Below are 57671 nucleotides of genomic sequence, written 5' to 3'. Positions count from 1 at the left end.
CGGCCGCCGGGCGCGCCGGGCAGGCCGTTCGCGACCGCCTCGATCAGGTTGCCGTCCGGCACCAGCAGGCCGAGCGGCATGTCGCTGGCGATCACCTTCCAGGTCGCCCGCGACGCCGCCACCTCACGCACCAGCCAGGCGGCCTGCTCGGCACCGAGCATCGCCACCGGCCCGGCGCTCGACGGCACCGGGTTCGCGCCGCGGTACGTGCGCATGTCCAGGCAGAACACGTCGAGCAGCGGACCGTAGCTCACCTTGCGGTAGATCCGGTCCCGGCCCGCGGCGTGCTCCATCGGCAGGTACTCGAGGAACGCCTTCTTCGCCCGCGCGGCGAGCACGTCGACGCGCCGCTCGGTGTAGCGGTCATCGGTGAGGATCTCCCCCGGATACCAGTTGTTCAGCGTCTCGTGGTCGTCCCACTGCGCGATCAGCGGTACGTCGGCGTACAGCGAGCGCACGTTGCCGTCGAGCAGGTTGTACTTGTACCGGCCGCGGTACTCGGCGAGCGTCTCGGCGACCTTGGCGACCTCCTCGGTCACCACGTTCCGCCAGACGGTGCCGTCGGCAACTTTCAGCTCGGCCTGGATCGGGCCGTCGGCGTAGATGTTGTCGCCGGAGTGCAGGAAGAAGTCCGGCCGGGTGTCGTGCATCGCCTTGTACGCGATCATGCCGCCGAGGTCCGGGTTGATGCCGTACCCCTGCCCCGCGGTGTCGCCGGTGAACACGAACGACACCGGCCGGCTGCGGCCCGGCGTACCGAACGAGCCGTCGAGCGTCTGCCCGATCCGGCCGTTCTCGTCCTCGAAGCCGATCCGGTAGTCGTAGCGCTGACCGGGGCGCAGGCCGCGCAACGGCAGCCGCGCGGTGAAGTCGTCAGCGGCGTCCGTCTTCGGGCCGCGCAGGCAGACCGCCCGGTCGAAACGGCCGTGGCTGGTCAGCTGGACGACCAGCCGACCCGGGCGGTCGGCGCGCGACCACACGACGGCCGAGTTCGGTGTCACGTCGGCGCTCGCGACGCCCGAGGGCAGAGCGGCGCGGTCACGGCGGACGAGATTCGGTGCCGCGGACGCGACGCCCGGCAGGGCCAACGACGCACCGGCGACGGAAGATGCGGCCAAGAGCTGGCGGCGACTCAGTTTCATGTCCCGAAGGTGCGCTCCACGAGTGACCGCCGGGTGACAGCCCGGCTAACTCGACGGCAAATAACCCGCCGGGAACCAACGTCACGCCGCCCCAGCGACGGGGTGGTCCTGAACTAAGGTGGCCGTCATGTGGTGGGGTCTGGCGAGCGCGTCGGCCGCAGCCGTCGCGTACGGCCTGGCGTCGATCCTGCAGGCATCGGCCGCCGGTCGTTCAGGTGACACCAGTGCGCACAACGTGATGCTCGACCCGCGCTTCGTTCTCGGCATGAGCCTTGATGCTGTCGGCTTTGCCTTGCAGGTCGCTGCGCTGCAGGTGCTGCCGCTGTTCGTGGTCCAGTCGGCGTTGGCTGCCAGCCTCGCCGTCACTGCCGTCGCGGCACGGACGCTCGGCGTCCGGCTCGGCCGGCGCGAGTGGCTCGCGGTCGGGGGCGTCTGCGTCGGACTCGGCCTGCTGGGATTGTCGGCCGGCACCGAGGGCAATCCGGCCGTCGGCCAGAGCTTCCGGCCGGCGCTCGGAGCCGCCGTGGCAGTGCTTGCCCTGGCACGGCTGTCGATCCCGCTGGTCCCGCGCCGGCTTCACGGTGCGCTGCTCGGCCTGATCGCCGGTCTCGGCTTCGGCATCGTGGCCATCGCGGCACGGATCATTCCGAGCCTGAGACCGGCGAGCTTGGTCACCGAGCCTGCCGCCTACACCGCTGTCGCAGCTGGTGCACTGGCGATGCTCTGCTACGCGGCCGCTCTGCAGCGCGGCGGCGTCACGACGGCCACCGCCATGCTGGTTGTCGGGGAGACCGTCTTTCCCGCCCTCGTCGGACTCCTGCTGCTGGGCGATCGTCCGCGGCCCGGTTACGCCGCCGTCGCCGCCGGCGGATTCGTTCTCGCCGTCACGGCCGCGCTGGTCCTGGCCCGGTTCGGCGAACCCGGGCAGGTGGTCAGCGCGGAGGCGGGATCTCCCCCGAGCCACGGATCGTGAGCTTGACCGGGACGCGGACCGTCCGCCCGGGGCGGTGCGGTTCCGGGAGGCGTTCGGTCATCAGCTGGATCGCCGTCCGGGCCATCACGTCGGCCGACTGCGCGACCGCCGTCAGGCCGGGGCTGAGCAGGTCGCCGAGCTGCAGGTCGTCGAACGACACCAGCGCCACCTTGTCGCGGCGACCGGCCAGGCCCCGCAGTACCTCCGCGGTCGTCATGTTGTTGGCGGACAGCAGAGCGGTGGCCGGGTCGGGGCGGTCGAGGACGGCCGACAGCGTGATGCCGATGCCCTCGGTGGTCGGCTCGGACAGGTGGACGAGGTCCTCGTCGACACCGATCCCGTGCCGGGCCATCGCCGCCCGGTAGGCCACCACCCGCTCCCGGGCGGTGAAGATCCGCTCGTCGTCGCCCAGGTACGCGATCCGCCGATGGCCCTGCCGGACCAGGTGGTCGATCGCCTGGTCGATCCCGCCCGCGTTGTCGGCGAGCACGGCGTCCGCCTCGATGCCGTGCGCGGGCCGGTCGATCGTGACGACCGCCATCCCGGCGTCGACGTGCGGAGCGAGGTACTCCTGGGTCTCCCCGATCGGCGCCATGATCAGCGCGTCCGGGCGCCGGGCGACGAACTCCAGGCAGACGTCGCGCTCCCGCTCCGGGTCCTCGTCGGTCAGGCCGATCATGACGACCGAGCCGGACGAGCGCGCCCACAGCTCGACCGCGCGGCCGAGCGAGGCGAAGAACGGGTCGCCGATGTCGCGGATCACCACCGCGATCGTGCCGGTCTTGCCGCGGCGCAGCATCCGGGCCGACTCGTTCGGCGTGTAGTTCAGCTCCTTGATCGCCGCCTGGACCTTGGCGGTCAGCTCCGGGCTGACGTTCGGCTCCTCGTTCACCACCCGGGACACGGTCTTCAGTGCGACCCCGGCCCGGGCGGCGACCTCCTTCATCGTGGGCCGGCGCTGGCCCGTCCCGTTCACCCCGCTGACACTCATCGCCGGCCCACCTTCCTCTGCTCGCGGAGCAGGTTACACCGGGTGATCAGCTTTCGACCACGACCGGAATGATCATCGGGCGCCGGCGATGGGTGTCGCTGACCCATTTGCCGACCACCCGGCGGATCACCTGCTGCAGCTGGTACATGTCGTCGACGCCGCTGCCGATCGCCTTCTCGATCTCGGCCTCGATCTTCGGCTTCAGATCGTCGAACACGGTGTCGTCCTCGGCGAACCCGCGGGCCTGGATCTCCGGCCCGGCGGTCAGCTTGCCGGTCACCGAGTCCATCACCGCGATCACCGAGATGAAGCCCTCGTCGCCGAGGATCCGGCGGTCCTTGAGCGAGGTCTCGGTGATGTCGCCGACGGTCGAGCCGTCCACGAACACATACCCGCAGTCGACCTTGCCGGCCACCACGGCCCTGCGGTCGATCAGGTCGACCACCACGCCGTCCTCGACGACGACCACGTTCTCCCGCGGTACGCCGGTCTGCACCGCGAGATCCGCGTTCGCGTGCAGGTGCCGGACCTCGCCGTGCACCGGCATCACGTTGCGCGGCTTCACGATGTTGTAGCAGTACAGCAGCTCGCCCGCGCTCGCGTGCCCGGACACGTGCACCAGCGCGTTGCCCTTGTGGATCACGTTCGCACCGTGCCGGATCAGGCCGTTGATCACCCGGTACACCGAGTTCTCGTTGCCCGGGATCAGCGACGACGCGAGGACGACGGTGTCGCCCGGCTGCAGGTGGACGACGTTGTGGTCGTTGGCGGCGATCCGCGACAGCGCCGACATCGGCTCGCCCTGCGAACCGGTCGACACCAGCACCACCTGCTCCGGCGGGTAGTTGTCCAGGTCGCGCATGTCGATCAGCGTGTCGCCGGGCACGGTCAGGAACCCGAGGTCGCGGGCCACGCCCATGTTGCGGACCATCGAGCGGCCGACGTACGCGACCTTGCGGCGGTGCTTCACGGCGGCGTCCATGACCTGCTGGACGCGGTGCACGTGGGAGGCGAAACAGGCCACGATGATGCGCTGGTTCTTCGCCTTGGTGAAGACCCGGTCCAGCACCGGCGCGATGTCGCGCTCGTGGGTGGTGAAGCCGGGCACCTCGGAGTTCGTGGAGTCGACCATGAACAGGTCGACGCCCTCCTCGCCGAGCCGGGCGAACGCCCGCAGGTCGGTGATCCGGTTGTCGAGCGGCAGCTGGTCCATCTTGAAGTCGCCGGTGTGCAGCACGGTGCCGGCCGGCGTCTTGATCGCGACCGCGAGCGCGTCCGGGATCGAGTGGTTGACCGCGACGAACTCGCAGACGAACGGCCCGATCTGCAGCTTCTCGCCCTCGACCACGGTCTGCTGCGGCACGTTGCGGTGCCGGTGCTCCTTCAGCTTGCCCTCGAGCAGCGCGAGCGTGAGCTGCGACCCCACCACCGGGATGTCGCCCCGCTCACGCAGCAGGTAGGGCAACCCGCCGATGTGGTCCTCGTGGCCGTGCGTCAGGACCACCGCGACGACGTCGTCGAGGCGGTCCCGGATCGGCTCGAAGTCCGGCAGGATCAGGTCCACGCCGGGCTGGTTCTCGTCCGGGAAGAGTACGCCGCAGTCCACGATCAGCAGCTTGCCGTCGTACTCGAACACCGTCATGTTCCGGCCGACCTCGCCGAGGCCGCCGAGCGGGATGACCCGCAAAGCGCCCGGAGCGAGAGGTCCGGGCGCGGCGAGATCTGGATGGGGATGGCTCATGCAATCAGTCCTGCCGTCTTGAGGTCGGTGGTGAGCCAGTCCACTTGCTCGGCGGTCGCCTCAACCAACGGCAACCGGAGGGTCGCGTGCTCGATGACGCCCGCCAGCTTGAGCGCGGCCTTCACCATGATGGCGCCCTGGGTCCTGGTCATGATCGCCTCGACGGCGGGCACCAGCCGTCGCTCGATCTGTTGTGCTGTTCCGAGATCGCCGGCGACCACGGCGTCGATCAGCTGCCGGTACTCCCGGCTTGCCACGTGCGCCACGACACTCGCGATACCGACCGCGCCGACCGCCATCGTGGCGAGATTCAGCTCGTCGGCACCGCAGTAGTAGAACAGATCGGTGTTCGCCAGCACCTTGGTGGTCCCCGCGAGGTCGCCCTTGGCGTCCTTCACCGCGACGATCCGCGGGTGCTCGGCGAGCGCGATCAGGGTCTCGGTCTTGATCTCGACCCCGGCCCGGCCGGGGATGTCGTACAGCATGTTCGGCAGGCCGGTGGCGTCGGCGACCGCGGTGAAGTGCGCGCGCAGCCCGTCCTGCGGAGGCTTGTTGTAGTACGGCGTGACGACGAGCAGGCCGTCCGCGCCGGCGGCCTCGGCCTGCCGCGCACAGGCGATCGTGTGCGCGGTGTCGTTGGTCCCGACGCCGGCCACGAGCTTGATGCCGTCACCGACAGCCTCGCGGACCGCCTGGATGATCCGGACCTTCTCCTCGTCGGAGGTGGTCGGCGCCTCGCCGGTGGTGCCGTTCAGCACCAGGGCGTCGTTGCCGCCGTCCACGAGGTGCCTGGCGACCTTCTGGGCGGCGTCGAGATCGAGTGACCCGTCGGGGCGGAACGGCGTGATCATCGCGGTCGTCAGCCGGCCGAACGGCGGCGCCGACGAGGGCGTGGATTCTGGCGAGGACATGGGCCTCAGATTACCGCTCCCGACCCCTGAAGAAATGGGTAGGCCTGGTGGCTGTCCGCTCGGGGGTCCGGGCAGCCACCAGGCTCACTCGTCCTATCGGGCGCCGCCCGGTAGGCGTTACAGCTTCTGGCAAAAAAGTGCGGAAAAACTTCTGCAAATACTTTCCGTGATGAAATGAGTGCATCGCGTAGAGATTTCGATGCCTTAGTCTCGTCCGCGTGTCGACACCTTCTGCTGCCACGCCCGCCGCCCGCCAGAGCCTGACGATGGTCTGCGCGACGATGGCCGGGGCGATCCCGCTGATGACGGTCGTGCTGTGGTTCGTGCTCGCGACCGACGGGATCGGCGAGTTCCCGACCGGCTGGCCGGTGCTCGTGGTGCCGGCCGCCGCCGTCGGCGCGTACTCGATCTGCGAACTGGCCGGCTTCCGTACTCCCCCGCTCGCGCACTCGGCCCGGTCGGCGGCCGAGATCGAGGCGGACTCGTGGCGCCGGTTCACCGCGTCGACGTTCACCCGGTTCGCGGTCTGTGAGGCCGTGTTCCTGATCTCCGTCGCGCTGTCGTTCGTCGCCGAGAGCTTCTGGGTCGTCCTGATCGGCGCCGCCCTGGCGCTGCCGCTGTTCTTCTGGGAGGCGTGGCCGGGCGAGCGCAACCAGCGCCGGTTCGCCGCGGCGCTCGAGTCCGGCGGCGTCCCGTCGTACCTGACCGGCCGGCTCCAGGATCGAGCTCAGGACTGAGATCAGGACCGAGATCAGGAGCGGCCGGCGAGCCAGACGCTCGTCGCGTCGAAGAGCCGCTCGACGGCCTGCAGCCCGCCCGGCAGCAGCAGGACGGCCCCGATGGTCAGGACCGGCACGATCACGGCGTGCTCGAACCAGTGACCGGTCCGGAACCGCAGCGGCTTCGGGAGACGGAGCTCGTACCAGGTCTCGCCACGGATCGGGAGCGGCCACAACCACGGGCAGCCGGAGCGGGTGAGGCTGTCGCCGAGGCAGTGGACGAACATGCCGAGCGCGACCGCCGCGCCGATCCATCCGCCGATCTGCGTCAGGCCCGTTCGCAGGGCATCGGCCGCCGCGGTGCCGGGCAGGGCCTCGGCGCCGACGACGGTCCAGCCGGCCGCGGCGAGCACCGCGAAGACGATCCAGTCGCCGAGGGCGTCGGCGGCGAGCACGAGGCCGGTCACGGCGACCGCCAGAACGGCCCACTTGCCGCGGTCGCCGAGGCCGGCCGCGAGCATGCCGAGCAGCACCGCCGCGACCAGCGTGTGCGTCGCGTGGCGGTGCTTGCCGGTGCTGTCCTCGTCGCGCGGCCCCTTGGTCACCGCGTAGAGGACGCCCGAGAACGCCCGCACCACGGCTGAGACGAGCCGGGTCAGCGGACCGAGCAGGCGGGACGCGCTCGCGCCCGGATGGTCGAGGTCCGGCACCAGGGCGTAGCCGGCCGTGGCCGCCGCGAACGGCACCACCTCGGCCACCGTGGTCAGCCCGACCAGCGGCGCCACCGCCAGCCCGGCACACCACCCCGACAACGCATGCGACCGCCCCATCATCCCGCGCCTCACACCCCTCAGCTCGACATCCATCCTCCCCCACCAGCCCCACTACCCCCATCAGCCACGCAGACCCACCTCGCGCGTGTTTGAGCCCCCACCAACCAGATCCGGCGGCGGAATCCGGTTGGTGGGGGCTCAAGGACGGGATCGCTTTGCATAATCATGCAGAGTGATGCATACTTTTCCTGTGTCCAAGGTGCTTACTTCTTTGCCGGTCGGTGAGCGGGTCGGGATTGCCTTCTCGGGTGGTCTCGACACGTCGGTTGCGGTTGCGTGGATGCGGGACAAGGGTGCGATCCCGTGCACGTACACCGCTGATCTCGGGCAGTACGACGAGCCCGACATCGCGTCCGTGCCCGGCCGTGCGACGGCCTACGGCGCGGAGATCACCCAGCTGGTGGACTGCCGCGCGGCGCTCGTCGAGGAAGGTCTCGCGGCGCTCGCCTGCGGCGCGTTCCACATCCGGTCGGGCGGGCGGACCTACTTCAACACCACCCCGATCGGGCGGGCGGTGACCGGCACCCTGCTGGTCAAGGCGATGCTCGACGACGACGTCCAGATCTGGGGCGACGGCTCGACGTTCAAGGGCAACGACATCGAGCGGTTCTATCGGTACGGCCTGCTCGCGAACCCGCAGCTGCGGATCTACAAGCCGTGGCTGGACGCGCAGTTCGTGCACGAGCTGGGCGGCCGGAAGGAGATGTCGGAGTGGCTGGTCGCGCACGGCTTGCCCTACCGCGACAGCACCGAGAAGGCCTACTCCACCGACGCGAACATCTGGGGCGCCACCCACGAGGCGAAGACCCTCGAGCACCTCGACACCGGGGTGGAGACGGTGGACCCGATCATGGGCGTCGCGCACTGGGACCCCACGGTGGAGATCCCCGCCGAGGACGTCACGATCGGGTTCGTGCAGGGCCGGCCGGTGACGATCAACGGCAAGGAGTTCGGTTCCGCGGTCGACCTGGTGCTGGAGGCGAACGCGATCGGCGGCCGGCACGGGCTCGGCATGTCGGACCAGATCGAGAACCGGGTCATCGAGGCGAAGAGCCGGGGCATCTACGAGGCGCCCGGGATGGCGCTGCTGCACGCGGCGTACGAGCGGCTGGTGAACGCGATCCACAACGAGGACACGCTGGCCAGCTACCACACCGAGGGCCGCAAGCTCGGCCGGCTGATGTACGAGGGCCGCTGGCTCGACCCGCAGTCGCTGATGATCCGGGAGTCGCTGCAGCGCTGGGTCGGTACGGCGGTCACCGGCGAGGTCACGCTGCGGCTGCGGCGGGGCGAGGACTACTCGATCCTCGACACCACCGGTCCCGCCCTCAGCTACCACCCGGACAAGCTGTCGATGGAGCGGATCGAGGACTCGGCGTTCGGCCCGGTCGACAGGATCGGCCAGCTGACCATGCGGAACCTGGATATCGCGGACTCGCGCTCGAAGCTGGAGCAGTACGCCGGCCTCGGCATGTTCGGCTCCGCGAACCCCGCGCTCGCGTCCTCGACCGAACTGATCGGTGAACTCCCCAAGGGCGGCGCCGAGGCGATCGCGTCCCGCGGCGAGGCCACCGAGGAGGACGAGCTCCTCGACCGGGCCGCGATGGAGTCGGGCACCGACTGAGATCTTCAGTCGTGGGCCGCGGTTAACGGCATCCAGCGAGATGCGACCGCGGCCCTCGACTGGGCCGGACGGGTCCGATCAGCCGGCGGCGTCGGCCGGGCGGGGCCGGTCAGCCGCGCCCGTGGCCGCGCGTGCCCCTGGCCCGATCGGCCGGCCTGGCGGCCGCACCGTCGCCGGATTCGGAGCGAGCTTCGGTGCCGGTGCCGGTTCTGGTGCCTGTTCTGGGCGACGGCGGCGTCATCCCGGCGCCCGACTGCCGCCGGATCTCCTCCACCTGCAGGAAACGCGCGCGGTTGATCGCGCCACCCAGCACCAGGCCCGCGCGGCCGGCCGCGTCCTGCGCCAGCTTCTCGTACTGCCCTCGGAGCACGCGATCGGCTCCCCGCCCGGCGAGGTCACCGAGCCGACCGTCGGAGGTCCGGACACTCAGCTGCGAGACCGCCTGCGCAGTCACCAGCGCGGCCTGCTGGGCAGCCGCCGACCGTTCCTCCGCCGGTAGCGCCTCGAAGTGCGTGCCCGAGTTCATGCGTGCCTCGACGGCCGTCTGCAGACGGTGGCCGGGAGCCGCCGCGGACATCTGTTCCGCGATCTCGGCCGCCGGGCGGTCGGCAGGCCCGAACTCCTCCGCGACCGCGTGCAGAAAGGCCGGACGCAGCGAGTTCTCGACGTCCGCGATGTACTGGCGTTCCTCGGCAGTGATCGGACGGGGCGCGGGAAAGGGTTCGGACATGCCGGGGAGTGAACCAGGCCGCGGGGTCAGGCGTCGAAGTCGAGGGTCACCTGGGGTGTGGTCGGGTGGGACTGGCAGGTGAGGACGTAGCCGGCGCGGATCTCGTCGGGCTCCAGCGCCCAGTTGGTGTCCATCCGGACGTTGCCGTCGAGGACCTTGGCACGGCAGGTGCCGCAGACGCCGCCCTTGCAGGCGAACGGGGCGTCGGACCGTACGGCGAGCGTCGCGTCCAGCACCGCCTTGGAGTGCTCCCCCAGCGCGAACGTCGACCGGCGACCGTCGAGGATCACGGTGACCTGCGCTGCGTCCTCGTCGGCGGTCGATTCCTCGACGGGTGCCGTGGGCGCCTCGTCGCCGACGTGGAAGAGCTCGGCGTGGACGTGCTCGCGCGCGACGCCCTCGGCCAGCAGCAGGTCCTGAGCGCCGACGACCATCGCGTACGGGCCGCAGAGGAACCACTCGTCGACCGAGTCCAGCGGGAGGATCGTCGCGAACATCCGCTGCAGCCGATCGGCGTCGATCCGTCCGCTGAACAGCTCCACCTCGGTCGTCTCGCGCGACAGCACGTGCACGAGGTGGAAGCGCTCGGGGTACCGGTCCTTCAGGTCGGCCAGCTCGTCGGCGAACATCACCGACCCCGCGGTGCGGTTGCCGTACAGCAGCGTGACGCGGCTCGACGGCTCGATCGAGAGGACCGTCGCGACCAGCGACAGCACGGGCGTGATGCCGCTGCCGGCGGCGACGAACGCGTAGTGCTTGGCGTTCGCGGCGTCGAACGTCGTACCGAACCGGCCGAGCGGGGTCATCACCTCGAGCTCGTCGCCGGCCTTCAGGTCGTTGGCGGCGTACGCCGAGAACTCGCCGCCGGGGATCCGCTTCACGCCGATCCGCAGCACGCCCGATCCCGCGGGCGAGCAGATCGAGTAGCTGCGGCGAACCTCTTCCCCGGTCCGGCGGATCGTCAGGTGCTGGCCTGCGGCGAACTCGTACTCGTCCGCGAGCTCGGGCGGCACGGCGAAGGTGATCGCCACCGAGTCGTCGGTGATCGCCTCGATCGCGGCCACCTTGAGCGGATGGAAGGTCGCGCGGCGGCGGGGGGCGACGGTCGTCATCTAGATCGCCTTGAAGTGGTCGAAGGGTTCCTTGCAGCTGTTGCAGCGCCACAGGGACTTGCAGGAGGTGGAACCGAAGCGGCTCAGCTCCGTCGTGTCCGGCGAGCCGCACAGCGGGCAGCGCACAGTCAGCGCGAGCGCCACCGGTCCGCCGACGGCTCGACGACCGGTCGGCGGGGCGATGCCGTACTCGGTGAGTTTGGCCTTGCCGGTCTCGGTCATCCAGTCGGTGGTCCAGGCCGGCGACAACACGGTCTCGACGCGGCCGTCGACGTTCAGCGAGCGGAGCGTGAGCTCGACCTCGTGACGGATCAGGTCCATCGCCGGGCAGCCGGAGTACGTGGGGGTGATGGTCACCACGACCTCGTCGCCCTCGTGCCGGAGGCCGCGCAGGACGCCGAGGTCGTCGATCGTGAGGACCGGCACCTCCGGATCGGTGACCTCGCCGACCGCTTCGAGGATCGCCTCGTCGGTCACCATGTCGCACCTGGGTGGGATCTCGCGACGTGCTGGAGTTCGGCGAGGAGGTAGCCCATGTGTTCGGTATGGCGACCGTCGCGACCGCCGGTGTGCTGATAGGACGACGACGGTAGCTCACACGTCGACTGGTCGATGACAGCCAGGACTCGATCGGTCCAGGCGTCCTGCAGAGTCGAGGGATCGACGGCTACGTCCAGCCGCTGCACCAGCGCGTCCGACTCGAACATCTCGGCGGTGTACGGCCACAGCGCGTCGAGGGCTGCCTGCATGCGGCGGTGGCTCTCGTCGGTCCCGTCGCCGAGGCGCAGCACCCACTGCGTCGCGTGGTCGACGTGATACGCGACCTCCTTGACCGCCTTCCCCGCGACACCGGCGAGCGTCTCGTCGGCGCAGGACCGCAGCTCGTCGTACATGAGCTGCTGGTACGTCGCGAAGTAGAGCAGCCGCGCCATCGCGTGCGCGAAGTCGCCGTTCGGCAGCTCGCACAGCTGCAGGTTGCGGAACTCGCGCTCGTCGCGGAAGTACGCCAGCTCGTCCTCGGTGCGGCCGTCGAGCGAACCGGCGTACTGCAGCAGTGACCGGGCCTGCCCCAGCTGGTCCAGCCCGATGTTGCCGAGCGCAACGTCCTCCTCGAGCTGCGGCGCGGCCGCGATCCACTCGGCGGTACGCTGCGCCGCGATCAGCGCGTCGTCGCCGAGGCGGAGCGTATAGACGAACAGGTCGCTCACAGGTGCTCGACACCTTCCGGGACCTCGTAGAACGTCGGGTGCCGGTACACCTTGTCGCCGGCCGGGTCGAAGAACTCGTCCTTCTCGTCCGGGCTGGACGCGGTGATGTCGGACGCCCGCACCACCCAGATCGAGACGCCTTCCTGGCGGCGCGTGTACACGTCCCGCGCGTTCCGCAATGCCATCGTCGCGTCGGGGGCGTGCAAGCTACCGACATGCGTGTGCGACAGCCCGCGGCGCGACCGCACGAACACCTCCCACAACGGCTCGACGCTCATGCCGCGGCCTCCTGACGAGCAGCCTGCTTCGCCGCGTACGCCGCCGCGGCCTCGCGCACCCACGCGCCGTCCTCGTGCGCCTTGACCCGCTTGGCCAGCCGCTGCCGGTTGCACGGACCGTTGCCCTTGACAACTTCGTACAGCTCCGCGTAGTCCGGCTCGGTGAAGCGGTAGTGACCCGACACCTCGTCGTACGTCAGGCCGTCGTCGGGCACCCGCAGCCCGAGTACGTCGGCCTGCGGGACGGTCATGTCGACGAACCGCTGCCGCAGCTCGTCGTTGCTGTGCCGCTTGATCCCCCACGCCATCGACTGCTCCGAGTGCGTCGACGCGGCGTCCGGCGGGCCGAACATCATCAGCGACGGCCACCACCAGCGGTCCAGGGCGTCCTGCGCCATCGCCTTCTGCGCCTCGGTGCCCTGGGACAGCGTGTGCAGGATCTCGAAGCCCTGCCGCTGGTGGAACGACTCCTCCTTGCAGACCCGCACCATCGCCCGCGCGTACGGACCGTACGAGCAGCGGCACAGCGGCACCTGGTTGACGATCGCGGCGCCGTCCACCAGCCAGCCGATCGCGCCGATGTCGGCCCAGGTCAGCGTCGGGTAGTTGAAGATGCTGGAGTACTTCTGCTTGCCGCTGTGCAGCAGGTCGAGCAGGTCCGCGCGGTCGACGCCGAGCGTCTCCGCGGCGGCATACAGGTAGAGACCGTGGCCGGCCTCGTCCTGCACCTTCGCCATCAGGATCGCCTTGCGGCGCAGCGACGGCGCGCGACTGATCCAGTTGCCCTCCGGCTGCATGCCGATGATCTCGGAGTGCGCGTGCTGCGCGATCTGCCGGATCAGGGTCTTGCGGTACCCGTCCGGCATCGCGTCCCGCGGCTCGATCCGGCCGTCGGCGTCGATGGTCGCCTGGAAGCTGTCGTCCATACCCTCAGCATATGTGACACTTTTTCTCGGAATCAACAACAGGTGTCACAAAGGTGGTGCTGGACCTACCCCGGGGAGTGGGTCTGACGCACTGGGGAAGAGCTGTCACGGACGGCGAGGATTCTGTCATCCGTTCAAGGGCTAAACAGTTTCCCGGAGGACTCCGTGACCACCACACTCACCCCGGCCGTAGACCACCGCGGGCCCGTCACCGGCCGCGAGCGAGCACTCGCGCCGGACCTGATCCGCGGCGCGATGCTGCTGCTGATCGGCCTGGCGAACAGCGCCAACTACGCGTTCGCCGGCCAGCCCGGCGTGGAGAGCGCGCCCCACGGCTTCGAACGCGTGCTGAACTTCCTCAAACTCACCTTCGTCGACGCCCGGGCGTACCCGGTGTTCGCCGTGATGTTCGGCTACGGCCTGGTGCAGCTCGCCCGCCGGCAGCGGTCGTCGGGGGCCGGCACCGGTGCCGTGCGGCGGATCCTGCTGAAGCGCAACGCCTGGCTGATCGCCTTCGGCCTCGCGCACGCGTCGCTGCTGTACTTCGGCGACTTCCTCGGCGCCTACGGCGTCGTCGGCATCGCCAGCACGCTGTTCCTGCTCAACCGCGGCGACAAGTTCCACCGGATCGCCCTCGGCATCTGGGCGCTGATGGCGGTCGAGGTCCTTGTCGTCGGAGCCGCGGCTGTGCTCGCGGTCGTCGACAATTCAGGTCCCGCCCACGCGCTGACCAACTCGCCGAACCCGTCGCTGGACGCGTCGTCGTACCTGGGCAGCTTGGTCGACCGGCTGCACGAGTACCCGCTGCACATGGCCAGCGTGCTGCCCTTCATCGTGATCGTCTGGCTCGGTATCTGGGCCGCCCGCAAGCAGGTGCTGGAGAACCCGGCCGCACACAAGACCCTGCTGACGCGCGTCGCCGTCTGCTGCCTCGGCCTGACGTTCGTCGGCGGGCTGCCGCTCGCGCTGGCCGGCGCCGGCTGGCTGCACGTCGACGAGAACGCGGTGGACGCGCTCAGTCTGCTGTCCCACGTGTCCGGCATGTTCGGCGGTCCGGGGTACGTCGCGCTGTTCGGTCTGCTCGTCGCCCGGCTCCGCAGGCGGTCGCTCCCGGTGCGGGCCATGGCCGCGCTCGGCCAGCGGTCGCTGTCCGGTTACCTGTTCCAGTCGGTGTCGTGGATGGTTCTGCTGGCACCCTTCACGCTGGACCTCGACCTCTTCGGAAGTACGGCGTACACCGCGGCGCTGGTCGCGATCGGCGTCTGGATCGTCTCGGTCGCCGGGGCGTACGCGATGAGCCTGCGTTCCTACCGTGGACCGGCCGAGACCCTGCTGCGGCGGCTCGTGTACTGACTTGCGAGGATTGCGCACATGAGTGACTTCGGCGTACCGGAACCCGCCAACCTCTCGGATCTGTCCGCCGAGACGCCCGTAGCCGAGACCAGCGTGCGGCTGGCGCTGCCCGCGGAGGCCAACGCGATCGGCGAGATCCAGGTCGCGGCCTGGCGTACGTCGTACGCCGGGCTGCTACCGGCCGATGTCCTCGCCGAGCTCAACCCTGCGCAGTTCGCGGCCCAGTGGCGGGCCGCGCTGGTCGCCCCGGGCGAGGCGCGCAACCGGGTGATGGTGGCGCTGGCCGGCCGCACACTGGTCGGCTTCGCGGCCATCATGCCGTCCGACGACCCGGACGCCGACCCGCAGCGCGACGCACTGATCGCCGAGCTCGCCGTCGACCCGGAGTCCACGCGCGCCGGCCACGGTTCCCGGCTGCTCAACGCCGTCGTCGACACGATCCGCGCCGACGGCTTCCAGCGGGTCACCGTCTGGGTCAACTCCACCGACGACGTCCTCCGGGCGTTTTACACCGAGGCGGGCTGGGCCCCTGACGGCGCCCACCGCGAACTCGACCTCTACGGCGACGAGTCGGTCCGGATCAAGCAGATCCGCCTCCACACCGACCCCGGAACGGAGTAGCCGTCCATGCAGGTCGAGGTCAACGACGTCGGCGACATGGTCCTCACCGAGGCGGCCGCCCTGCGCGCTCTCGCGCACCCGGTGCGCCTCGCGCTGCTGGACCGGCTGACCCGCGGTACGGCGACCATCGCGGAGCTGGCCGAGCAGGTCGGGGTCGGATCCGCCGAAGCCCGGGGACATGTCGAAGGCCTCGCCGAGGTGGGCCTGCTCGTCGCCGACGGCGACGGGTGGCGGGCGGTCGGGCGCGGTGTGTTCTTCGAGGTGCCGGAATCCGGGCCCGAGGAGGTCCAACTGGCCGCGCGCGAGCTGAGCAACGCGATGCTGCTGAACTACGAGCAGGTGCCGCGGGACTGGGTCGAGCAGACCGAGCCGAAGCTCGAGCTGGACTGGGCGCGGGCGGCAGGCCTGTTCAACGCCGGTATGACGGTCACCGCGGACGAACTGCGGACCATCCAGGAAGACCTGGAGACGATGCTCAAGCCGTACCTGAACCGCACCGAGCAGCCCGAGGGCAGCCGGCGGATCCGGATGCTCGCGTACTTCCTGCCGTCGTCCGGCGCATAGCGGATAGCAGGCCGCCGATCGGCGACGAGCCGGGGGTGGTGCTCGACGGTTGTCAGCGAGCATGACAGATTGTCACGGACCGATCACGCATGGCCATCCGCTGGAGTCCGTATGAAGTACCTTCCCCTGGCCGTCGGCCTAGGGCTGTCCGTTGCCGCTGTTCTCGTCGTGCCGGGGTCGGGAGCGACCGCCTCCATGCAAACGGAGACCGTCGTCGACAGACCACATCCGGTCGCGAACAAGTACCTCGACCAGAAACCGCACTGGTACCTCTGCGGCGAACCCGAGATGCGGACCTTCTGCGCGAAGATCACCGTTCCGCGCGACTGGGCCAACCAGTACTCCGGCAACGATCTCCAGATCGCGGTCAGCAAGGTCGCGCCCGCCAAGGGCAAGCCGAGCCGTGTGGTGTTCGGCAACCCGGGCGGGCCGGGTGGCGCGGGCCTCGGGATGGCGCCGTACCTCGCGAGCCAGGCGCCGCTCGCGAAGGACCACCTCGCCGTCGGCTTCGATCCGCGCGGCACCGGCGGCAGCTCGAACGTCAGCTGCGACGGGACGCCCGGCTACACGATGGACGCCCGCGACCGCGACCCCGCGAACCGCGACCTGATCGCGGAGGCGTCGGCGATGGCCAACACGTACTGCGACCGCCAGTCCCGCGGCCTGCTCCCGTACATCACGACGGCCCAGACCGTGCAGGACATGGACCTGATCCGGCAGCTGCTCGGCTACGACAAGATCGACTACCTCGGGTACTCCGGCGGCACCTGGCTCGGCGCGTACTACCAGACTTACTTCCCCGAGCACGTCGGCCGCTTCGTGCTGGACTCGAACACCGACTTCACCAGGACGTGGCTCGACACGTTCGTCAGCCAGCCGCAGGCCTTCGAGCGCCGCTTCCGTGAGGACTTCGCGCCCTGGGCGGCCAGGTACGACGCCCAACTGCACCTCGGCTCGTCACCGGGCGCGGTCATCCGGCTGTACGAACGGTTGCGGCGAACGTTGAAGGAACGGCCGGCGACCGAGGAGTTCCTGGACGGCGCGGTGAACGTCACCTATGACGAGAACGTCCTCGACCAGATGGTGTCCGGCGACATGTACTCGAAACTCGACTTCCATTCCCTCGCGGCCGACCTGTTGTTCCTCACCGACCTTTCCGCGGCCCAGGCGAAAGGCGGTCCGCGGGCCGCGCAACGCCACGTCGACGCGCTCTCGCCGGCCCGCCGGCAGCAACTCGTGAAACGCGCCGGCCGGGAAGCCGTCGGCCTGCGGATGCTCGGTGCGGACGACGCCGAGGACGCCACCTTCACCGCGATCACGTGCAACGACACGGTCTGGCCGCAAGGCCGCGAGTACGGCGAGCAACTCGCCGCCCGGCTCGGTCCGCACTTCCCGCTGGTCGGCTGGACGATGACCCAGAACCCCTGCTTCTACTGGGACCGGCCGAACCTGACGATGCCGACGCCCACCGGGAAAGGCCTGCCCACGACGCTGATGGTGCAGTCGGTGCACGACCCGGCGACCAGTTACAGCCTGGCCGCCTCCGCGCACAGCCGGTACGCCGGCTCGCGGCTGCTGACCGTCACGGGCGAGGGCGACCACGGCGTGTACGGCGGCGTGAACCGCTGCGCGGACCGGATCGTCAACACGTTCCTCACCACCGGTGTCGCGCCGGCCAAGGACGTTTCCTGTGCTGGTGAAGGGATTCCCGCCCCCGAGACCGAGGAACCCGCTTTCGACGACGGCAGCGGCGCCCCGCTGCGGAAGATCGCGGGATTCGCCAAGGCGATTTCCGGATATCTGCCGTAACGAGCGTTTGACAGCCGCCGGAATTCATCTACGGACCGGCAGTTCACGGTCACCGTCGGCGAATTCCGGCGGAGGCTTTCGTTGTCAGGACAAATTTGTCAGGGCGATGTCAGGGTTCCGTCCCTGTGCGACACAGCGTGATAACGACAACATTGAGTCAGCGCGGAGGAACCGGGCGTCGACTGGGAGGGCTCGACGACGGTGACCATCGCCGACGTGGCTTCGGCCGGCTGTGAGGTGGGGGGACTGCCTGGGGGGTCAGACAGAGACACAGCCGGCCGGGTCACGCATTCGCCATCCGTGCCACCAGATCCCTCGCGGGGCACCGTCGATCCCCCAGGTCGTGGTGTCTCGCGAGGCACCATCGGTCTCAGAGCGGATCCCGGGTCCGTGCGGTCGATGGAGCCCCGGGCGGCGGGTACCCGTCCGCGACCGCGGCCAACGGCGCCGCGCGGCCGGCCGACCAGGCGGCCCGGAAGGCCCGCCGCTCGAGGGATGCTTCGACGGCGGCTCGCGTCGCCTCACGATCGGCCTTCTCGATCACCGGCACCGGCGCGCCGATGACGTCGCGCACCCCGTCGGCGGCGCCGAGCAGGAAGGCGGCGTACTCGCTGCGTTTGCGTTGCTGGGCGACGGCGGCGAGCTCCTCCAGGACGCTGGCCGAGCGCCACCGGTCGCCCAGGTCACGATGCTCGGCGAGGCTCTCGTCGAGCAGGTGGACGGCGCGTTCGGTCAGGCCGCGCCGGCGCTCGATGATGCCGAGCAGGTTCATCGACCAGGCGACGCCCTCGCGGTAGCCGAGCCGTTGCGACAGCGCGAGGCTCTCCTGCAGCAGGTCCTCCGCCTCGACGAGCTCACCGCCGTATTGCGCGATCGCGCCGAGGCTGATCAGCGACCAGGCGAGTCCTTCGCCGTCGCCGACGACCCGGAAGCTGTCACGGGCCCGCCGGCACCGGCGTTCCCCGATCTCGAGGTCGCCACGCAGCCAGGCCACGAACCCGAGGTGGTTGTGCGCCCAGGCCATGCCGCCGCGGTCGCCGAGACTCTCGTACAGGTCGTAGCTCTCGCAGTGCAGGTCCTCGGCCGCCTCGTAGTCCCCGCGTTCGCGCGCGACCCCGCCGAGGCGCTGCAGCACCAACGCCGTACCGGCCGGGTCGTCGAGCTCCTTGTACTGCCGCAGAGCCGTCTGCAGTCGCGCGGTCGCGGCGTCGTACTCGCACTGGAGGAACGCCAGCGTTCCGGCGCCCAGGTTCGCTTTCGCGCACACCGCCGAGAGGTCCGCGATCTGTTCGGCCGGCACCGAGTCGCCGAGTTGCAGAGCGCGCTCGAGCCACTGGCTGCCCTCGGCGTAATGGCCGCGCAGGTAGCAGAACAGCCACAGGCCACCGGCCAGGCGCAGCGCCTCGGTGGCCGCGCCGGTCCGCAGCGCCCAGGCCATCGCGGCGCGCAGATTCGAGAGCTCGCCTTCCAACCGCTCGAGCCACTCCCCCTGGTCCGGTCCGCGCAGATGGCTCTCGGACTCCTCGGCCAGCTCTACGTAGTACCGGGCGTGCCGCGCAGCAGCCTCGTCCGTCTCGCCGGACGCCCGGAGCTGATCGGCCGCGAACTCCCGGATCACCCCGAGCATGTAGTACCGCGCGATGCCGCCGCGCCGGACCACCCGGATCAGCGACTTGTCCGCCAGCCTGCCGATGAGGTCGAGGGCCTCGGCCCGGGTGGCGCCGCCGGGCATGACCGCGGCGGCCGCGCCGAGCGTCCAGCCGCCCGCGAACACCGACAACTGGGCGAACGCGTCCCGCTCGGTCCGGGTGAGCAGCGCGTGACTCCACTCGATCGCGCCGTACATCGACTGCTGGCGCGGCGAAGCGGTCGGCGGGCCGCCGGCCAGGATGCTGAACGAGGTCTCGAGCTCGGTCGCCAGCTCCTCGATCGTCATCACGTTCGTCCGCGCCGCGGCCAGCTCGATCGCCAGCGGCATGCCCTCCAGGCGGCGTACGACGCGCGCGACCTGGTCGAGCTGGCCGGTCGGGTCGTAGCCACGCGCCGTCGCGCGCTCGACGAACAGCCGCACGGCTTCCGAGGACGCCAACTGGTCTGCGTCGTGCGGCAGCGACAACGCCGGTACGACGTACACGCTCTCGCCCGGCAGCCGGAGCAGCTCGCGGCTGGACGCGAGGATCGACAGGTTCGGGCAGTGCTCGAGCAGGGTTGCGCAGATCCGGCCGACCGTCGCGACCTGGTGCGAACAGTTGTCGAACACGAGCAGCATCGTGCTCCGGCCGATCTGCTCGGCGATCTCCTCGACCAGCCGGGTGCTCTCCAGCAGATGCATGCCGATCGAGGTCGCCGCCGTCGGCGCCACGGCCGCGGAGTCGGTCACCGAGGCGAGCGGCACCCAGCAGACGCCGTCCGGGAAGTTGTCAGCCACGCGGCCGGCGAGCGCCAGCGTGAGCCGCGTCTTGCCGACCCCGCCGGGCCCGGTCAAGGTGAGCAAACGAGTGATTCGCTGCCCCAGCAGGCGTGTCGTCGCGGTCAGCTCGGTCGTCCGCCCGATCAGTTCGCTGATCGGCGCCGGCGGTTGCCGAAGCGGCAGCCGTGCGGTGTCGGCCTCCTGGCGCGCGGCCGCGGTCAGCGCCGCGACGTCCGCATCACCGAGCCGCAGCGCGTCCGCGAGCAGGCGCAGCGTGTGCGCCCGCGGCGCACGTCGCCTCCCCCGCTCCAATGCCGCGATCGCGTCGACGCTCAGACCGGCGAGCTCCGCCAGCTTCTCCTGCGACAGCCCGGCCTCCCGCCGATGCCGTCGCAGCAGGCCACCGAACCCTGCCCCCTGCACGTCGTCCGAGCCACGGCGAGACCCGTCTGATGGCACAGGACGGCTCCACCCAGTCTCCGACCCTTTACGTGGCGGCTGCCACGTACCTTCCTGAAAATATCCCGTTCCGCACCCGGTTGTCAGTCATCTCGGGACGTTCACAGCGAACTCCCGGGTAACTCACGAGGTCCGGTCGTGGTGCGCGATCGCCGTCCGCATCGCCTCTCGGGCCCGCTTCCGGTCCCCCGCGGCGTCGTACGCCGTGGACAGCCGGAACCACACGCGCCAGTCGTCGGGGGCCGCTTCCGCCTCCGCCTGGTACCGCCCGAAGGCCTCGTCCGCGGCGGCCCGGTCGACCCGGCCGGACGGTCTGCGGGGCAGGTCGTCGACCGGCAGGCCACCGGCCGCCTCCAACTCGCGCGCCAGCACCTCGGTCCGCCGGCCGAACTGGATCTCGCGCCACACCAGGTAGCCGCCGAGGAGCGGGATGACCAGCACCGCGACGCCGAGCACGACCGGGACCGGCGTACCGACCTCGATCAGCAGCACGCCGCGCCAGCCGATCAGGACGGCGTACGCGACGAACACGACCGCCAGAACGAACGCGGTCTGCTTGGCCCTCATCGCTGTGTCATTGCCTTCCTCGCCCCACCACCCCGGTCAGGAAAGATCCATGAAGTGCTCGAGACCCACGGTCAGGCCCGGCGCGCCGCCGATCCGCCGGACGCCGAGGAGCACGCCGGCCATGAACGAGACGCGCGCCATCGAGTCGTGCCGGATCGTCAGCGTTTCGCCCTCGTCGCCGAACAGCACCTCCTGGTGCGCGATCAGGCCGCGCAGCCGGACGCCGTGCACCCGGATCCCGGCGACGTCCGCGCCGCGGGCGCCGTCGAGCGCCGTCGTGGTCGCGTCCGGGATCGGGGCGGAGCCGGCCTCGCGGCGCGCGTCGGCGATCAGCTCCGCCGTCCGGCGCGCTGTGCCGGACGGGGCGTCGACCTTGTCCGGGTGGTGCAGCTCGACGATCTCGACGGACTCGTAGTACGGCGCGGCCTTCGCGGCGAACTGCATCATCAGCACGGCGCCGATCGAGAAGTTCGGCGCGATCAGCACACCGGTCCCCGGCGCCTTCGCGAGCAGCTCGCGCAGGGCGGCGAGCCGCTCGTCGTCGAAGCCGGTGGTGCCGACGACGGCGTGGATGCCGTGCTCGATGCACCAGGCCAGGTTGTCCATCACGACCTCGGGACGGGTGAAATCGACCACCACCTCGGCGCCGGCCGCGGTCAGCGCGTCGAGCGCGTCGCCCTGGTCGAGCTGCGCGACCAGCTCACAGTCGGCGGCCTCCTCGACCGCGAGGCACGTCTGAGCGCCCATCCTGCCCTTGGCCCCCAGCACACCGACCTTGATCATGCGAAACCTTCCTGTCCGATCGTCGGGAACAGGATCTCATCCGGCGGCACGGTCGGACCGCTCGGCCTTGGGGATCCACACCTGCAGGCCGATGGTCTCCCGTGCAGGCGCGAGCTCCTCGTACTGCGCGCGGAAGTCGAGTCCGCAGGCCCGAAGAGCGTTGATCTCCACGTCCGAGATCGCCCGGTTCAGGATGACCAGCGGCGGCCTGGACGGACGCTCCGCGCGGCAGGCCGCTTCGATCCCGGCGGCGGTGCGCGTGCGTTCCTTCGGCGCGATCCAGGCCTCGCCGAGCGGGCGGCCGCCGAGCATCAGGACCAGGCCGGCCATCTTGTCGAAGGCGAGCACCGGCCGTCCGGGCGGCTCGGTGTAGGGCTTCAGGTCCGCGGCGAGACGGCCGAACTTCTCCTCGGCGGCGGGCGACAGGTAGACGCCTTCCAGCGCGGGGATCGTCGCGGCCGCGGTCAGCTGCGAGTGACCGACGGAGCGATACGGGTAGCGGAACAGGCCGGTGTACGCGATGCTCGACGTCGCGACGAGGACCCCGCCCAGCACGAGTGCGAGGGTCAGCCGCGCCATGAGCGGAGTCGCCCAGATCCCGGTCAGTACGGCGATCATGACCGCGGCCCAGGCGGCGAACGCGTTGAAACCGATCGTGTACAGCGGGGTGTTCGTGCCGAACGCCTGCACCAGCGGCAGCAGGACGAGCAGCGTGAGAATCACCCAGGTCCGGGTGTTCTCACGACTCAACCGGGAGCGGGGCGTGACGCCCGCGCGACCCGCCAGCAGTGCGCCGGCGCCGGCGACGATGGCAACCAGTACGGCGGCCAGCAGCGTCTCGGCGTACATCGCGATGTGTTGCGAACCGCCCAGTGCGCCCTCGGTGACGGCGACGCGTCGTACGGACAAGACCAAGGCGACCGCCCCGAGGACCGCGGCGGCGATCCGGAGCCAACGCCAGCGGGCGATCGTGGCGACTGCGACCGCGACCAGCAGCAGACCGTGGGCGACGAGTGTCCGGCCGATCAGGTCGACTGTGCTCGACCAGTACAGGTGCAGCAGCTGCGGCGGCGTGTACGACGTACCGGCGATGAACTTGTTGACGTCCAGGATGCCCGGCACCGCGACGTCCAGACGGACCACGAAGAGCTGCACGACGAGCGCCGCCAGCGCCAGCCCGCCGAGGGCGAAAAGGATGCCCCGGGCAACGGATCGCCACCCCTGGCCGGCCAGCACGACCACCGCGGTGATCACGATCAGCCCGATCACCACGACCGACGTCCATTTCGCCAGCACCATCGCGCCGATCACCAGACCGGCGACGAGGAAGACCCAGAACGGGATGGACGTACCGCGGTCGACGGCGGTGGCCGTCCAGAGCACGCACGAGACCAAGGTGAGCGCGCCGAGCAGGACGACGTCGTTGTAGCCGGGCGACTGCGGGATCCAGCTGTAACACATCCCGCCCGCGGCGAGCACGACCGCCGTCCCCGCGGCCTCCCACAGCCGGGTGGGCGGCGCGCCGGGTCGTCGGCCGCGCAGCCAGCGCATGAAGCTGTAGCCGAAGACGAGGTGGACGGTGACCACGGTGAACAGCCGGAAGAAGCGCAGCTTGACGATGTCGTACCCGAACCACTCGAACACCGGGCCGTACACGTACTGCACACCGGTCAGCGCCAGCGGGTTACTGTCCCACCACCGGTACGAGAGCAGGTAGTAGCCCTCGTCGGTGATGTCGAATCCTTCGTTGGCAGCCCGGCCCGCGGTGAGAATCCACCACGCGGCCAGCCCGCCGGCCACCACGATCACCCCGGCAAGCAGCACGAACCGTCTGCCTGCCGAGGGAACCGTACTCACGGCCGCCACCCTAGGCCATCACTCCAGACCTATCGCTCACGCGTGTGAGTAGGCGGTCTGCGCTTCCTCCGCGAAGTGACACGAGACGGTCTGGCCGGACATTGCCGGTACGCCCGCGACCACCGCTCATGGCTAGTGTCCCGACTGGCCCGGTGCTTTCACGATGATGTCGTGTCCGTGACAGGGACCTTTCGCGGTTGAGCAGCCGTGAAACCGGCGTCCAGTCGAGACGATACCCGGGCCGTTGTCCTAGTGCCCCGCGTCTGAGGTCTTCTGACGGTTCGCCTTCTTGAGGATCTGGTCGGCGGTCTTGGTCCAGACGAAGGGGTGTGATCGGTCGTTCCAGCCGGTGATGAAGCGCCGGATCTTGGCGTTGAGCTCGTGCACGGATCGGAAGGTGCCGCGGTGGATGGCTTGGCGCTCGATGATCGAGAACCACACCTCGACCAGGTTCATCCAGGACGCGTGAGTGGGTGTGAAGTGCACGCTCACGCGGGGTTGTCGGCCAGCCAGTCCTTGATCTTGGGGTGTTTGTGAGCGGCGTAGTTGTCCATCACGAGGTGCAGTTCGCGGCCGGGGTGGGCGCGAGCGACCTGCTTGAGGAAGGCAGGAACTCTTGGTGGCGGTGCCTCGGTTTGCAGGCCGCGGTGACCTGGCCGGTGGCGATCTCGAGTGCGGCGAACAGGGTCGTGGTGCCGTGCCGGACGTAGTCGTGCGAGCGGCGTTCGGCCAGTCCTGGCTGTAATGGCAGGATCGGGGCAGTGCGATCCAGTGCCTGGATCTGGCTCTTCTCGTCCACACACAACACGATCGCGTTGTCCGGCGGCGCCAGGTACAGGCCGACCACGTCGGTGACCTTGGCGACCAGTTCGGGGTCGGTGGAGAACCGGAACGACTCCGACCGCCACGGCTGCACCCCGAACTCCCGCCACGCTCGCGCGACCGTGGCGTCCCCGATCCGCAGATGCCGCTCCAGCAGCCGAGACGACCAGTGCGTCACGCCGTACTTCTTCGGCGGCGGTGTCAACGTCGCTGCAACGATGCCCCGGTGATCGACCGTACGCGGCCGGCCCGCACGCGGCTCGTCGTCCAGCCCCGCCAGCCCCCGCTCGCCGTAACGCTCACGCCAGCCGATCACCGTCGGTCGCGACACACCAACCAACTCCGCGATCTTGGTGTTCGAGACCCCCTGCGAGGGCCAGCAACACGATCCGCGCCCGCTGCGCCAGACCGGCCCGCACACTCGACGCCCGCGTCAACGCGACCAAGCCTTCCTCGTCACCCTCACGCAACACCAACCTGACTTGGGTCACGTCGACAGGTTTTTGGGGACCAGATCGCGCTGACCTGCGGTGATGGGACTGGTTAGTGTGCCGTTAAGGCACTAAATCTGGGTCGGTAGGATCGCTGGATGGCCTGGGTTCGGCGGGTTCGTACGGCCTCGGGGGCCACGGCGGTTCAGATCGCGGAGTCGGTCGGTGGTCGGCGTCGGATCGTGCGGCACGTCGGCTCAGCTCGTGATGAGGTCGAGTTGGGCTTGCTCGTGGAAGAGGCTCATCGCCTGCTGGCTGATGATCGTCAGGGGATGCTGGATCTCGGGATCGCGCCGGCGCCCTGAAGGCTGTGATGGTCCCGCCGCCCGCGGCGGCGGCACTGTTCCCGGGCGCTGCGAGGGGGCTGGCATCGCGGCAGGTGGTGCCGCGTCGCGGGTGCTCAAGACCTCCTGCGGGCTGTTGTACGACGCTCTGGCTGGGGTGTATGCCAGTCTTGGCTTCGACATCGTGGCTGACGAGGTCTTTCGCGATCTGGTGATCGCGCGGATCGTGGAGCCGACCAGTCTGCTCGACATCGACCGTGTGCTGGCCGAGATGGGCCGGGTATCGGTGAGCCTGTCGACCCGCAAACGGACCCTGCGGCGCTGCCGCGCGGGCGCCTACCGCGACCAGATCGCGACCGCTTGCTTCAACCACGTCCTGGCCGCCGGTGATGTGTCGTTGGTGCTCTACGACGTCACCACGCTCTACTTCGAGGCGGAGAAGGAAGACGACCTTCGCAAGGTCGGCTACTCCAAGGAACGCCGCGTCGACCCGCAAGTGGTTGTTGGGCTGCTGGTCGACCGGCACGGGTTTCCACTCGAGATCGGCTGCTTCGAGGGCAACAAGGCAGAAACGCTCACGATCGTCCCGATCATCAAGACCTTCCAGGAACGCCACGGCCTGGCCGACATGGTCGTCGTGGCAGACGCCGGGATGTTGTCAGCGGGCAACCTCACCGAACTCGATGAGGCAGGCCTGCGGTTCATCGTCGGCTCCCGAGTCACGAAGGCACCCAAGGACCTGGAGTCCCACTTCCGGTGGCACGGCGACGCGTTCGTCGAGGGGCAGGTGATCGACACCATCACCCCGAAGGACCAGCGCGGAACGGCGAGCAACGCCAGTGACCCCAAGGTGAAGGCCGAACCGGTCTGGGCCCCTGACCAGCATCCGGGGTCGTGGCGGGCGGTGTGGGCGTACTCCACCAAACGGGCGGTGCGCGACAACAAAACCCTGACCCTGCAGGAGAACAAGGCCCGAGCCGTCGTAGAGGGCGAGAAGACCGCGAGGACGCCTCGGTTCGTCAAGACCCGCAATGGCGCCGCCGAGCTCGACGAGGCATCACTCGCGCGGGCACGCCGGCTGGCCGGGTTGAAGGGCTACGTCACCAACATCGAGGCCGGCATCATGCCCGCGGGCGAGGTGATCGCGAGCTATCACAACCTGTGGCACGTCGAGCAGTCGTTCCGGATGTCCAAGACCGACCTCCGTGCCCGGCCGATGTTCGCCCGCACCCGGGACGCGATCGAGGCACACCTGACCATCGTGTTCACCGCGCTGGCAGTGTCCCGCACCGTGCAGAACCGAACCGGCCTATCGCTGCGACGGTTCCTGCGCACCCTCAAGCCACTTCGCTCAGCCACTGTCGAGATCAACGGCATGATCACCACGATCCCGCCCGCACTCAGTCCCGACCAACAGGCCATCCTCAACGCACTGGACCGCCCGATCCCAAGGCACTAACCCGATTGACCCAACTCAGGGCGCCAGACCGGCCCGCACACTCGACGCCCGCGTCAACGCGACCAAGCCTTCCTCGTCACCCTCACGCAACACCAACGCAGCAGCAGGACGATTCGCCATACCTCATCATCCCAACCACTAACCGTAAATCAACTAACGACGCGCGGCACTAGCCACCTGGAACAACCAACGCACCGATCCGAGCTCGGCACGCTACATTCAGCATCACTGACCGACGGGTCGACTCGCCGAGTCGACATCTCCGTATCAGCCTCGATCCTTCATCGGGTTCCGGCATGTCGGTGAGGGCTGGTGTTTTGGGTAGGGTCGCGGTCGCAGTGATCTGCGTGGATCAACTTTAAAATGCCAGTGGCCCCCGCGTTTCGGCGAGTTTGCGAAGCACGGAGATAAGTCGCCCGCGCCGATGGACCAGTACCGGATCTCCGCTCGGCTGGACAGAGGAGAGGATGAACTCTCCCCGCTGAACTTCTGACGCGATAAAGCCGAGCAAGTCTGACATCGACAGGGCGACCACCGTCTTACGGTCTTCGTCACGCCCGAAGTTGATGACCTGACCGGGTCGACCACCTGTACCTGGAGCAAGGTCCACACCCAGGTAATTGCCCTCCATACTCTCCTTCAGCATGGGCAGCCATCCGGAAGTCGTATACTCCAACTGAACAGCATCCGATGGAACCGACTCGGAGAAGGCGCGCAAATCCTCCATGTCTGCGGGCGAGGTCTCCTCGCGCATTGATGCCCACTCACGCCATTCTCGCAAGGATTCATTGACTCCAAGGAAGATCAGTCCGCCAATTACTCCACCGGATGCTTCCCGGCCCGCTTCGCCATTATGAATCAGCCACAATCTCCGCAATTCATCAGGCAATGCGACACCGACAACCTCTTCATATCGACTGAATTCAATGTCCGTCGCGGGACCCCGCAGAGCGGCATCCAAGCCCGGCACAAGGTCACGGAGCCAAGGCCGATACACCGCAAAGAATGACCCTAAATTCATTGCACTCCCTGCTAGGGTTCCGGGTTTTCTATGAACTTTTCGTCATGCATTCCAGAACTGCTCCAGTAATACATCGCAACACCAATCGGCAGCCTCGGATCGGGACTGTAGGCGCTATACTCCGGCCGAACTAGGTAGTAGACGGAATGGCCTGCGTTCACTTCCCTGCGCTACGGCATTCTCGAACTTCTTCATTCCGGATAGATTTGCTCGGCTATACAACGCCACCATATTCTCGCGCGCCTCGTTGCTGCCGCCAAACCTTCTCGCGATGAGATGACTCTTATGCATACCCTTGTCGCTGTCGTACCCAGGCGGCGCTACTCGCGTACCGTTGTCGAGGTATTCCTCTGCCACTGGCCCGCCTCGCAGGCAAGCTTCGGCTCCGGTCGCACGACCATTCTTGTCCAGCGCATGATAGAAGATCTCATTATAGCCGCCCGGCGCATTCATGCACCTATCGCGCTGTTTTTCCTTATCGACCTCAAGAATTTGATTTTTGAATGGAATCACCCGAGGTCATCAGGATAAGGCTAACCACGCTCAGCCATCCACTCGCGGCTCCGAGACCACGGATCACAGGCTTCACCGAAGGCACCTTGGGCGGGTACAGGATTGGAGTTCGACCTGGCGGGATCGTGATCGTCTTCGGCGGAATGGGCAGGAAGTCTTGCGACGGCCCATCGCCACACCTGAGTAGAGGTGGGGGACAACTGTTCGTCGTCGTTGTGGCGGCTTCGGTCCCGGCGCCGCCCGAAGTCAGCGAGTCGTTGATGTGGCCGCCATACTCGATGCGGCTGATGGGGTTGCCGCCGCCGAACATATACCGGTTCGCGTTCCACGGATCCGTACCCAGACCGAGGTCGGTCAGGGCGCCGTTGAACATGTCGCGGGTCAGGAACCGGTTCAGGCCGGGGTTGTACTCGCGGAAGCCCATGTCGTACGTGCCGGTAGCGCCGTCGAAACGACTTGAGTTGAACCGGTACGGGTTGACGATGTCGGCGTTGGCGGCCGGGTCGTTGTCCTTGATCTCGTCGTCGCCGGTGGTGCCGACCTTGTCTGGCTGGCCGTAGGCGGTGTAGCGGTACGTCGACGTGGTCGCGCCAGTCGACGCGTCGGTCAAAGTCTCGACGTCACCGTGCGGGTTCGTGCCGTAGAACGACTTCTTCGAGGTGGTGCCGTTGACCGGGGAGTCGACCAGGGACAGGTTCTCCCCGGACGCGCCGTAGGCGTAGGACTTGGAGACCTTCCAGGTACCTGCGGTGTCCTTCTCCTCCTCGGCCGTCACCTGATCGGCCAGCCCCACGAACGTGCACCTGGTCGAGACCGACGCGGCGGTCCCGACCTTCTCGACTGGTTCGTGACCCGGTCGAAGGCGTCGTAGGTCTGGTTTCTCGTGAACGTCGGCGTACCGGTCGTGTCGAACTTCTGCTGCCGCACCAGCCAGTCGTAACCGTCGTAGGCGTTCTGCTCCACCACCTGCGAACCAACATCCGACGTCGTCGCACGCCCGAACGCGTCATACCGCTGATTCAGCGTCACGCCAGCCGTGACCGACTTGATGAGCCGGTTACGGTCGTAGGTCATCGTCGACGTCATCGCACCGATCGTCTGCTTGACAGTGTTGCCGGCCGCGTCGTACTCGCAGGCCTCGTCGTCGCCCTTCTCGACGCCAGTCTTGACGACCGCCTCGAGCTGCTGGGCGGCCGTGTAGAGGTAGTTCGACGCCTGGTCCAGATACTCAGGGCTCTGCGCCTTCAGGAGCTTCTCGGCATCCTGCGAACGATCACCATCAGGGTTGAAGCGCAGCGAATGCGACGAGACCAGCTTTCCGCCGCTGGTCGTCTCAGTCTGGATCCTCGGCAGGCCATCCTCGTGATACGTGAACGTCGCCAGGTTCCCGTTCGGCTTGGTGATGGTGGAGCCCAGCGATGACATCTCCTCGACCAGTTCGATGAGTTGCCATCACGACCGCCGGACTCGTCCTCCTCAATCTTCAAAACCCACCCGGTGAGAAGACCTCAGTCTCGCCCACCGCCCTCAGGCTGACACGCGGTTTCGTAGCGCACAGTCAACGCAGGTGCGAGTCAGGCTCGAGTATCCCGGGGAACCTCTCCCCCGGGGTCACCCGAGCCTGGGACGCTATCTCGCTACTACGAAATTGCGACACTCCGATCAGACGCTATTTTCGCGACCGACCCCTATCCTGCCTCCAAAACGTTGGCCGCCACCAGTAGAGGACGGAGCGATCCCCAGGCCAAGGTGCCTGCTGCACCAATGTCTCCTCAAAGCTATCAAAGCTCAGATCGATCGGGCGAAATTTCTCGTCGATCGGTTCGTTTACCCTAGGCGGCCGAGCACTCTCCGACAGGCGAAATTCGCTGACTCCGATCGCCCTGTATGTCTGCTGGGCATCCACGAGGGACAACTCGTTAGCACCACCTGGGTACAGCGGCCACCGGAGTTGCACCTGGTCGTCCTCCCAGAGACATACCGGGCAGACATGATAGGAGCCAGGCGGATCGTCATGCACGAGATGACCGCAGCACGGGCACGGGTAACGCATAATCACTATGGCACCAAGGTTCCAGGTTGTCCATTAAAGTACGCTTTGTCAGCGTTAAAGTAGGTGACGATCCCTCTATCGACGGTAACGCCGAACTCGCTGGTCTTTGGATCGAAATAGTACCGAGTTGTTCCATCTTGTTTTATCTGCACACCGGGACGTCGCCCCTCGCAGGTGCACATCAGGTCACGCGCAGCGTAGTCATACTCGGATTTCGTTGCGAAGCCCATCTGCTCGCCGTGGACGTCGTAGTGATGATCGAGGTTCCGACCGCTTGTCCACCTGTCACCCGAACACCCTGCAGTGTTGTGGACCAGGACCGGTGTGTTGCCCGCCAGCACATAGTACGTGTGGATGCCGTCGACGGTCAGGTTATACGCGGTCGCGACTCGCTGCGAGCCTGGCCGGATTCCGACGACGCGGACCAACTTTCCGCCAGGCGTGAGGAGTTCGTCGCCTTGGTCGAGTTGGTCGGCGCGCTGGAACTCGCCGTCCGTCGCGTTCCAGAACGGGTGATCCTCCGTCGTGGTCAGAGGGCCGCTGTCGGTTTCCAGGACGAGCAGAGTGTCGGTGTGGATCCACAGACGGGTGACTGTCCGCGGTCCTCGTTCACCGGTCTCCGGGTTGGTGGCGAGAACCTTGTCCCCGACCTTGACCTGCGAGATTGGTTTGCGTGAGCCGTCGCCCATCTCGACGAGGGTCTCACCGCTGAAGCTGCAATAGCCCCCGCTGACCCGACTGCGGCCAGTCGGCGACTCCGGACCACCGCTGAGGCGAGCACCTCCGCCGTCGTGGCCCAGCGGGACGCCCATGGTGCCGGTCGGGGTGTACGGACCACACCGGATGCCTGGCTGCTGGCACAGCTCGGCAGCGAACAAGTTCGAGAACTTCACGTCGGTCAGGCCGCAGGACCCTCTGTGGCCGTTCTCGACCTTCATAGTCTCGAGGTTGTTGCAACCAACAATCTCCTCATGCCCCTGGCCGCCCTTGTCGCCAATGAGCTTCGCCTTCGTCGCTTCGTACGCCGGCTTGAAGACGCTCGTGTCCTCCGCGGTCACCTCGCGGCTGCCGATGATCCGAACCACAGGCTCTAGAGGCCGGCCTCCGCCCGAAGTCAGCGACACGTTGATGTGGCCGCCGTTCTCGATGCGACTGATTGGGTTGCCGCCGCCGAACATGTAGCGGTTCGCGTTCCAGGGGTCGGTGCCGAGTCCGAGGTCGGTCAGGGCGCCGTTGAACATGTCGCGGGTGAGGAACCGGTTCAGGCCAGGGTTGTATTCGCGGAACCCCATGTCGTAGGTGCCGGTGGCGCCGCCGAAGCGGCTGGAGTTGAACCGGTACGGGTTGACGATGTCGGCATTGGCGGCCGGGTCGTTGTCCATGATCTCGTCGTCGCCGGTGGTGCCGATCTTGTCGGGTTGGCCGTAGGCGGTGTAGCGGTACGTCGACGTGGTGGCGCCGGTGGTGGCGTCGGTGAGGGTTTCGATGTCGCCGTGCGGGTTGGTGCCGTAGAAGGACTTCTTTGAGGTGGTGCCGTTGACCGGGGAGTCGATCAGAGACAGGTTCTCGCCGCCGGCACCGTAGGCGTAGGACTTCGAGGTCTTCCAGTTGCCGTTACTGTCCTTCTCCTCCTCGATTGCTACCTGATCGGCCAAACCGACAAAGGTGTAACGAGTCGAGATCGAGGCGGCCGTGCTGACCTTCTCGGACTGGTTCGTCACCCGGTCGAAGGCGTCGTAGGTCTGGTTGCGGGTGTAGGTCGGGTTGCCGGCGGTGTCGAACTTCTGCTGCCGGACCAGGCGGTCGTAGCCGTCGTACGCGCTCTGCTCAACGACCTGGGTGCCGACATCGGTCGTGGTGGAGCGGCCGAACGGGTCGTAACGGTAGTTCAGGGTCGTGCCGCCTGTGACCGTCCTGATCAGCCGGTTGCGGTCGTAGGTCATCGTCGAGGTTGTGGCGCCGATCTTCTGCTCGATGGTGTTGCCGGCAGCGTCGTACTTGTAGTCCTCGGTATCGCCCTTCTCCACACCCGACTTGGTCACCGCCGCGAGCTGCCGGGCCGGGGTGTAGGTGTACTTCGACGCCTGATCCAGGTACACCGACGAGTTGGCTTTCAACAGCTTTTCCACGTCCAGCGACCGGTCGCCATCGGCGGTGTAGTACAGCGAGTGCGAGGAGACCAGCTGCCCAGTCTTGGTCTTCTCGGCCAGGATCCGCTGCAAACCGTCCTCGTGATACGTGAACGTCGCCACGTTGCCGTTCGGCTTCGTGGTCGAGGACCGCAGACCACGCCCGTCATAGGTGTAGGACCAGGTATCCAACGTCCCGGTCGGGGACTCTCCGGCCTTGACCGTGGCGACCAGGTTGCGGACGTCCCAGGTGTAGCCGGTGTAGCGCCCCACCTGCGGGCTGCCAGTCCCGGCATCCGCGAAGCGCTGGGCATTGCTCGACAGCACGTTGGAGTCGAGGTCGTAGGTGTAGTCGGTCGTTGCCTTGTTCAGGCCGGACTTGAGCTCCTGGATCTTCGTGCTGCGGCCCAGGCCGTCGGTGGTGATCTTGAAGGTGTCGGCTGGGGCGTTCGGGTTGGTGTCCTTGACCTCGGTCTGCTGGCCGTTCAGGTCGTAGGTGTAGGTGAACGAACGGGACTCGGCAGGGCTGGTCGAGACCAGCTTGATCGCATCCGCAGACACCACACCATCAGCCGATGGCTTCAACGTGATCGTCTTCGCGACACCGTTCGGGAACGAATAGTTCCCCAGGTTCACCCACGGGGTTGCAGCAGTACACGCCTTCTGATCGACCGTCTTCGTGGCCGCGCCGTTGGAATGATTGATCGTGTACGTCGCAGCTGTCGTCGCATCGGTACGCACCGGGCAGGACGCATAGACATCGAACGCGCCCGCCACATCCGGCAGCACCCGCCAACTGAAGATGTCGGTCGACCCTGTCGCCGCGGCGTGGTAGCGGTAATCCGCGCCTTGGGTGTTGGTGCCACCTGTGGCCGTGGTCCAGGTGCCGGTCGAGGTGGTCTGCCAGGTGTCGGCGTTGTCCACAATGTCGACCGGCTGCTGCGCGGCCGTATCGGAGCGGGACTGCAGGGCACCATCGCGGAAGTAACCCCACGCCTGCGTCCGCTTCGCGTCATCACCGGGCACAGTGAGCGTGCGGTCGGTCTGCTGGCCGAGCTCGTTGTACTTGTACGTCGCGGTGATCTGCCACGGATCCGTCGACGTCTTGACCTCGCCGGAGCCGTAGTAGGTGAAGTTCGTCCACTGCGCAGCCGGCGGCGCAGTCGCGGTGAACGTCGGCTCGGACTGGGCCTTGACCTCACCGGTTGGGTAGTAGGTGATGAACGTGCTCGACGGCGTCTTGTACAGATCGGTGGCCGTGTCGAACGCGGACTTGTTCTGGATCGGCCGGTTGTTCTTGTCGTAGACGGTCTCGGAGTACAACTCGGGCCTGGTCGGGTCGTCAACATCGGTCGGCCGGGTCTGGCGCGTGACATTGCCGGCCTGGTCGTAGGTCAGCTTCGTGACACGCTGCTTTTGGTGCCCACCGATCGGCGTATGCGGCACCGACACCTCGATCGGCTGACCGGCCTCGTCGTACTTGGTCGTTTTCGTGTGACCGGTCTGGTTGACCTCCGCCGTCACCAGGCCATCCGCGTCATACATCTTCTTGCTGGTGTATCCGGCCGCATCGGTCACGGCGGTGGGGCGGTGATTCAGGTCGTAGACCGTCTTCGTGGTGTAGTCGTCGGCCGCGGACGCGTTGCGCAGCGGATCGATCACGGTGGTTTGGTTGCCGACCAGATCGTACTCGTAGGTCGTGGTCGGATTCTGCGCCGCCCCGGCACCGTCGATGAACGGCGTCTCGACCTTCAGCACCTGCCCAAGCCGGTCATAGGTGTACTTGGTCACGAAATCGTTCGGATCCGCCGTGGTCGCGACACCCTTCGGCGCGGTCTCTGTGAGCTTCCGCCCGAGCACGTCATAGGTGTACGCCAGCTGCCGACCAGTCAAGTTGTTGTCCGGCAACGTCTTGGTCAACAAGTTGTCCGTGGCATCGAACGTCGACACCGACTGCGCACCGTTCGGCGCGGTCTCCTTGGTCACGTTGTCGTTCAGGTCGTACTCGGTCACCGTCGTCCGAGTCACCCCGGGCGTCTGGGTCGTGTCGTACGGCGTGGTGATCTTGGTCGGCCGGCCGAACGCGTCGTACTCCGCGATCGTCTCCCGCTGGTACACGGTGCCGACCAAGTCCTCGGCGACCCGGGTCACGTTGCCGCGGACGTCATAGGTGAACTCGGTCGGTGTCAGCAGCGGATCGGTGATCTTGGTCGGGTAGCCGCTCAAGTCGTAGGCCGGATACTGGGTCGCGTTGCCCCGCGCATCGGTCGCCGTCGCCAGCGTCCCGTTCGCGTTGTAGACGTACGACGGCCCGAAACCGAGACCGTTCTTCACCGTCTTGACGTTGCCGTTCGCGTCATACGTGAACGTGCTGGTCCGCCCGGCGGCGCTCGTCTTCGACAACAGCACCGTCGGTTTCGCGCCGGTGGTCAGCGTCTGGTAGGTCAGCACCACGCCTGGCAGGCCGTTCTTGACCGCCATCGCATCCTTCACCACCAGCGGATAGCCGGTCTTCGGGTCGTACTCCCACGTCGACACCGCGCCGTTCGGCTCCTGCAACCGGATCACGTTGTGGTCGCTGTCCCAGGCCAGCAGCGTCGCCTTGTCACCGCCGACGGCGTTCTGGTTCGCGTCCACGATCCTCGTCGTACGACCGAACGCATCCATCCGGTACGTCGTCACCGACGGCGCGGACCCGTTGACGTCAGTGACCGTGGCCGCACGCTCTTTCGCCACCGGGTCCGGATCGGCGTAGGTGAACGTGGTGTTGTTGCCGCGGCGATCGGTGTAGCTCTTGGGCCGTCCGGCATACGCCGAGGTCTCGTTCGACGTGTAGTACTGGACCTTGGTCTCCACGCCGGTCTCGGAGTTGCGCGGATCCTTCACCGAGATCAGCCTCGTGTTGCTGTTGTTCGAGCCGTCGGTATAAGCGAACTGGAACGACTTCACCACCGCATCCGGGTCGAACGCGCCCGCATTGAACGGGCCACCATCCTCGAGCTTGATCAACTGGAGCGATCCGTTGTAATTGAACTTCAACCCGCGCCCGGACACATCGCGGATCCACGCGACATGCTTGTCGCTACCGGGGAGATATCCCAGCGTCAGCACCTGCCGCCCACTCGCATCCAACACCGTCGTCAACCGGCCAAAGGAGTCGTAGCTGAACGACATCGTGTTCCCGTTGCGATCCACGACCGACGTCTGCCGTCGTGTCTCGGAATCGAAGAAGAACCGAGTTCCGTCGGGTCGCGAGAGCACCCACTTGTTCGCGGCGCCAGGGGTCAGATCCTGCGTCAGATCAAGCGCGACACCCGCCGGACGCGTGTACGTGACCTCCTGCGGAGTCCGCGTCGCCTCCCTGAAGTAGTGCGTCGTCCCATCGCCGTCCACGAACGACATGACGTTGTCGTTGTCGATCGCCAGCCCTTCGCCCAGCCTCGTCAACGTCGCCGGCTGTACAGAGAACCCGTAGCCCGTCGCCGACGACGACGTCGAAATGCCGTCCTGGCTGTTGTACGCCAACCTGACAAAGGCGGACGGACCGATCGAGGGGTTCGACAACGCGTCGTACGACCACACGACGTTGCCGTTGTACAGGTTCGTCAGCAACTGCGAACCGCCGCCGGTCTCCTCACCGGCATACGACAAGAACTTCTCCAGACCCAACTGATCCGACGTCGCGTCCTCGACATACCTGTCCACACACAACAGGCCGGCCGTCTCCATCGCACACCCCTGCGACGGCCTGCCCGGCGGGGACGTCGCGTTGTCACCCTCGAACCAGGTCTTCTTGTCCGGGTTCAGCAGATCCAGATGCAGGTCGTACGACTTCCGCTTCGACCCCGAGTCGGCGTTGATCGGCGCCTTCATCGGCAAAGTCACCGTCTTCGACTCCCCCGGCGCCAGAGCCTGTTGCAGCGGGACGCTGAGACGCTCACCTTCAGTCGTCAGGTCGACTTGGCTGCGCGGATCAGTCCACCGATACGACACCAGCAGATCGCCTGGCCACGGGCTGTTGGACGTGTTGGTGACCGTCACCGGAGTGCTGACAGTCGTGTTCGGGTCGAACCGCTCGGGAATCTGGTCAGCCTGATAGGTCTCGGCGTCGTTCTTGGCCAGGTGCTCGATCCACAACCGGGGACGGAACAGCTTGTCCGGGGACTCGCTGTTCGTGATGCTGACCAACTGTTGTCCAGTCGCGCCGGCCGCTTCGTCGTGGGTCCGCAGCAGCAGGCCGTGGTTGTCGCCTGGGTTGTTGACCCAGGACTGCAGTTTGGTGACCAGGTTCGACGTGGCGCCGGTCGAGGCGAACGTCAGTCGTTGTGCGTTGTTGTCGGGACGCACCGATCCGAGCAGCGCGGCCGAGTCGTAGTCACCGCCCGGCGCGGTCCAGTTGATCGTCGAGGTCGCCCGGTTCCAGGTCGCCTCGGTCTCGATGAAGTCCCTGTTCAGCGCGTACAGGTCGAAGTCCGCACGGCCGCTGCCGGAACCGTAGTTCGAGTACAGCTCCACCCGGGCGTCGGTGACCTTCGTGCCCTGCTTGACCGCCGACGTGTCGAACTCGAACACACCCCGCTCGTCGCCGTACGTCGGGTGGTTGTTGCCGACCTGCACCCAGTACCGCGTGTTCGCGGTACCGCCGCCGTCCGGGCGTGACAGATTGGTGTTCTGGTAGTCCGTCGCCGCGGCCAGCGTGGTGTCGGGGATGCCAGTGGTGGGATCGCCGGTGAACGACCGCAGGATGCGGCCCTCGCGTGGCGTCGTGACGGTCTGCACGTTCGACGCCGCCCTGCCGTTCACGCCCTTCCTGACGTCGACGACCGTGCGCGCCACGATCCAGTAGTTGTACGTCGCCGGCTCGGTTGCACTCGACGGCGTCGCATCGCTGTCGGTGAAGGACCTCACCTCGGGCGGGACGGTCCCGACCAACGTGAGCGCGGTCGGCGCAGTCGTCGAAAAATAGTCACCCACCGGCGTCGCGCAAGGCTTGACCGGCAGCGCGCGGCAGCCACGGAAGATCTGATACTCGACCAGGTCGTCGTCATCGGCCGGCGTCGGGTCGTCGTACTTGCCCCAGGTCAGCTCCGCCCCGTTGGCGTTGACCGTCGACGGCGGGTTCAGCGCCACGCCCGGCTCGTCGTAGGTGACCACCAGATTCGGCCGCGCCGCGGTCTCCCCGCCGTACGTGCCCTCGCTCGCGCTGTAATACAAACCACCAGCCGGCGCCGTCGCCGCGTTCTCGTCCGCGGCCTTCAACATCACCCCGAAGTTCTTCGAGGCGTCGCGCACCCACGACTGCACATAGGTGCCCAGCCCGAACGAATGCCACCCGTCCCGGTCCCCCACCTGCTTCGTCGCGGTCGAGTACTTGACCCATTTCATCGCGTCCGCGATCGGAATCGTCAATGCCTGAGGCGACTGCTGCCGCGTGATCGTCACCTGCGTCGTGTTCCCCGGACGCGAATGGATCGTGCCCAGCGTGTACCACAGGTCGCCTCCGGACCCGGGCGTACCGGCCGTCTGATTCCACGTGACATTCTGCGAGGTCGGCACCCCATCGGCCGTCGCACCAACCAGCGTCGTCGGTAGGATCCCCCGCACACTCGACGGGTAATAGTGCCCCTGCACCTGATAGTCCCCGCCACTCGGAACCCGCGCATTCCACGTGAACGTGTCCGGCGTCGTCCCGGTCAATGCGTACGAGAACCAGCCGTTGATCGCGCTCGCGTTCGACTGCTCCTTCCACGGGCCCTGATATGACGCCGACAACGTGTCCTGATCGTCGACCAGCACTGTGTTGTTCGCGTACGTCCCTTCGAAGGCCGTGTTCATCGACGCCCACGTCGCCGTCGACTCCGACCAGTCCTGCGTGACCTTCACCGCCGCGAACGGCAGCTTGTAGTCCCCGCCGAAACCCGCACCGTAATGCACGTTGAGATCGGCCGAGCGGATCGTTGTGGTGGTCGGGATCATCGACAGATCGAACTTCAGCAGGCCCCGCCACGTGTTGTGACTCAAGTCGTCACCGGCCAGCATCGTCGGGATGCTGCCGTAGTTCGTGCCCGAGTTCTGCTCGGAGATCGAGGTGTCCTGCGCGGCGTCCGGATCCGGCACGACCACAATCGTCGGGTCGACGACGATCGGCCAGACCCGCTCCTTCGCCGCCAGCCAGGACTGGTCCGGCTTCAGCGTCAGCAGCGTCTTGCCACCCTGCTGGCTGATCGTCTGGGTGATCTTGTCCGAATAGCCCGGCTGGCCGAGCTGGTTCTGCGCCGAGGAGTCGTACATGTTCGGCGCCGGGATCACGTACCTCGGGCGCCCGTCCTCCGACTTGCCGCTGTTCTTCTTGAAGAACCCGATCGACCCGTCCGGCTGCGCCTTCGCGGTCAGACCGCTGGTGTGCAACTCGAACGTGTACTCGTCCGCGGCATCCGCAGGAGCCGTCAGTACGACGGTCTCCTTCACCCCCGTGCGAGACACGTAGTACCGCACGTCCGCCGTACCGAACACGTCGGGGAACGCCACCGACGAATCCTTCACCAACGGCGTCAGCTGCCGCTTCTCGCCGGCCGCACCGAGACTGATGGACGACCCGTCAGCCTCGAAGGTCAGCAGGCGGTCGGTCGACTTGCCGAACCGGGTGCGGAAGTTGTTCTTCGCATTCTCGAACGAGTCGTCGCCGCTGCCGGCGCTGACCTTCGTGTCGATGTCCTGCCACTTGCCCTTGGAATCCGTGTAGTGCACGGGTTCCGTGGACATTTCGACCTGCGTCGTGCCGTCCGACATCCGGTAGCTCGTAGATGACGCCGTACGACGTTCCTCGAGCTCCCGGACGCGCGCAGCCCCCGCGGCACCGGTAGAGACGGGCAATTTGTATCCCGCGAACACCTGCCGTGACAACCCAATTGCACGTTGTTGCCGACGACACGCGTGCGCCCGACGAACCCGGTCCTCGACGTGCTAGTGGGTATGCCGAGTCGAATGATCAACTCGATTGGTCGCGACCCGCACTGGCATCAGCGTTAGGCCGAGACTGCTGAGGTGTAGGCGGTCTGCGCTTCCTCCGCGAAGTGGCAGGAGACGGTCTGGCCGGATCTGATCTCCCGCAGCTCGGGTACGTCGGTGCTGCACTTGGCCTCGGCCCGCAGGCAGCGGGTGTGGAACCGGCAGCCGGACGGCGGCATGACCGGTGACGGCGGGTCACCGGCCAGCACGATCCGCTTCCGGCCCTGCCGCGCCAGACCGGGTTCGGCCGACAGCAGTGCCTGCGTGTACGGGTGCGCGGGCACGTCGTACACCTGCTGGTGACCGCCCAGCTCCGCGACCTTGCCGAGGTACATCACCGCGACCCGATCGGAGACGTGCCGGACCACGGACAGGTCGTGGGCGACGAAGATGATGCTCAGGCCGAGCTCCCGCTGCAGCCGCATCAACAGGTTCACCACCTGCGCCTGCACGGACAGGTCCAGCGCCGACACCGGCTCGTCGCACAGCAGTACGTCGGGGCTCAGCGCGATGGCCCGCGCGATCCCGATCCGCTGCCGCTGACCGCCGGAGAACTGGTGCGGGAACTTCGTCGCGTCCTCCGGCCGCAGCCCGACCAGCTCGAGCAGCTCGCGGACCCGGACCCGGAGGTCGACGCCCTTACCGACGTCCGGGTGCACCTCGAACGGCTCGGCGACGATCTCGCCGACCCGCATCCGCGGGTTCAGGCTGGAGTACGGGTCCTGGAACACCACCTGGACGTTGCGCCGCCAGCGCCGCAGCTCGCGGCCGCGGAGCTTGCTCACGTCCACTCCGCCGTACTCGATCCGGCCCGCGGTCGGCTTCTCGAGCGCGGCGAGCAGCCGCACGAGCGTCGACTTCCCGCAGCCGGACTCGCCGACGATGCCCAGTGACTCGCCCTTGCGCAGCGTCAGGTCGACGCCGTCGACGGCACGGACGACGGTCTTGGCGCCGAGGTTCAGCGCCGGGCTGATGTCGTAGTGCTTCACGACATTCGTTGCCACCAGCAACTCGTTCACACGGCCTCCTTGGCGGCGATCGTGGTCCGCCGCAGGCATGCGGCATCCCGCCCCGGCGCCACGGTCAGCAACGGCGGCACCTCGGCGGCGCAGTCGTCGACCGCGATCGGGCACCGGGCCCGGAAGGCGCACCCGGACGGCATCGCCCGCAGCGACGGCGGCGTCCCCGGGATCGTCGGCAGCTCGCGGCCCTTCAGGTCGGCCGACGGCATCGAGCCGAGCAGCCCTTCGGTGTACGGGTGCACGGGGTGGTCGAGCGCCTCCGCCGTCGCGGCCCGCTCGACCACGTGGCCGGCGTACATCACCACGACGTTGTCGGCGACGTCCGAGACGACGCCGAGGTCGTGGGTGATCAGCACCACGCCCATGTCCCGCTCGGCCTGCAGCTCCGCGATCAGCTCCAGGATCTGCGCCTGCACGGTGACGTCGAGCGCGGTGGTCGGCTCGTCGGCGATCAGGACGTCGGGATCGAGCGCGAGCGCCATCGCCAGCATCACCCGCTGCCGCATCCCGCCGGAGAACTCGTGCGGGTAGTCCCGCACCCGCTTCGCGGCGGCCGGGATCCGCACCTGGTCGAGCATCTCGGCGGCCCGCTTCATCGCGTCCCGCTTCGACATCCCGCGGTGCACCCGGTAGCACTCGGCGATCTGGGTCCCGACCGACTGCACCGGGTTCAGCGCCGACAGCGAGTCCTGGAACACCATCGTGATCCGGTCTCCGACGATCCGGCGCCGTTCGGCCGTGGTCATCGAGATCAGGTCCACCCCGCGGTACTCCGCGGTCCCGGACACGATCCGGCCGGGCGGCATCTCCAGGATCCCGGTCAGCGCCTGGGTCGAGACGCTCTTGCCGGACCCGGACTCGCCGAGGATCGCCAGCGTCTCCCCCGCCCGCACCTGCCAGGACACCCCGTCCACGGCCCGCACCGGACCGCGCGGCGTGTCGAACTCCACCGACAGGTTGTCGACCTTGAGCAGTACTTCGCCTGTCGCAGTCATCGGGCCTCCCGGTCTGGACTGAGGAGCGGAGGGAGCGAAGCGGCCGGAGCGACGAGGGAAGACCGGGAGTCACAGCCCGATGACTCACCGAGCCGGAGGCGAGGAATCTGTACAGTCATCGCATCAACTTCGGGTCGAGGGCGTCCCGGATCGAGTCGCCGATGATCATGAACGAGATCGTCATCGTGGAGATGAACAACGCCGGCCAGATGAACAGGTGCGGGGTGTCGCGGTACGACGCCGCGACGCCGAACTGCGAGCCCCACGAGATCGACGGCGGTTGCAGCCCGACCCCGAGGAACGTCAGCGCGGCCTCGAGCCCGACCATGCCGCCGATGCCGAGTGTGGTCATCGCCAGCAGCGGCGCCATCGCGTTCGGGAACACGTGCTTGCGCAGGATCCGGACCGGCGGCACCCCGATCGAGCGGGCCGCGAGCACGTACTCGCGGTTGCGGACCGAGAACACCGTGGCCCGCATCAGCCGCATCCCGCCCGGCCAGCCGATCAGCAGGATGACGCCGACGATGATCCAGATGCTGCGGTCCGCGACCGAGTTCAGGATCACGATCAGCACCACGATGCCCGGGATCGAGAACAGTACGTCGGCGGTCCGCGAGATCAGCCCGTCCACGAAGCCCGGGAAGTACCCGGCCAGCAGGCCGAGCGAGCCGGCCAGCAGGAACACGCCGAAACTGGCGCAGATGCTGACCAGCACCGACGGCCGGGCGCCGTAGACGACGTTCGCGAAGTAGTCGCAGCCCTGGATGTCGAAGCCGAACGGGTGCCCGGGGCCGCTGCCCTGGCGACTCTTCCCGAGCTCACAGAACCGGGGATCGACGGAGGTGAACAGCTTCGGCACCGCCGCCATCGCGAAGAACACCACCAGCAGCAGGCTGCACAGGACGAACTGCGGCTTGCGCAGCAGCGCCCGCAGCAACTCGCGGTTGGACAGGGTACGGCCGTCGCCGAGCTCCTGGGCTTCGGCGCCGACCACTGCTTGCACATCAGACATTGCGCACCCTCGGATCCAGGACGCCGTACAGGAGGTCGACCAGCAGGTTGATCAGGATGAACGAGATGAACGCGAGCGTGGACAGCAGCACCACGACACCGCCCTCCTTCAGCTTGATCGCCTGGAACATGAACTGGCCGAGACCGGGCAGGTTGAAGATGCTCTCGGTGATGATCGCGCCGCCGAACATGCCGGCCAGGTCGAGCCCGATGAACGTGACCACCGGCAGCAGCGCGTTCGGCAGGATGTGCCGCCACAGCACCCGCTGCTCGCCGAGGCCCTTGGCCCGCGCGGTCTTCACGAAGTCCGCGTTCACCGTCTCCACGATCGACGTCCGCAGCAACCGGGCCAGCCCGGCGAAGCCGAGCACGCCGATCACCAGCGCGGGCAGCAGGTACGAGCGCGGGAACCCTTCGAGCACACCGGACACCGGGAACCACTTCAGCTCGACGCCGAACAGGTACTGCGCGGCGAAGTACGCCACCAGCCCTGGCACGGCGAGCAGCACGAGCGTCGTCAGCAGCAGCGACCGGTCGATCCAGCCGTTGCGCTTGAAACCGGCGTAGATCCCGAAGAACAGCCCCAGCGTCCACTGGACGGCGTTCGCCAGCAGCGTCAGCTTCAGCGTCACCGGGATCCGCAGCCGGAGCTGGGCGGCGATGTCCGCGCCCGCGAACGTCGTACCGAAGTGGCCGGTGAGGATGTCCTTCATGCTCAGCAGGTACTGGACGATGAACGGGTCGTCCAGGTGGTACTGCGCCCGCTTGGCGGCCAGCACCGCGGCCGGGATCGGCTTGTCGCCGGCCAGTTCCCGCAGGGGGTCCCCGGGCATCGCGAAGACGAGCGCGAAGACCCCCAGCGTCACCAGCACACCGATCGGAACGGCCGCCACCGCGCGTCGCAGGACGTAACGAATCATCTGTGTTGCCGCGAACGGCGCCCGTTGGTCAAGGCCCGGAAGAACCGCGGCTTCCTCCCTTCAGGGACAAAGAAATGTCGGCGCTGGCTGATTCGATGAGTGCCATGTCCCGGTTCCGCCTCTACCCATCCCCCGCGCAGCAACACATGTTGCTGAAGCAGTGTGCTCATGCGCGCTACGTCTGGAATCTGGCGCTCGAGCAATGGTCGATGTGGACTCCTGACAAACCTCGAACACCGGGCTTTGCCGAACAGTGTCGGCAGCTGACCGAAGCTCGAGCCGCGTCGGGCTGGCTGCGCGATGGGTCGCAGACCGTACAACAGCAGGCGCTGCGGGATTTCGGCCAAGCTGCCCAGCGCTTCTACGCCGGCATCCATCGGCCACCGAAGTGGCGCAAGGCTGGACTCGACGAAGGATTCCGGATCGTCGGCGCCCAGGCATCGCGGATCATGAAGGTGAGCAGGAAGTGGGCGCGGGCTCTGATACCTAAGGTTGGCTGGGTGAGGTTCCGGCTGTCCCGCGCCATACCCGACGCCAAGTCGTACCGCATCAAACGGGACCGTTCTGGTCGCTGGCACATCGCCTTCGCTGTCGTCCCCGACCCGATCCCTCCACCCGGTACAGGCGAGGTTGTTGGCGTGGACCGCGGCGTCGCGGTGTCCGCTGCGTTGAGCACTGGCGAACTGCTGCGGTGCCCAGGGCTGTCGATGACCGAGCAGGGTCGGCTCGAAGACCTGCAACGCCGATTGGCACGCTCTCGCCGCGGCTCCGGCCGACGACAACGAACACTGGCCGCGATTGCCAAGCTGTGCGCTCGCGGCGCCGATCGCCGTAAGGACTGGGTGGAGAAGACCAGCACTGATCTCGCGCGGCGCTTCGACATCGTTCGAGTCGAAGACCTGCGCCTCATCCAAATGACCAGGCGGCCGAAGCCAAAGCCAGATCCCACGCGACCGGGAAACTACCTCCCGAATCAGCGCCGCGCCAAGGCGCGACTCAACCGCGGCATTCGGACCAACGGCTGGAGCGCTCTGGTGCGACGCCTTGAGCACAAAGCTGCCGGGCGGGTCGAGAAAGTCAACCCCGCGTACACCTCGCAGACCTGCAGCGTCTGCGGGCACCGCGCACCGGAGAACCGCAAGAGCCAAGCGGTTTTCCGGTGCGCAGCCTGCGGACACCAGGCCAATGCCGACGTGAACGCGGCCGTCAACATCGCGGCCGGACGGGCCGTCAGCGCACGCCGAGAGACGCCCACACGGGTCCCGCCGAAGCGTGAACCTCAACTCACTACCTCCACGTAGTAGTTGAAATCCCTGACCATCACGGGCGGGGAGGACGTCAATTGAACGTGGCCCAGAGCGCCGAGACGCCGACGTACTTCGAGACCCGCGGCTCGATCTTCGCCGAGTGCAGGTACGCGTTCGACTTGGTGTACAGCGGGATCAGCGGCATGTCCTCGAGGGCGATGTCCTCGGCCTGCTGGTACAGCTTGATCGCCTTGTCCGGGTCCGGCTCGGCGTCGCCCTTGGCCAGCACCGCGTCCAGCGCCGGGTTGGTGTACATCGCGAAGTTGGCGTCGCCGTTGGACTTGAACATCGGCGTCAGGTAGTCCTCGATCGACGGGTAGTCGTGACCCCAGCCGCTGAACCGCAGACCGTCGAGCTTGTGGTTGTTGGCGAGCTCGGTGATCTCCGAGCTCTGCTTACCGGTGTACTTCACCTCGAGGCCGAGGTTCTGCCGGAGCATGTTGCCGATCGCCTCGGCGAAGATCTGGCCGGTCGCCGACGTAGTGCTGTAGTTGATGTTCAGCGGGCCGGAGAAGCCGCCCGCCTCCTGCAGCAGCTGCTTGGCCTTCCCGGCGTCGAAATCGCAGTACTTGCAGGCGTTGTCGCGGTAGCCGGCCATGTCCGGAGCGACCAGGCCCTTGGCCGGCTCGGACAGCCCGACCAGGTCGGCGAACGCCTTGCGGTCGATCGCCTCGGAGATCGCGTGCCGCAGCTTCGGGTTCTTGAACCGCGCGTCCCAGGCCGGGATCACCAAGTAGTTCGCACCCGAGCTGACGCTGGTCACCCACTGGTCGGGGGCGTCGGTCTTGAAGCTCTTCACCTTGGTCGACGGCACGTCGACGAAGTCGAGGTTGCCGGCCAGGAACTCGTTGTACGCGGTGTCCGCGTTCGGGATGAACCGGTAGGTGATCTCGTCGGCCTGCGGGACCAGGGCGCCCTTGTAGCCGTCCCACTTGGCCAGCTTGAGGTCGTCACCGGGGTTCCAGTCCGCCGCGAGCTTGTACGGGCCGTTGCCGATCGGCTTGCGCTTGTAGGCATCGGGGTTCTTGCGGACCTCTTCGGGCAGCGGCGCGAGGCCGAGGTACTGCAGCGTCAGGCCGAACTGCGAGAACGGCACCTTGAGCTTGACCGAGAACGTCAGGTCGTCGATCTGCTTCAGGCCGCTCATCGTCTTGACCGCGGTCGGCTTCGGGGTCGCACCGTCGGGCGTCGGCGGGTTGAGCGCGTCGTACCCGTCGACCTTGGAGAAGAACCCGTTGTTCTTCCAGGCGTTCGAGCCCATCGCGGTCATGTTCCAGCTGTCCACGTAGTCCTTCGCGGTCAGCGGCTGGCCGTTCTGGAAGGTGTTGCCGGGCTTCAGCTTGATCGTCCAGGTCTGGCTGTTCTTGTCCGGCGTGACCGAGTCGGCCATCACGTTCTGCAGCTTGCCGGTCTCCGGATCGGTGGTCACCAACGGCGCGAAGATCGCCATCGAGACGCCGATCCCCGCGGTGCCGTTGTCGTTCAACGGGTTGATGTACTCCGGCGGGTCGGCGGCGATCGCGATGACCTCGCTCTTGCTGCCGGAGCTGCCGCCGGAGCCGCTGCTCTTGGAGTCACCACACGAGGCGAGCACCAGCGCCAAGCCGAGTGCCACCCCCACTACCCCACTCAGACGTCGCACGGTCGAACCAACTTCCTCGGCGGGAGGGCCGTTTAGGCGGGCGGAACAAGCGCCATGGTGGCTGGTCGAAACTGCGCATGTCAACGTTGTCAGGCGCAAAGCGGCGGCGCGTAACGTAGGCGTTACTTTGCCAAGACCTCAGATGACCAGCGGTCGCTTCCGGAGCGACCCCCCACTTAATCAGATCAGTCGGCTGGAGTCATCTGATGACAGGTCAGATTTGTGCGAAACTCGTCACTGCGCACAGTTGCGCAGTGTCAGCGACCGTCAGCGGTAACCAGCCGCTTGCATTCTGTAAAGCTCGGTATACGTACAGCCGTACGGAAACCACGGCAATTTCGGTTCACCGAGTGCCGGCGACCTCTCCTTGAGCCGCGAACAGGCGGGCGAAGCGGCCGTCTGGGCGGTTCATCAGGTCGTCGTACGTGCCTTGCTGCACGACCGTGCCGGCGTCGATGACGTAGATGCGGTCCATCTCTCGCAGCGTCCAGGCGCGGTGCGACACCACGATCGTGATCCGGTCGGCGCTGGTGCGGCGCAGTTCGGCGAAGATGTCGCGCTCCGCCTCGGCGTCGATCGCGGACGTCGGCTCGTCGAGGATCCAGACACCGGCGGCGCGCAGCCGGATCCGGGCCAGCGCGAGCCGCTGCCATTGGCCGCCGGAGATCCCGGTGCCACCCCACTGCTGCCCGAGCTGGGTATCCAACGGCCACTCCGCGGCGAAGGTGCCGGACAGCGCCGCCCGGACATCCTGATCGCCGACGCTGTGCGGCGCGCCGAGGCCGACGGCGTCCCGCAGGGTGAACTCGAAGCGCCCGAACTCCTGTACCAGCAGGCCGAAGTGCGCCAGCCGATCGTCCTCGGACAGCGCGGCGGCATCCGTCCCGTCGATCAGCACCCGGCCACGGTCGGGACGCAACGCACCGACGAGCAGGTTGATCGCCGTCGACTTGCCGGCGCCGTTCACACCGACGAGCGCGACCAGTTCGCCCCGGCGCGCCTCGAGGCAGACGTCGCGAAGCGCCGGCTCGACCGCGCCCGGGTAGCCGAAGGTGACGTTGTCCAAGGCAACGGAATCGACCGTCCGGACCACCGCGCGACGGCGCCGGTCCGGAATACCCCGGACGAACCGCCGGTAGATCGCGGCCTGCGGCGCCGCGGTGACAATGCTGCCGAAGGCGTACCCGCACTGGCGGATCGCGTTCAGCCCGGTGATCGTCCCGGCCACCGCGGCGGCCGCCGCTCCCCCACTCGCACCACCGATCACCAGCGCGATCAGCGCTCCGCCGAACAGCACGACCGTCGCCAGCGCCGCGGCCAGCTCGAGCAGCATCGCCGTACGGATCATCCGGTCGAGGACCCAGGTCGCCTTCGCGCGGCTGTCGGCGACGAGTTCGGCCACCTTCCAGCCGGAGCCGAGCACGGCCAGCTCGGTCCCCGGGCGCTGCTGGATGAGTTGCTCGGTCGCGTACGCCGCCTTGCGCTCGTGCGCACCCACCCGCGGCCAGCCCCTCGACTCCATCCGCGAGATCAGCGTGAACGCGAAGACCGTCGGGAAGAGCGCCGCGAGCACCAGCACCCCGGACAGCAGGTTGATCGACGAGATCGCTACACACAACACGACCGACGTGGCCGCCGCGCTGAGCACCTGGACCGGCTTTCCGGCGACATCGCTCATCGGGTGGGTCGCCGTGTGACTGGCTTCCAGGTCCCGCACCACCTCGGGCTCGGCCAGCCGGCTCGGGCTCAGCCGGGACGCCGCTGTGGTCAGCTCGACCCGCAGAGCCAGCCGCAATCGCAGCATCATCCGCTGCCCGGCGCCGTTCGACACCTGCGTCAGCGGGTACATCGACCCGACCACGACGGTCAGTCCGAGCAACGGACCCCACGGGTCGTCCGCCTCGATCAGGTCCCGGATCAGTACGACCTGTGCGCCCGGCAGGATCGCCAGGAGCAGCTGGAGAACCGAGTACAGCGCGAGCCATCCCGGAGTGATCCGGACGGCGTCGGCAACCGATTCACGGGCAGTGCGAAACGCCTCGAGCACGACGATCCTCTTCCACGCAGAGCAGGCCGGAGCCGCGCCGGTCGGCGCCGCTCACGTCGGCCGTCAAATGCGTGTCATCCCAGCAAGCGAGCCCAGCCCGTGCATCCAGGGATCCAGTGGCAGATCACGTGTGACGTATCGGGTTTCAACCTAGCTGGCCGGCAGGAGCTGTGTCACCAGTGCGTCCGCGGTCCACGCCTCCCACCGGGCCGGCTCCCAGCCGCGGCGTGCCGTCAGGAAGTGGTACAGCTCAGGGCTGAGCAACGCAAGCGTGACGTCGATCGCCGTCGCACTGTCCTCCCGCAGCGGGGTTTTGGCGGCCAGCGCGGTGACGAACCGCTCCATGACCACGGCCCGCTGGGCGTTGTTGGTCTCCCACAGCTCGTGGATCTCGGGGTCGGCGGTCGCGGCGTGCGCGACGACCTGAAGTACCGGCGCGACCCGTTCGTAGATCTCGCGGGCCAGCCGGGCCTGCTCGCGCAACTGAGCCTCCGGGTCCGGATCGTCGAGTGCGGCCCGCACCCGGGGACGCTCGAGCGTCGGCACCGGCTTGTCGTCGCCGGCGACCGCGACGTCCAGGAGCTCGCTCAGCAGTGCCCGCTTGGTGCCGAACGTGAAGTACAGCGACTGCACCGACATCCCTGCCTCGTCGGCGATCGCCTGCATCGACGTCGCGGCGTACCCGCGGCGGGCGAACAGCACCTGAGCCGCCGCCCGCATCCGCTGCCGGTTCGCCTGGGTCTTGTCCGCTCGTCGCGCCATGGGGAGCAGCATAGCAATTGACTAGAGCATAGCTCTAATGATTCGCTAGTGGCTCACTCTAATGAAATGAGGCGTCCATGACCGAGACCCTTCCGGCACCGACCGGCGTGCGCCGCCAGCTGCGCACCACCGCTCGGCTCACCGCGTTCGCGGGCGGGCCGATCTTCTGGCTCGGGACTTTGCTCCACCCCGCCCGCGACGGCTGGAGCATCGCGGCGGTCGGCGAGCGCTACGGGCTCACGCACGACATCCAGGCCCTCGGCCTCGGGCTGCAGGTCGTCTGCCTCGCGAGCATGATTGCGCTGGGCAACCAGCTGGCCCGGCGCCGGGACCTCCGCGCCTGGTACGCCGCCCTGGCGGGCACCCTGTTCTGGTTCGCGCTGATCATCTTCGACGGCTCGCACAACCCGGTGCGGGCGGAGTACGCGCCCAGCGTGGTGCACCAACCGGCCGATCTCGACACCCCCGCCGCGCTGATCGTGTTCCCGGCGCTGCTCGTCTTCCCGCTGGGCTACGTCTGGCTGGGGCGGATCCTGGCCCGGCACGGTCTGCGGGTGGCGGGTGTGCTGCTCGGCGCCGGAGCCACCGCCTACACGCTCGGCGGTCTCTTCATCTTCACGTCCGGGCCGCGGTTCGGCTTGATCCAGCTCTTCGAGGTCGCCGGCGCGACGCTGTACGCCGTCGGCTACGTCCTGCTCGGACGGCGGGCATGAACGCGACCGAGATCCTCCAGGAGCTGCTCTCCCCCGCCGGCCGGGCCGATCCCTTCCCGCTGTACGCCGCGGTGCACCGCCTGGGCCCGGTGCTGCCGGTGACCGACGACGTGTTCCTGGTCGCGGGATACGCCGCGACCGACGAGGTGCTGCGGAATTCTGCCTTCGAGATCCCGTCCGAGCCTTCGGACCAGCCCGCGCTGCAGCTGATGCAGCGATCGATCCTGCGGGCGAACCCGCCTGATCACGGGCGGATGCGGTCGCTGATCGCGCAGGTCTTCACGCCGCGCCGGGTCGCCACGCTGCGACCGGCGATCGAGGCGGCGGTCGACGGCCTGCTCGACGATCTGCTCGACGACCTTCAGGCCGAGGTCGATTTCATGGACCGGTTCGCGTTCCAGCTCCCGGTCACGGTCATCTGCGAGCTGCTCGGCGTACCGCCGGACGACCGGCATCGCTTCCGGCCGCTTGCCTCCGACCTGACGGCCGCACTGGAGCTCACCGATGCGTCCGACGCCTCCGCCGACGCGGCGGCGCGAGAGTTGGGCGAGTACTTCGCCGGCCGGATCCGCGATCCCGGCGCCGACGGTCTGGTCAGCGCGCTGGTCGCTGCCCGGGATGCAGGCGACGGGCGGCTGTCGGACGAGGAACTGCTCGCCAACCTGATCCTGCTGCTGGTGGCAGGCTTCGAGACCACCACGGACCTGCTCGGCAACGGCCTCGCGATCCTGCTCCGGGAGCCAGGTCTCGTACCGGACGAAGCGTTCGTCGAGGAAGTGCTGCGCTACGACTCGCCCGTGCAGGTCACGACCCGCACCGCCCGCAACGACGCGGAGATCTCCGGCACCGCGATCCCCGCGGGCGCCGGCCTCGTCCTCCTGCTCGGCGCGGCCAACCGCGACCCCCAGCGATTCCCGCAGCCCGACAGGTTCGACCCGTCGCGCACCGGCAACAAGCCGTTGAGCTTCGGCGCCGGTGCGCACATCTGCCTCGGCAACAGCCTGGCCAGGCTCGAAGCCACGATCGCGTTCAGCCGCCTGCGCGAACGGTTCGCAAGCATCACACCGGCCGGCGAACCGGCCCGTCGTGATCGCCTGGTCCTGCGCGGCTACCAGTCCTTGCCGGTACGTCTGCTCAGAGCGTGAAGGCGGTGGTGTCTTCCTGGAAGGGGCCCATGACGGTCAGGGCGGGAGCCCCCTTGTAGAGGTCGGCGGCGAGTTGGCTGACGTCGTCGAGGGTGACCGAGTCGATCCGGTGCAGGATCTCGTCGACGGTGGGGAGTTCGCCGTAGACCAGTTCGGCCTTGGCGATCCGGGTCATCTTGGCCCCGGTGTCCTCCAGGCCCATCACCACCGAGCCGCGCATCTGGCCCTTGCCGCGGAGCAGCTCGTCGGGCGTGATGTTGCCACGGGCAATCGACTCGAGCTCGCTGCGGATCACGTCCAGGACCTCGGGGGCCTTCTTCGGCAGGCAGCCGGCGTACACGCCGACCATGCCCGAGTCGGCGTACGCCGAACCGAACGTGAACACCGAGTACGCCAGGCCGCGCTTCTCCCGCACCTCCTGGAACAGCCGCGACGACATGCCGCCGCCGACGATGCCGTGCAGGACACCGGCGATGTAGCGGCGCTCGTCGCTGCGGACCAGCCCGGGCATCCCGAGCACCAGGTGCGCCTGCTCGACGTCGCGGTGGTGCACCCGCACCCCGCCGTACGTCGGAACGCGCCGGGCGGAACTACGCCGTACGGCGGCGGGCTCGGCCTCGGTGGTCACCCAGTGCCGCTCGAACGCCTTCCGGACCAGCCGGACGACGTCCGCGTGGTCGACGTTGCCGGCCACCGAGACGACGATGTCGGACGGCTTGTAGCGGCGCCGGTACCAGCCCACGACCTGCTGGCGGGACAGCCCGGCGACCGACTCCGGCGTACCGGTGATCGAGCGGCCGAGCGGGGACCTGCCCCACAGCTGCTCCGCGAACAGGTCGTGGATGTGGTCCGACGTCTCGTCGGCGTGCATCGCGATCTCTTCGTCGATGACGTCGCGCTCACTCTCGACGTCCGCGCCGGTGAGGGTGGCGGACGTGATCATGTCGCAGATCACGTCGACCGCGAGCGGCAGGTCGGAGTCCAGCACCCGCGCGTAGTAGCAGGTGTACTCCTTGCCGGTGAACGCGTTCATCTCGCCGCCGACCGCGTCGATCGCGGCGGAGATCTCCAGCGCGTCGCGGCGCTCGGTGCCCTTGAACAGCAGGTGTTCGAGGAAGTGCGTCGCGCCGGCCAGCTGCTCCGGCTCGTCACGGGAGCCGACCCCGACCCACAGGCCGAAGGTGACCGTGCGGAAGCCCGGCACGGACTGGGACAGCACGCGAAGCCCGGAGGGCAGGACGGTCCGTTTCACCGGACCGCCCGCCTCCGGGCTCAGCAGCGTGCTGGTGATCGCTCGAGTCACTCTTCCGTCACTCTGCGGACTCGGCGTCCTTCTTGTCGTCCTCACCCTCGATGACAGGGATCAGCGACAGCTTGCCGCGGTCGTCGATCTCGGCGATCTCGACCTGCAGCTTCTGCCCGACCGACAGCACGTCCTCGACGGCCTCGACGCGCTTGCCACCGGCCAGCGGACGCAGCTTCGAGATGTGCAGCAGGCCGTCCTTGCCCGGCAGCAGGCTGATGAACGCACCGAAGTTGGTCGTCTTCACGACCGTGCCCAGGTAACGCTCGCCCTTCTCCGGCATGGTCGGGTTCGCGATCGCGTTGATCGCGGCCCGGGCGGCCTCGGCCGACGGGCCGTCGGTCGCGCCGATGTACACGGTGCCGTCGTCCTCGATCGAGATGTCGGCGCCGGTGTCCTCGGTGATCTGGTTGATCATCTTGCCCTTCGGGCCGATGACCTCGCCGATCTTGTCGACCGGGACCTTCACCGAGATGACCCGCGGCGCGAACTCGCTCATCTCACCCGGCGCGTCGATGGCCTTGGCCATCACGTCCAGGATCGTCAGCCGCGCGTCCTTGGCCTGCTTCAGCGCGCCCGCGAGGACGCTGGCCGGGATGCCGTCCAGCTTGGTGTCCAACTGCAGCGCGGTGACGAAGTCCTTGGTGCCGGCGACCTTGAAGTCCATGTCGCCGAACGCGTCCTCGGCGCCGAGGATGTCGGTCAGCGCGACGAACTCCTCCTTGCCGTCGACCTCACCGGAGATCAGGCCCATCGCGATACCGGCGACCGGGGCCTTCAGCGGGACACCGGCGTTCAGCAGCGACAGGGTGGAGGCGCAGACCGAGCCCATCGAGGTGGACCCGTTGGAGCCGAGCGCCTCGGAGACCTGGCGGATCGCGTACGGGAAGTCCTCGCGGGACGGCAGCACCGGCACCAGGGCCCGCTCGGCCAGCGCGCCGTGACCGATCTCGCGGCGCTTCGGCGAACCCACCCGGCCGGTCTCACCGGTCGAGTACGGCGGGAAGTTGTAGTTGTGCATGTACCGCTTGCGGGTCTCCGGGGAGAGCGTGTCCAGCTGCTGCTCCATCCGGAGCATGTTCAGCGTGCTGACACCCATGATCTGGGTCTCGCCGCGCTCGAACAGCGCCGAGCCGTGCACCCGCGGGAGCACGCCGACCTGGGCCTTCAGCGGCCGGATGTCGGTCAGGCCGCGGCCGTCGATGCGGACCTTCTCCTTCAGCACCCGCTGCCGGACCAGCTTCTTGGTCAGCGAGCGGAAGGCCGCGGACAGCTCCTTCTCGCGGCCCTCGAAGTCGGCGGCGAGCTTGTCCACCGTGGCGGCCTTGACCGCGTCGGTGGCGTCCTCACGCTCGTGCTTGCCGGCGATCGTCAGCGCCTGCGCCAGCTCCTCGGTCGCGGCGGCCTCGACCGCGGCGAACGCGTCGTCGGCGTAGTCCGGGAAGACCGGGAACTCGGCGGTCGGCTTCGCGGCCCGCCCGGCCAGGTCGGCCTGCGCCTCGACCAGGGTCTTGATGAAGCCCTTGGCGGCCTCCAGGCCCTCGGCGACGATCTCCTCGGTCGGCGCCTGGGTGCCGGAGGCAACGGCCTCGAAGGTGCCCGGGGTGGACTCGGCCTCGACCATCATGATCGCGACGTCACCGGACTCGGTCACCCGGCCGGCGACCACCATGTCGAAGACCGCGTCCTCGAGCTCGGTGTGGGTCGGGAACGCCACCCACTGGCCCTCGATCAGCGCCACGCGGACGCCGCCGATCGGGCCGGAGAACGGCAGGCCGGCCAGCTGCGTCGACATCGAGGCCGCGTTGATCGCGAGCACGTCGTACAGCTTGTCCGGGTTCAGCGCCAGGACCGTGATGACGACCTGGATCTCGTTGCGCAGGCCGGACACGAACGACGGCCGCAGCGGGCGGTCGATCAGCCGGCAGGTCAGGATGGCCTCTTCCGAGGGCCGGCCCTCGCGGCGGAAGAACGAGCCCGGGATGCGCCCGGCGGCGTACATCCGCTCCTCGACGTCGACCGTCAGCGGGAAGAAGTCGAACTGGTCCTTGGGCTTCTTGCTGGCCGTGGTGGCCGAGAGCACCATCGTGTCGCCGTCGAGGTACGCCGCGGCGGAGCCGGCGGCCTGCTGGGCCAGACGGCCCGTCTCGAAGCGGATGGTGCGAGTGCCGAAGCTGCCGTTGTCGAGCACGGCCTCAGCGAATTCGGCGCCCTCCATGGGCGCGCGTGTGGATCCCGACACGGGATACCCCTCTCTCACAGTGTGACGACTGCGAGGCGCGAGCTTCCGGGGTGCCGGTCTTCGATCGAGGCCCGCGGGTGCCTGTTGTGCGTCACCCGAAAGCCACTACCGAGGACCGGTCGTCCTCCCGCCACGCGCTTCGCGTCGCCTCGTACGTCTTGCTGTTCGGTATTCAGTTGTGCCACGCCGGGGCGTGGATACGCCAGGAGCGGCCACCCAGGTTTCGGGGGGCCGCTCCTCGCGACGTCATCGGCGGAGGCCGAGCCGCTCGATCAGGGACCGGTAGCGGTTGATGTCCTTCTTCGCCAGGTAGTTCAGCAGCCGGCGGCGCTGACCGACGAGCAGCAACAGGCCACGACGGCTGTGGTGGTCGTGCTTGTGCTCCTTCAGGTGCTCGGTCAGGTGGCTGATCCGGTGCGTCAGCAGCGCGACCTGGACCTCGGGGGAACCGGTGTCACCCTCGGTCAGGGCGTACTCGCCCATGATCTTCTTCTTCGTAGCAGCGTCAACAGCTGACACAGGCATCCTCTCGATTTCCGTTGCGCGGCGCACCGGGGCATTCTCCACCCGAGCACTCTCGATCCGCGGCCGTTCAGACGGCAGCAGCCAGCGTATCAGTCCGTGGACTGCTCCCCTAATCAGCCCGGATCGGTGCTGAGCAGGCGGCGCGCGCCGTCGACGTCGGCCTTCATCTGGACGAGCAGCTCGTCGATACTGTCGAAACGGATCTGGGTGCCGCGCAGCCGGGCGACGAAATCGATCGCGACTCCTGCGCCGTACAGCTCCAGGTCGTCGCGGTCCAGCACGTACGACTCCACCCGCCGGTCGACGCCGTCGAAGGTCGGATTGCTGCCGACGCTGATCGCCGCGGGCAGCGGATCCGGGTACGCCGGGGCGCCCGGCGCCGGCGTGAGCACGGTCAGCCACCCGGCGTACACGCCGTCCTGCGGGACCGCGGCGCCCGGGTCGGCCGGGATGTTCGCGGTCGGGTAGCCGAGCTCGCGGCCGCGCTTGTCGCCCTCGACCACGACGCCGGTGACCCGCAGCGGCCGGCCGAGCGCCTCGGCGGCGGCCTCCACGTCGCCGTCGGCGAGCTTCTGCCGCACATACGTCGACGACCACGGCTGCTGGGCGCCCGCGAGGCTCAGCCCCTCGACCTGGAAGCCGTACTGCGCTCCCGCCTGGAGGAGCGTGTCGACGTGACCGGCCGCCTTGTGCCCGAACCGGAAGTTCTCACCGACCACGACCGCCTTGGCGCGCAGCGCGGTCACCAGCGTGCGCTCGATGAACTCCTCCGGCGTCCAGTGCGAGACCTCCTTGGTGAACGGGAGGATCAGCACCGCGTCCGCGCCCGCCTCGCCGAGCAGCTCGGCGCGCCGGGCCGGATCGGTGAGCATCAGCGGCGCGCGGTCGGGCCGGAGCACCTGCATCGGGTGCGGGTCGAAGGTCATCGCGACCACCGGCAGGCCGCCCAGCGCGGCCGCCCGCGCGCGGGCGTGCGCGAGCACCTCCTGGTGACCCCGGTGCACGCCGTCGAAGTTGCCGATGGTGACGACCGACGGCCCGAAGTCCGGGCTCACCTCGTCCAATCCGTGCCAGACACGCATGAGAGCAGGATTCCATGCCCCGGGAGGATCGCTTTCATCAGGTCCACGATCACCCCTTGTAATCGGACAGTGACTCAACTTAGGGTGGGCGGCGCACTGGTGGGCCCTGCTGGGGAGGTCTCGTGAAGCTACGCCGTCTGGTCGCCGCCTGCGCGGCACTCACGCTGGTGGTCGGCCTGCCCGCGGCCGGCGCCACCCAGGCCGCCGCGACGCCGCGGTTCACGAAGTACGTCGCGCTCGGCGACTCGTACACGTCGGCCCCGTTCGTCCCGGTGGCCGACCTGCTGTCGCTCGGCTGCGCCCGCTCGTACAGCAACTACCCGAAGATGCTCGCGGCGGCGCTCGGCGTGTGGCGGTTCACCGACGTGAGCTGCGGCGGCGCCGACACCACGAACATGACCCAGCCGCAGAGCACGGTCCTCGGCACCGCGGCGCCCCAGTTCGACGCGCTGACGCCGGACACCGACCTGGTGACGCTCGGGATCGGCGGCAACGACTTCGGCGTCTTCGGCGACATCATCGGCACCTGCCCCGGGCTGCGGGCCTCGGACCCGGCCGGCGCTCCCTGCAAGGCGCACTTCACGGTCGACGGCGTCGACACGCTGCGGGCGAAGATCACCCAGACGCAGACCCGGATCGCGATCGTCGTCCAGGGCATCCGGGCCCGGGCGCCGCAGGCGACGATCGTGCTGGTCGGGTACCCGAAGATCGCGCCGGAGCACGGCACCTGCCCGTCGATTCTGCCGTTCGCCGACGGCGACTACACCTACCTGTACTCGATCGAGCAGGCGCTGAACGCGGCCGTCGCCGGTGCCGCCGCGGCCGGCGGAGCGACGTACGTCGACACCTTCACGCCGTCCACCGGGCACGACGCGTGCGCGCCGGACGGGCAGGCCTGGATCCAGGGCAAGGACATCAACCTGCTGCGAGCGCTGAACTACCACCCGCGCTACGAAGGCGAGGCCGGGATGGCCTCCCTCACCTACAAGACGCTGACCGGCCAGGCGCCGGTCGTGACCGCAGCCGAGCAGTCCGCCTGGGCGGCCAAGGCCCGTGCCTTGGCGAAGCAGGCCGCTGCCTCCCCTCAGGCCCTCGAGGCCTCCACGAACCGCGTACGGACCAGCGCGCAACGCTGACCCTTTCCAATCCGTACCGCGGACCACGGGCCGGGCCACCTCACGCGTGGCTCGGCCCGGTGGTTTCCTCCAGCAGGTCCCCCAGGGCCCTCCCGAGCGGCAGGTTCACCCTGCAGGTCGCATACGGGTCGCCGCGGGTCAGGCCCTGGTTGATGATCAGCACCGGCGTACCCGACTTGGCGGCGTGCCGGACGAAGCGGAACCCGGACATCACCGTGAGCGAGGAACCGAGAACCAGGACGGCGTTCGCGTCGTCGATCAGCCGGTAGCAGCGCTCGACGCGGCTCTTCGGGACGTTCTCCCCGAAGAAGACGACGTCGGGTTTCACGGTGCCGCCGCACACCGTGCACGGGACGACGCTGAACGTGCGGACGACGTCCTCGGGCAGCTCGACGTCGCCGTCGGGGTTGATCCGGGTCGCCTCCGCC

Annotated in this window: 44 protein-coding genes and 2 pseudogenes (2 of these 46 only partly in view); 12 read left to right on the top strand and 34 right to left on the bottom strand. The window is 68.1% G+C overall.

The features are described 5' to 3' along the window. Positions 1 to 1142: the 5' portion of an alkaline phosphatase D family protein gene (locus tag AB0L64_RS15060; RefSeq protein ID WP_363710705.1), read on the bottom strand. It extends 379 nt beyond the left edge of the window; only the first 1142 of its 1521 coding nucleotides appear in the window; its start codon is at positions 1140 to 1142; its stop codon lies beyond the left edge, outside the window. Positions 1143 to 1269: 127 nt separating this feature from the next. Here AB0L64_RS15060 and AB0L64_RS15055 point away from each other — a divergent pair, with 127 nt between their 5' ends. Then, positions 1270 to 2115 carry a hypothetical protein gene (locus tag AB0L64_RS15055; RefSeq protein ID WP_363710704.1) on the top strand — a complete coding sequence of 282 codons (846 nt, stop codon included), beginning with the start codon at positions 1270 to 1272 and terminating at the stop codon, positions 2113 to 2115. On the opposite strand, the gene AB0L64_RS15050 is transcribed toward AB0L64_RS15055, so the two are convergent. The 3 genes from AB0L64_RS15050 to dapA are packed head-to-tail and all read right to left on the bottom strand — an operon-like array spanning position 2075 to position 5758. Further along, a complete protein-coding gene (locus AB0L64_RS15050; RefSeq protein ID WP_363710703.1) occupies positions 2075 to 3106 on the bottom strand; it encodes a LacI family DNA-binding transcriptional regulator in 1032 nt (343 codons plus the stop codon). The two genes, AB0L64_RS15055 and AB0L64_RS15050, sit on opposite strands and share 41 nt — an antisense overlap. A 46-nt stretch (positions 3107 to 3152) precedes the next feature. Next, positions 3153 to 4847 (bottom strand): ribonuclease J, encoded by a 1695-nt coding sequence (locus AB0L64_RS15045; protein ID WP_363710702.1) that lies wholly within the window; start codon positions 4845 to 4847, stop codon positions 3153 to 3155. After that, positions 4844 to 5758, bottom strand: a complete 915-nt coding sequence (gene dapA / locus AB0L64_RS15040; protein ID WP_363710701.1) for a 4-hydroxy-tetrahydrodipicolinate synthase — start codon at positions 5756 to 5758, stop codon at positions 4844 to 4846. Before dapA ends, AB0L64_RS15045 begins: the two co-directional genes overlap by 4 nt. A 218-nt stretch (positions 5759 to 5976) precedes the next feature. On the opposite strand from dapA, the gene AB0L64_RS15035 reads away from it, so the two are divergent. Beyond that, positions 5977 to 6495, top strand: a complete 519-nt coding sequence (locus tag AB0L64_RS15035; RefSeq protein ID WP_363710700.1) for a hypothetical protein — start codon at positions 5977 to 5979, stop codon at positions 6493 to 6495. A 14-nt stretch (positions 6496 to 6509) separates the two neighbouring features. Here AB0L64_RS15035 and AB0L64_RS15030 read toward each other — a convergent pair whose 3' ends face one another. Beyond that, positions 6510 to 7322 carry a metal-dependent hydrolase gene (locus AB0L64_RS15030; RefSeq protein ID WP_363710699.1) on the bottom strand — a complete coding sequence of 271 codons (813 nt, stop codon included), beginning with the start codon at positions 7320 to 7322 and terminating at the stop codon, positions 6510 to 6512. Positions 7323 to 7500: 178 nt separating this feature from the next. Between AB0L64_RS15030 and argG the strand changes: the two genes are divergently transcribed. Continuing rightward, positions 7501 to 8934 carry an argininosuccinate synthase gene (argG, locus tag AB0L64_RS15025; RefSeq protein ID WP_363710698.1) on the top strand — a complete coding sequence of 478 codons (1434 nt, stop codon included), beginning with the start codon at positions 7501 to 7503 and terminating at the stop codon, positions 8932 to 8934. 109 nt (positions 8935 to 9043) lie between these two features. Here argG and AB0L64_RS15020 read toward each other — a convergent pair whose 3' ends face one another. The 6 genes from AB0L64_RS15020 to paaA are packed head-to-tail and all read right to left on the bottom strand — an operon-like array spanning position 9044 to position 13188. Continuing rightward, on the bottom strand, positions 9044 to 9664 hold the full coding sequence (locus AB0L64_RS15020; RefSeq protein WP_363710697.1) for a hypothetical protein: 621 nt from the start codon (positions 9662 to 9664) through the stop codon (positions 9044 to 9046). Between the two features lie 26 nt (positions 9665 to 9690). Then, positions 9691 to 10776, bottom strand: coding sequence for a 1,2-phenylacetyl-CoA epoxidase subunit PaaE (gene paaE / locus AB0L64_RS15015; RefSeq protein ID WP_363710696.1), 1086 nt, complete (start codon positions 10774 to 10776; stop codon positions 9691 to 9693). Beyond that, positions 10777 to 11256 carry a 1,2-phenylacetyl-CoA epoxidase subunit PaaD gene (paaD, locus tag AB0L64_RS15010; protein WP_363710695.1) on the bottom strand — a complete coding sequence of 160 codons (480 nt, stop codon included), beginning with the start codon at positions 11254 to 11256 and terminating at the stop codon, positions 10777 to 10779. After that, the gene (gene paaC, locus AB0L64_RS15005; RefSeq protein ID WP_363710694.1) at positions 11250 to 11984 is read right to left on the bottom strand and encodes a 1,2-phenylacetyl-CoA epoxidase subunit PaaC; all 735 of its coding nucleotides are present in this window, start codon (positions 11982 to 11984) and stop codon (positions 11250 to 11252) included. The genes paaD and paaC overlap by 7 nt, the downstream gene beginning before the upstream one ends. Continuing rightward, entirely contained in the window at positions 11981 to 12262 is a 282-nt protein-coding gene (gene paaB / locus AB0L64_RS15000) for a 1,2-phenylacetyl-CoA epoxidase subunit PaaB (RefSeq protein WP_355690052.1), read from the bottom strand. The genes paaC and paaB overlap by 4 nt, the downstream gene beginning before the upstream one ends. Continuing rightward, positions 12259 to 13188, bottom strand: coding sequence for a 1,2-phenylacetyl-CoA epoxidase subunit PaaA (paaA, locus tag AB0L64_RS14995; protein WP_363710693.1), 930 nt, complete (start codon positions 13186 to 13188; stop codon positions 12259 to 12261). The genes paaB and paaA overlap by 4 nt, the downstream gene beginning before the upstream one ends. A 165-nt stretch (positions 13189 to 13353) precedes the next feature. Between paaA and AB0L64_RS14990 the strand changes: the two genes are divergently transcribed. From AB0L64_RS14990 to AB0L64_RS14975, 4 genes are all read left to right on the top strand, one after another. Beyond that, a complete protein-coding gene (locus AB0L64_RS14990) occupies positions 13354 to 14541 on the top strand; it encodes a DUF418 domain-containing protein (protein WP_363710692.1) in 1188 nt (395 codons plus the stop codon). Positions 14542 to 14559: 18 nt separating this feature from the next. Continuing rightward, the gene (locus AB0L64_RS14985) at positions 14560 to 15162 is read left to right on the top strand and encodes a GNAT family N-acetyltransferase (protein WP_363710691.1); all 603 of its coding nucleotides are present in this window, start codon (positions 14560 to 14562) and stop codon (positions 15160 to 15162) included. Positions 15163 to 15168: 6 nt separating this feature from the next. Continuing rightward, a complete protein-coding gene (locus AB0L64_RS14980) occupies positions 15169 to 15726 on the top strand; it encodes a helix-turn-helix domain-containing protein (protein WP_363710690.1) in 558 nt (185 codons plus the stop codon). A gap of 111 nt (positions 15727 to 15837) precedes the next feature. Next, a complete protein-coding gene (locus tag AB0L64_RS14975; protein ID WP_363710689.1) occupies positions 15838 to 17535 on the top strand; it encodes an alpha/beta hydrolase in 1698 nt (565 codons plus the stop codon). Positions 17536 to 17905: 370 nt separating this feature from the next. Here AB0L64_RS14975 and AB0L64_RS14970 read toward each other — a convergent pair whose 3' ends face one another. The 5 genes and pseudogenes from AB0L64_RS14970 to AB0L64_RS14950 all read right to left on the bottom strand — a co-directional run bounded on the left by AB0L64_RS14970 (position 17906) and on the right by AB0L64_RS14950 (position 24924). Further along, positions 17906 to 20404, bottom strand: coding sequence for a tetratricopeptide repeat protein (locus AB0L64_RS14970; RefSeq protein WP_363710688.1), 2499 nt, complete (start codon positions 20402 to 20404; stop codon positions 17906 to 17908). Between the two features lie 123 nt (positions 20405 to 20527). Continuing rightward, the gene (locus AB0L64_RS14965) at positions 20528 to 20971 is read right to left on the bottom strand and encodes a hypothetical protein (RefSeq protein ID WP_363710687.1); all 444 of its coding nucleotides are present in this window, start codon (positions 20969 to 20971) and stop codon (positions 20528 to 20530) included. A 36-nt stretch (positions 20972 to 21007) separates the two neighbouring features. Further along, positions 21008 to 21754: a 4-hydroxy-tetrahydrodipicolinate reductase gene (gene dapB, locus AB0L64_RS14960; protein ID WP_363710686.1), complete on the bottom strand. Its 747-nt coding sequence runs from the start codon at positions 21752 to 21754 to the stop codon at positions 21008 to 21010. 36 nt (positions 21755 to 21790) lie between these two features. Further along, a complete protein-coding gene (locus tag AB0L64_RS14955) occupies positions 21791 to 23611 on the bottom strand; it encodes a hypothetical protein (protein ID WP_363710685.1) in 1821 nt (606 codons plus the stop codon). A 249-nt stretch (positions 23612 to 23860) separates the two neighbouring features. Then, positions 23861 to 24924: pseudogene (locus AB0L64_RS14950) on the bottom strand (IS630 family transposase). Positions 24925 to 25022: 98 nt separating this feature from the next. Here AB0L64_RS14950 and AB0L64_RS14945 point away from each other — a divergent pair. Next, positions 25023 to 26667 (top strand): annotated as a pseudogene (locus AB0L64_RS14945) (IS1634 family transposase). A 358-nt stretch (positions 26668 to 27025) separates the two neighbouring features. Here AB0L64_RS14945 and AB0L64_RS14940 read toward each other — a convergent pair. From AB0L64_RS14940 to AB0L64_RS14895, 10 genes are all read right to left on the bottom strand, one after another. After that, entirely contained in the window at positions 27026 to 27628 is a 603-nt protein-coding gene (locus tag AB0L64_RS14940; RefSeq protein ID WP_363710684.1) for an SMI1/KNR4 family protein, read from the bottom strand. Between the two features lie 174 nt (positions 27629 to 27802). Beyond that, positions 27803 to 28201, bottom strand: a complete 399-nt coding sequence (locus AB0L64_RS14935) for a DNA/RNA non-specific endonuclease (RefSeq protein ID WP_363710683.1) — start codon at positions 28199 to 28201, stop codon at positions 27803 to 27805. After that, on the bottom strand, positions 28173 to 28994 hold the full coding sequence (locus AB0L64_RS14930) for an RHS repeat-associated core domain-containing protein (protein WP_363710682.1): 822 nt from the start codon (positions 28992 to 28994) through the stop codon (positions 28173 to 28175). Before AB0L64_RS14930 ends, AB0L64_RS14935 begins: the two co-directional genes overlap by 29 nt. Then, positions 28973 to 29626 carry a hypothetical protein gene (locus AB0L64_RS14925; protein WP_363710681.1) on the bottom strand — a complete coding sequence of 218 codons (654 nt, stop codon included), beginning with the start codon at positions 29624 to 29626 and terminating at the stop codon, positions 28973 to 28975. The genes AB0L64_RS14930 and AB0L64_RS14925 overlap by 22 nt, the downstream gene beginning before the upstream one ends. Before the next feature lie 244 nt (positions 29627 to 29870). Then, positions 29871 to 30254, bottom strand: a complete 384-nt coding sequence (locus tag AB0L64_RS14920; RefSeq protein ID WP_363711135.1) for a CPCC family cysteine-rich protein — start codon at positions 30252 to 30254, stop codon at positions 29871 to 29873. Positions 30255 to 30259: 5 nt separating this feature from the next. After that, on the bottom strand, positions 30260 to 39145 hold the full coding sequence (locus AB0L64_RS14915; RefSeq protein WP_363710680.1) for a DNRLRE domain-containing protein: 8886 nt from the start codon (positions 39143 to 39145) through the stop codon (positions 30260 to 30262). A 263-nt stretch (positions 39146 to 39408) separates the two neighbouring features. Then, positions 39409 to 40410 (bottom strand): dipeptide ABC transporter ATP-binding protein, encoded by a 1002-nt coding sequence (locus AB0L64_RS14910; RefSeq protein ID WP_363710679.1) that lies wholly within the window; start codon positions 40408 to 40410, stop codon positions 39409 to 39411. Continuing rightward, the gene (locus AB0L64_RS14905) at positions 40407 to 41408 is read right to left on the bottom strand and encodes an ABC transporter ATP-binding protein (RefSeq protein ID WP_363710678.1); all 1002 of its coding nucleotides are present in this window, start codon (positions 41406 to 41408) and stop codon (positions 40407 to 40409) included. The genes AB0L64_RS14910 and AB0L64_RS14905 overlap by 4 nt, the downstream gene beginning before the upstream one ends. 115 nt (positions 41409 to 41523) lie before the next feature. Further along, on the bottom strand, positions 41524 to 42420 hold the full coding sequence (locus AB0L64_RS14900; RefSeq protein ID WP_363710677.1) for an ABC transporter permease: 897 nt from the start codon (positions 42418 to 42420) through the stop codon (positions 41524 to 41526). Further along, a complete protein-coding gene (locus AB0L64_RS14895; protein WP_363710676.1) occupies positions 42413 to 43339 on the bottom strand; it encodes an ABC transporter permease in 927 nt (308 codons plus the stop codon). Before AB0L64_RS14895 ends, AB0L64_RS14900 begins: the two co-directional genes overlap by 8 nt. Before the next feature lie 74 nt (positions 43340 to 43413). Between AB0L64_RS14895 and AB0L64_RS14890 the strand changes: the two genes are divergently transcribed. Next, positions 43414 to 44640: a transposase gene (locus AB0L64_RS14890; protein WP_363710675.1), complete on the top strand. Its 1227-nt coding sequence runs from the start codon at positions 43414 to 43416 to the stop codon at positions 44638 to 44640. 37 nt (positions 44641 to 44677) lie between these two features. Here AB0L64_RS14890 and AB0L64_RS14885 read toward each other — a convergent pair whose 3' ends face one another. The 3 genes from AB0L64_RS14885 to AB0L64_RS14875 form a co-directional block, all read right to left on the bottom strand. Further along, on the bottom strand, positions 44678 to 46261 hold the full coding sequence (locus tag AB0L64_RS14885) for an ABC transporter substrate-binding protein (protein WP_363710674.1): 1584 nt from the start codon (positions 46259 to 46261) through the stop codon (positions 44678 to 44680). A 370-nt stretch (positions 46262 to 46631) separates the two neighbouring features. Beyond that, positions 46632 to 48335 carry an ABC transporter ATP-binding protein gene (locus AB0L64_RS14880; protein WP_363710673.1) on the bottom strand — a complete coding sequence of 568 codons (1704 nt, stop codon included), beginning with the start codon at positions 48333 to 48335 and terminating at the stop codon, positions 46632 to 46634. Positions 48336 to 48485: 150 nt separating this feature from the next. Then, positions 48486 to 49097, bottom strand: coding sequence for a helix-turn-helix domain-containing protein (locus AB0L64_RS14875; protein WP_363710672.1), 612 nt, complete (start codon positions 49095 to 49097; stop codon positions 48486 to 48488). Positions 49098 to 49174: 77 nt separating this feature from the next. Between AB0L64_RS14875 and AB0L64_RS14870 the strand changes: the two genes are divergently transcribed. Both AB0L64_RS14870 and AB0L64_RS14865 read left to right on the top strand, forming a co-directional pair. Next, the gene (locus tag AB0L64_RS14870; protein WP_363710671.1) at positions 49175 to 49810 is read left to right on the top strand and encodes a hypothetical protein; all 636 of its coding nucleotides are present in this window, start codon (positions 49175 to 49177) and stop codon (positions 49808 to 49810) included. After that, positions 49807 to 50955, top strand: a complete 1149-nt coding sequence (locus AB0L64_RS14865; RefSeq protein WP_363710670.1) for a cytochrome P450 — start codon at positions 49807 to 49809, stop codon at positions 50953 to 50955. Before AB0L64_RS14870 ends, AB0L64_RS14865 begins: the two co-directional genes overlap by 4 nt. On the opposite strand, the gene AB0L64_RS14860 is transcribed toward AB0L64_RS14865, so the two are convergent. The 4 genes from AB0L64_RS14860 to AB0L64_RS14845 all read right to left on the bottom strand — a co-directional run bounded on the left by AB0L64_RS14860 (position 50945) and on the right by AB0L64_RS14845 (position 56107). Beyond that, a complete protein-coding gene (locus AB0L64_RS14860) occupies positions 50945 to 52258 on the bottom strand; it encodes a pitrilysin family protein (protein WP_363710669.1) in 1314 nt (437 codons plus the stop codon). The genes AB0L64_RS14865 and AB0L64_RS14860 overlap by 11 nt on opposite strands. Before the next feature lie 7 nt (positions 52259 to 52265). Continuing rightward, positions 52266 to 54476 (bottom strand): polyribonucleotide nucleotidyltransferase, encoded by a 2211-nt coding sequence (locus AB0L64_RS14855; RefSeq protein ID WP_363710668.1) that lies wholly within the window; start codon positions 54474 to 54476, stop codon positions 52266 to 52268. A 270-nt stretch (positions 54477 to 54746) separates the two neighbouring features. Then, on the bottom strand, positions 54747 to 55025 hold the full coding sequence (gene rpsO / locus AB0L64_RS14850) for a 30S ribosomal protein S15 (protein WP_344200893.1): 279 nt from the start codon (positions 55023 to 55025) through the stop codon (positions 54747 to 54749). A gap of 113 nt (positions 55026 to 55138) precedes the next feature. Next, entirely contained in the window at positions 55139 to 56107 is a 969-nt protein-coding gene (locus AB0L64_RS14845; RefSeq protein WP_363710667.1) for a bifunctional riboflavin kinase/FAD synthetase, read from the bottom strand. Between the two features lie 122 nt (positions 56108 to 56229). Here AB0L64_RS14845 and AB0L64_RS14840 point away from each other — a divergent pair, with 122 nt between their 5' ends. Next, positions 56230 to 57243, top strand: coding sequence for an SGNH/GDSL hydrolase family protein (locus AB0L64_RS14840; RefSeq protein ID WP_363710666.1), 1014 nt, complete (start codon positions 56230 to 56232; stop codon positions 57241 to 57243). Positions 57244 to 57283: 40 nt separating this feature from the next. Here the strand turns inward: AB0L64_RS14840 and AB0L64_RS14835 are convergent, their stop codons facing one another. Next, positions 57284 to 57671 carry the end of an NAD-dependent protein deacetylase gene (locus AB0L64_RS14835; protein WP_363710665.1) on the bottom strand. It continues 509 nt past the right edge of the window, so the window shows 388 of its 897 coding nt (coding positions 510-897); its start codon lies off the right edge, out of view; its stop codon occupies positions 57284 to 57286.

It is taken from the genome of Kribbella sp. NPDC051936, assembly GCF_040680955.1.
GTDB lineage: Bacteria > Actinomycetota > Actinomycetes > Propionibacteriales > Kribbellaceae > Kribbella.
Note: the sequence above shows the minus strand (reverse complement) of the source record. Positions and strands in the feature narration are given on the sequence as shown.

Coding starts and splice junctions, on each gene's coding strand:
- paaE (WP_363710696.1), bottom strand. CDS start 10,776: ATGACGACCGTCGCCCCCCGCCGCCGCGCGACCTTCCATCCGCTCAAG.
- rpsO (WP_344200893.1), bottom strand. CDS start 55,025: ATGCCTGTGTCAGCTGTTGACGCTGCTACGAAGAAGAAGATCATGGGC.
- AB0L64_RS14900 (WP_363710677.1), bottom strand. CDS start 42,420: ATGTCTGATGTGCAAGCAGTGGTCGGCGCCGAAGCCCAGGAGCTCGGC.
- AB0L64_RS15050 (WP_363710703.1), bottom strand. CDS start 3,106: ATGAGTGTCAGCGGGGTGAACGGGACGGGCCAGCGCCGGCCCACGATG.
- AB0L64_RS14975 (WP_363710689.1), top strand. CDS start 15,838: ATGAAGTACCTTCCCCTGGCCGTCGGCCTAGGGCTGTCCGTTGCCGCT.
- AB0L64_RS14965 (WP_363710687.1), bottom strand. CDS start 20,971: ATGAGGGCCAAGCAGACCGCGTTCGTTCTGGCGGTCGTGTTCGTCGCG.
- AB0L64_RS14875 (WP_363710672.1), bottom strand. CDS start 49,097: ATGGCGCGACGAGCGGACAAGACCCAGGCGAACCGGCAGCGGATGCGG.
- AB0L64_RS14905 (WP_363710678.1), bottom strand. CDS start 41,408: ATGACTGCGACAGGCGAAGTACTGCTCAAGGTCGACAACCTGTCGGTG.
- paaD (WP_363710695.1), bottom strand. CDS start 11,256: ATGGTGACCGACGAGGCGATCCTCGAAGCGGTCGGCGAGGTCACCGAT.
- paaB (WP_355690052.1), bottom strand. CDS start 12,262: ATGAGCGTCGAGCCGTTGTGGGAGGTGTTCGTGCGGTCGCGCCGCGGG.
- AB0L64_RS14865 (WP_363710670.1), top strand. CDS start 49,807: ATGAACGCGACCGAGATCCTCCAGGAGCTGCTCTCCCCCGCCGGCCGG.
- AB0L64_RS15045 (WP_363710702.1), bottom strand. CDS start 4,847: ATGAGCCATCCCCATCCAGATCTCGCCGCGCCCGGACCTCTCGCTCCG.
- AB0L64_RS14915 (WP_363710680.1), bottom strand. CDS start 39,145: ATGTCCACGGAACCCGTGCACTACACGGATTCCAAGGGCAAGTGGCAG.
- AB0L64_RS14845 (WP_363710667.1), bottom strand. CDS start 56,107: ATGCGTGTCTGGCACGGATTGGACGAGGTGAGCCCGGACTTCGGGCCG.
- AB0L64_RS14920 (WP_363711135.1), bottom strand. CDS start 30,254: ATGCGTTACCCGTGCCCGTGCTGCGGTCATCTCGTGCATGACGATCCG.
- AB0L64_RS14980 (WP_363710690.1), top strand. CDS start 15,169: ATGCAGGTCGAGGTCAACGACGTCGGCGACATGGTCCTCACCGAGGCG.
- AB0L64_RS14855 (WP_363710668.1), bottom strand. CDS start 54,476: ATGGAGGGCGCCGAATTCGCTGAGGCCGTGCTCGACAACGGCAGCTTC.
- AB0L64_RS14870 (WP_363710671.1), top strand. CDS start 49,175: ATGACCGAGACCCTTCCGGCACCGACCGGCGTGCGCCGCCAGCTGCGC.
- paaA (WP_363710693.1), bottom strand. CDS start 13,188: ATGGACGACAGCTTCCAGGCGACCATCGACGCCGACGGCCGGATCGAG.
- AB0L64_RS15055 (WP_363710704.1), top strand. CDS start 1,270: ATGTGGTGGGGTCTGGCGAGCGCGTCGGCCGCAGCCGTCGCGTACGGC.
- AB0L64_RS14985 (WP_363710691.1), top strand. CDS start 14,560: ATGAGTGACTTCGGCGTACCGGAACCCGCCAACCTCTCGGATCTGTCC.
- AB0L64_RS14890 (WP_363710675.1), top strand. CDS start 43,414: ATGTCGGCGCTGGCTGATTCGATGAGTGCCATGTCCCGGTTCCGCCTC.
- AB0L64_RS14925 (WP_363710681.1), bottom strand. CDS start 29,626: ATGTCATCGCTGGGCTCCACCATCACCAAGCCGAACGGGAACCTGGCG.
- dapB (WP_363710686.1), bottom strand. CDS start 21,754: ATGATCAAGGTCGGTGTGCTGGGGGCCAAGGGCAGGATGGGCGCTCAG.
- dapA (WP_363710701.1), bottom strand. CDS start 5,758: ATGTCCTCGCCAGAATCCACGCCCTCGTCGGCGCCGCCGTTCGGCCGG.
- AB0L64_RS14895 (WP_363710676.1), bottom strand. CDS start 43,339: ATGATTCGTTACGTCCTGCGACGCGCGGTGGCGGCCGTTCCGATCGGT.
- AB0L64_RS15020 (WP_363710697.1), bottom strand. CDS start 9,664: ATGTCCGAACCCTTTCCCGCGCCCCGTCCGATCACTGCCGAGGAACGC.